Source organism: Stenotrophomonas sp. YIM B13575, from assembly GCF_042787595.1.
GTDB classification, from domain to species: Bacteria; Pseudomonadota; Gammaproteobacteria; order Xanthomonadales; family Xanthomonadaceae; genus Stenotrophomonas; species Stenotrophomonas lactitubi_B.
Genome location: NZ_JBHZOP010000095.1, coordinates 1 through 48,574, shown reverse-complemented (window position 1 = coordinate 48,574; position 48,574 = coordinate 1). Strand labels below are relative to the sequence as shown.

The following is a 48,574-nucleotide window of genomic DNA, read 5'->3' as shown; positions in this document are numbered from 1 at the left end:
GCCGGGCGGCTGTAGAGCCGAGCCTGCGCTCGGCTGCGCTTCCCCGGACTGCAGATGGTGGCAGCCGAGCGTGGGCTCGGCTCTACAATGGGCACCCCTGATTGCCTCACCGCACCGCCATGACCGACCTTGCCCCGCAGACCCCGATCGAAACCCTGCTCAAGGCCGCGATGGACGGGACAGTTCCGATCCGCGCGTTCATGGAGGCCTTCGTCGCCTCCGAGGTGGTGCTGCTGACCGGCAGCCTGGTCACCCCCGATGGCAGCGGCTTCGACCCGCTGTTGTTCGACAAGCAGGGCACCCTGCACGTGGCCGTGTTCACCGATCCGGCGCGGGTGGGCATCTACATCCAACAGGCCGAGCATCAGGTCCGCTGGCTGATGCTGGACGTGCTGCGTCGCGTGCCGGGCGGTTACGGCGTGGTGATCAACCCGGGTACCTCGCTGGGCTTCGAGATCTCGCCCAGCGGCATCGGCGAGATTCTGAAGGACTTCGCGCAGGTGTAGAGCCGAGCCCATGCTCGGCTGCTTCCCTTCGGGTGCCGTACGTGATCCCCTTGGTCAACAACGGAACTGAGGCTTCGCCATGGAATTCAAATTGCTCTCCGCCGACGCGCCGGAAAGGCTGCAGCTGGCACAGTGGTACAACGCGCAATGGGGCCGGGATGCCGGCGTGTCGCTGGAGCAAGAACTGCAGCTGCTCAACCAGCCGCAGGATGCGGAAGGCTTCCCGCACCTGATTGCAGCATTCGATGGCGGCCAGGTGGCAGGCGCGGTGCAGCTCAAGCGCCGGGAGATGCAGGCATTTCCACAGTACGAGCATTGGCTGGGCAGTGTGTTCGTGGCCGACAGTCATCGAGGCCGTGGGTTGGCAGGCAGATTGGTCGAACAGGCTGCGGCGCAGGCGGTGCGGATGGGCGTCTCGCATCTGTACCTGCAGACCGAAGCCCTGGATGGCGGCCTTTACGCGCGGTTGGGCTGGACGCCCGTGCAGGAAGCCGACAGCCACGGCTATCGCGTACTGGTGATGGTACGGGAGCTGGGCGCATGACCGCCGCTTCGGTACGCCATTCCCGTCTGGCCCTGGTCTTCCTGATCGGCGCCATCGTCGCAGCGCTCGTCGCCATGCCACTGCTGCGCGCGGTCGGCATCGTGCAGTGGCCGGTGTTCGTCATCGCCTGGCTGATCAATCTGGGCGCGGCCTGGCATCTGGGGCAGTGGGCGCGGCAGCAGGGCCGTTCGGAGTTTGCCTTCATGTTGCTGGCTGCACTCGGCACCGTGGCGTCGATCGTGATCTACGTGCTGTTGGCGGTGTTGGGGCCGAAGGCCGGTTCGAAGAGCCCCGCAGCGTAGCCGAGGGCGTCAACCGGGCAGTACGGCATCCACGCATGGCGTGGATCTACTTCCGCCATCGCATCGTCCGGGAAGATCCACGCCACGCGTGGATACATGCCAGTAGATCCACGCCATGCGTGGATGCATGCCAGTAGATCCACGCCATGCGTGGATGCATGTCAGTAGATCCACGCCATGCGTGGATGCATGTCAGTAGATCCACGCCATGCGTGGATGCTTCCGCAAACGGTGCCGGCCCACGGACCGGCACCGTCGCTCACATCACATCGTCACCTTGCGCCGGTTGTCCTCGCTCACCCGGTCGATCAGCTTGTTGTACGGATCGAAGCCCGCCTCATCCGGCCTGGCATCCACCGTCACCGTGATCGTCGGCGCTGCCGTGGTGATGTGATGGCGCTGCAGGTACAGCACCTTCTGGTCGCGCTCCTTGCCCGAGGGACCATTGGCGAACACACCGATCTCCACCCAGTCGTCCATGGTGCCGGCGGTTTCCTTGCCCTTGCCATCGGCGTACTGCTTGCTGGCATGCAGGTCCAGGGTCACGTCGTAGCGACCGTCCGCACGCTTGCGCGCGCTGGTGGCCAACACCCGGTTGTCGTAGAAGCTCATCTTCTCGAACAAGTCGGTGACCAGCTGCTGGCGGTCGGCGGGCGTTTCGGCGCGGATGTAGGCCAGCAGTTCCCGCGAGGTCGTGTACGGCGGCTGCTGGTAGCCCTTGTCCTGCAGGAAACGCTTCAGGGCGCGGTTCAACGCCTCCTCGCCGATTTCCTCGCGCAGGCGGTAGAACACCAGCGAACCCTTCTGGTAGTGGATGTACTGCTGGTTCTCGACACGCTCCAGCGGCAGCTCCTCGATGGCCTCACCGCCGCGCCCGGACAGGTAGCCATCCAGCTCGCGCTTGAGGAACTGGCGCATGTGCTGGCGACCGTACTCCTGCTCCATCACCATCAGTGCCGAATACTGCGACAGCGACTCGGACAACACGGTTGCGCCCTGCACGTTTGCGCCGATCAGCTGGTGCGCCCACCACTGGTGCGCGACTTCGTGGGCGGTCACGTAGAACACATAGTCCACCTTGTCCGGGTCGCGCAGGTCGGCGATGAAGCCGATCGACTCCGAATAGGGAATGGTGTTGGCGAAGGACTGGGCGAAGCGCTGGTAGCCCGGGAACTCGATGATGCGTACCTGGCGATGCTGGTACGGAGTGAAGTTGGCTTCGTAGTAGGCCAGCGACTTCTGCACCGCGTCGATCATGCGGTCCACGTTGTAGCCATGGGCGGGATCGAAATACACCTCGATCGGCATGTCCTTGTACCTCGCCCGACGAATCTCCCAGCGTGCCGACAGGTAGGCGTAGAAGTTCAGCATCGGCCGGTCCATCGCATAGCTGAAGCAGCGCCGCCCGTTCACCGTGGTCTCGTGCTGCAGGTAGCCCGGCGCCAGTGCCACCTGGTCCGGTGCGGTGCAGATGGTGCTGCGGAAGTCGAGCCAGTCGGCGTCGTTGGTGACGTAGTTGTTCGCGCGTGCGGCTTCGTCCTCCAGCTTGGGCATGCGCCGTGGCTCGCCGAGGTCACGCTTGCGCCGCTCGTTGCGGTCGCTGATCTCAACGCGTTCGTTGTAGCCGAAGGACGGCAGTACGCGGCTGTTGAAGAAGCTGCCGTTGTCGACGATGTTGCTCGGCGCCTGATCTGCGGTGATGCCATGGGGCTGCTGCACCACACGGAAATGGACGCGGCGCTCTTCGCCCGGCTGCAACGGCGCAGCCAGGCGATAGATGCGGTAGCCGAGGTCGGCGTCGTGCATCGACAGCGTCTGTCCACCCAGGTCGACGGCCACCAGCTGTTTGTCGTCGGCCATGGCCACGTGCACCTCCTGGATGGGCGCGGTATGGGTGTTGCGGATCGTCCAGTTGGCGTCGATCACCATCGACTGGGTCTCGGGATGCAGGTCCACCCGGTTGTCCACGGCGATGATGCGCGGCTGCGGCAGGTTGCGGTACTTCGACAGTTCGCGTTCGTAACGGGCCTGCAGGTCCAACTGCTGGTCCGGCGAAAGGAAGTCGTTGCGGATGTTGGTGCTCCAGTACAGCCAGCCGCCTACCGCGATGAACGCGACGGCGGCCAGCGCTGCCATCGCGCCGGTCGGGCCACGCAGGCGTCGCCCGGCCAGGGCAAGCCGCTGGCGCAGGCCCTGGCTGACGCCACGTACCCAGAATGCCGATGCCAGGCACATCAGTGCCAGCAGGAACAGCGCCCAGTAGCCCTGGAAGGCCAGCTGTCCGGTCAGGAAGTGGCCGTAGCCGTTCATGTCCGAATAGGGGGCGATCGGCCAGCTGCCGAAGTTGTAGATGTTCTGGGTGTAGTCGAGCATGCCCAGCACGCCTTGGCCGATCATCACCACGATCAGCAGCGCGTAGCCGAAGAACTTGTTGTTGGTCAGCACCTGCAGCACCAGCGCCAGGCCGCCCATCAGCACGTACACCACCGAATCCAGCGCAAGGCTGCGCAGGTACAGCAGCGGTTCGAGATGGGTGTAGCCCTTGGCCAGCTGCACGGCCATGGCAGCCAGTGCGCCGGCCGCCTGGAAGCAGGCGATCACCGCCAGCAGTGCGACGAGCTTGGCCAGCAACGGCACCCAGTTGGGTACCGGCATCGCATCGTTCACCTCGTTGATGCGTGCGCCACGCTCCTTCCACACCAGCTCACCAGCGAAGAACAGCACGATGATGATCAGCAGCCAGCTGAAGGCGCCCTGCAGGGCCATGATCATCTGCGAGGTGACCGGCCAGATGGAGGTGCCGTACAGCGTCTGCCGGAACAGCGCGGACGGCAGGAAATTGGCCAGGCCCAACACCAGTAGTACGATGAAGGGCACGCTGCGCAGTACACCGCGTGTATCGAAGCGCACCTGGCGCAGGAACTGCCGCCACGCGGTGCCTGTACTGAACACCGGCGTCACCCGCGGCAGCGTGGTCGTTGCCGGTCGCAGCGGCGCGGGATCTGCTGATGCCACCGCCTTGCCGCGGCCCCAGCGCCGGCGGCCACTGCCGCTGCGCTCGGTACGGAACAGGGCGAAGGTGGCCGCGAACAGCGCGGCGGCCACGGTCAGCCACAGCACGCGGTTGACCAGCAGGTAGCCGGCCAGTTCCGGAATGCCGCTGTTGCGCTCTTCGGTGGACCAGTAGCGGATGGTGCGCGACAGCGCACGCATGCCCAAGGGCTCGGTCAGCACCGCGATCCAGGTGTTGTCGATGTCGCGCAGCAGGGCGGCGCTGGCGCCGAACAGCACCAGGTAGGCCACCAGACCGATGTAGACCCACAGGATCGAGCGGGTCAACGCGGCCAACAGCGACAGCAGCGCAGTGGTGAACAGCAGGTTGGGAATGACGATTACCGCGAACGTCCAGGCAAAACCCTGCCAGCTGATCGGGCCCATGCGCTCGGGATCGACCCAGGGCATGAATGGCGCCAGCCACAGGCCGAACGCGATCAGGATATAGACCAGCAGGCCGGCCGCCAGCGCTGCGGCGATGCGCCCGGCCAGATAGTCGCGACGCTTCACCGGGCTGGCGAAGATCAGTTCGGCGGTGCCCAGTTCAAAATCACGCAGCAGCGCATTGCTGATGAACAACGCGGTGACCAACATGCCGAGCAGGGTGAAGACGCCCAGCATCTGTGCGATCACGGTCGGCGCGTTGCTATGCACGTTGCCGCTGCCGCCACCGATCTGCACTGCATCACTGGAAGCCGCGCCAAAGGCCAGCGCAGCGAACAGGAAAGCCAGCAGCCACAGCAATGGCGATCGCAGCTGCTCACGCAGCTCGAAGCGGAAGAAGGTAAGGATCATCGATGTGCTCCGCTCAGGCTGCGCGGGCACGCGCCTGCAGGCGCAGGCGCTGGAAGTACACATCCTCGAGATCGGGTGCGACGGGCGCGAAACCATCGCCCGGGTCGCTGGCGCTGTGCACGTGGATCACCGGACGGCCACCCACCAGGCGCGAGGACAGCACCGTGTAGCGCGCCTCATGGTCAGCCAGTTCGGACGGGTCCACCTGCTTGCGCCAGACCTGCTGCTGCAGCGCCTCGATCGCATCGGTGGGGCGCCCGGTCAGCAGCACCTGCCCCTTGTTCATGATCGCCATGGTCGGGCACAGGTCGGTCACGTCCTCGACGATGTGGGTGGACAGGATCACCGCCACGTTCTCGCCGATGGCCGCCAGCAGGTTGAGGAAGCGGTTGCGTTCTTCCGGGTCGAGCCCGGCGGTGGGTTCGTCGACGATCACCAGGCGCGGGTCGCCCAGCAGCGCCTGGGCGATGCCGAAGCGCTGGCGCATGCCCCCGGAGTAGGTGCCCAGCTTGCGCTTGCGTGCATCCCACAGGTTCACCTGCTGCAGCAGGCCATCGACCACCTCGCGACGCTGGCCACGCTGGGTCAGGCCCTTCAGCACGGCGAAGTGCTCCAGCAGGTCCAGCGCGCTGACTTTCGGGTACACGCCGAAGTCCTGTGGCAGGTAGCCCAGGCGGCGGCGCACGGCGTCCTTGTCGCGCAGTACGTCGATCGGTGATTCACCCGGAATGCTCAGGGTGGCACTGCCGCTGTCGGCCTCCTGCAGGGTGGCCAGGGTGCGCATCAGTGAGGATTTCCCCGCGCCGTTCGGCCCGAGCAGGCCGAACATGCCGCGGGGAATATCCAGGGTGACCCCGTTCAACGCGTGCACGCCGTTGGCGTACGTCTTGGACAGCGAATCGATCTTCAGCATGCGACGTACACCTTTCCGTGTGTTGATCTGCTGTTTATCGCGCTGAACGGGGGGCTGCGTCATGCCCCTTTGGTCATGGTGCCTTTGGCCAGCGATCCAGCTGCCAGCACAGCAGCGCACCGTCCTCGGCATCCACGCGCCGGCCGACCGTGCGGAAACCGTTCCGGCGCAGCACTGCCTGCGAGGGCAGGTTGTCCACCGCCGTTTCGGCCTTCAGCACGTGTATGCGCGGCTCCGTCCACGCCCATTGCACGAACTCGGCCAGTGCGGCGCCGGCCAGGCCGCGTCCCTGGTGGGCCGGGGCGATGCCATAGCCGAGGGTGAGAACACCGGCCTGCGGCGTGCAGGTCAGCGACAGCAGGCCCACCGTGCGTGCCGCCACGACGATCCGCCATGCGGCCGGCGCAAACTGCGGCTCGATGGCGGCGGTGAGGTCGGCCAGCAGGGCGATCACTTGGGGTGGGGCGACAGCGTTTTCAGCGGTATGGGTGCAGGACAGCAGAGCGCGCACGTCGTGTGCGGACGCAGGAATGAGCATGGGAACCTCGACAGGGAGTTGCCCGGAAGGGCATTTCCGGTGCGAGGGCAGGGCAGCGTGAGCCTCAGCCCAGGTGCAACTCGCCGTTCGCCGCCGTCACCGGTGCGGTGTGGGAACTGCTGGCGGAGGACAAAGGCCTTCTCCTGGCGGTAGGGAGTGCTGCGCGGACTGCGCCCGCATAGCGTAACTGCGGGTCGCTGGTGCAGTGAAGCGGCGGCCGTGAAATCTTCCTGAATGCGTTGGCATCGGTGCGCTGGATCACACAATGCGTCGACAGGGGCGCCGATACGCTCTGCCCCTCATACAGCGAAGTCAATGCGAGCGCGCATGCGGATCACAACCGGAATCGAAGGACTGGACAGCATCATTGGCGGCGGGCTGCCGCAGGCGAGGCTGTACCTGCTTGAAGGGCCACCGGGCTCCGGCAAGACCACGCTGTCCCTGCAGTTCCTGCTGGAAGGCCTGCGACGCGGCGAGCGCTGCCTGTACATCACGCTCTCGGAAACGGCCGAGGAGCTGCGCGAAGTCGCGTTGGCCCACGGTTGGTCGCTGGACGGCCTGCACCTGTTCGAGCTGGGTACGGCCGAAGGGGCGATGGGCAACGGCCGCCTGCAGTCGGTGCTGCACTCGTGGGAAATGGAGCTGGACGAGACGGTCAACCTGATCATGTCCAAGGTGGACAGCATCGGGCCGACGCGCGTCGTGTTCGATTCGTTGTCGGAACTGCGCCTGCTGGCACAGGATTCGCTGCGCTATCGCCGGCAGATCCTCGCACTCAAGCAGTTCTTCGCGCCCAAAAGCGCGACGGTGTTCCTGGTGGACGACCTGACGTCCACCGGCGATGAGCGCGATGGCCAGCTGCACAGCCTGTGCCACGGCGTGCTGTCGCTGGAACGCCTGACCCTGGACTTCGGCCCTGCGCGGCGGCGGATGCAGGTGCAGAAGCTGCGGGGCGTCGATTTCGTTGCCGGCTACCACGACATGGTGATCCGTCGTGGTGGCGTGCAGATTTTCCCGCGCCTGATCGCCTCCGAGCATCACGGCCGGTTCGTCGGAACGCCCATCAGCAGCGGAGTGGACGAGATCGATCGGTTGTTGGGCGGTGGACCGCTGCGCGGTACCTCCACGCTGTTGACCGGCCCGGCCGGCAGCGGCAAGACCAACGTGGCACTGCAATACGTCTGGGCCGCCTGCGAGCGCGGTGAGCGCAGCTGCATCTTCGAATTCGACGAGCGGGTCGGCACACTGCTGGCACGCGCCTCCGCGCTGGACATCGACCTGGACAAGCACCTGCGTTCGGGCCTGCTGGAAATCCTGCAGATCGATCCTGCGGAAATATCGCCCGGCGAGTTCTCCTGGAACCTGCGCAAGACCGTGGAAGAACGAAACTGCAGCGTGCTGGTGATCGACAGCCTCAACGGCTATGTCACCGCCATGCCGCAGGAAAAACAGCTGATGCTGCAGCTGCACGAGATGCTGTCCTACCTGAACCAGAAGGGCGTGGCGACCTTCATGATCAACCCACAGCATGGGCTGGTCGGCACCATGTCCACCGGCAGCCTCAACGTGTCCTACATCGCCGATGCGGTGGTGCTGTTCCGCTTCTTTGAAGCCAAGGGACGCATCCGCAAAGCAATTTCGGTGATCAAGAACCGCGGTGGTGCGCACGAGGACACCATCCGTGAACTGAAGATCGACGGGCGCGGCATCACGGTCAGCGCCGCGCTGGCCGATTTCCAGGGCATCCTCACCGGCACGCCCGAATTCGTCGGCGACAGTGCGGCGCTGCTGGGCCAGTCCAATGTCCGATAGCGATGATGGCGGCACGGTTGTCCGCATCGTTGCTCCGTTCGGCCGCGATGCCGACAGCATCGCGGCGGTGCTGGCCAACGCGGGTCTGACACCGTACATCGCCCCCGGTCTGGAGGCATTGGCCCGCCAGCTCGATGACTGCACCGGGCTGGTGGTGGTGACCCAGGAAGCAGTGGCGCGCGACAGCGAAGCGCTGCTGCAGGCGCTGCAGCAGCAGCCGGCCTGGTCGGACATTCCGTTCATCCTGCTGCGCTCGGCGCGTTCCTACCGGCGTTCCACCCGCGAACCGCTGCTGCCCGGCTCGATCAACGTGGTGGAGATGGACCGGCCGCTGGGCAGCATGTCGCTGCTCAGCGCTGTGCAGGGTGCGCTGCGTGCACGCGCGAAGCAGTTCGTGGTGCGCGACCAGGTCACCGCATTGGCGGATGGCCGTGCGGCACTGGCGCGCAGCGAGTCCGAGCTGCGCCTGATCGCCGATGCGATGCCGGTGCTGATCGCGTTCGTGGACCGCGCGCTGTGTTTCCGCTTTGCCAACAAGGCTTACGAAAGCTGGTTCGAACTGGCTACGGGAGAAGTGATCGGCAGGCATGTGCGCGAGATCATCGGCGAGCCGGTGTGGCAGCAGCGTCGGCCGGCGATGGAAGCGGCGTTGGTCGGCCGTGAGGCGGTGTTCGAGATCGTCTGGCCCCATCGTGTGTATGGGCGCCGGGACTGTGAAGTGCGTTACTCGCCACGCCGGGATGCCGATGGCCGCATCGACGGCTTCCATGTGTTCGTCACCGATATCACCGCCGCCAAGCTGGCCCTTGCCAGCAGCCAACAGCACGCGCACGCGCTGGAGGCGATGGTGGCCGAGCGTACCCGTGAACTGGAAGCGCAGATGGCGGCGCGCGAGGCCAGCGACGCCGCACTGCGGCAGTCGCAGAAGATGGAAGCGATCGGCCAGCTGACCGGCGGCATCGCCCACGACTTCAACAACATGCTGACCGGCATCCTGTCCGCGTTGGACATCGTGCGGCTGCGCCTGGACATGGGCCGGGTCGACGACCTCGAACGCTTCCTCGACACTGCCACCGCCTCGGCCCAGCGTGCGGCGGCACTGACCCAGCGCCTGCTGGCGTTCTCCCGGCGGCAGTCGCTGGATGCGCGGCCGGTGGAGATCAACACCCTGCTGGTTTCGGTACAGCATCTGCTGCACAGCACCCTGGGCGAGGACGTGCGTATCCGCGCCGAGCCCTCACCGCTGCCCTTGCACGCCACGCTGGATGCCAACCAGTTCGAGAGCGCGCTGTTGAACCTGGCCATCAACGCACGCGATGCGATGCCGCACGGCGGCGATCTGACCCTGCGCGCATCGGCGGTCAGCGTTCGCGAAGGTCAGTACACGGCCGTGCCGGCCGGCGACTACGCGATGGTGGCGGTGGCCGACACCGGCGCCGGCATGGCGCCGGAAGTGGTGGAGCGCGCGTTCGAGCCCTTCTTCACCACCAAGCCCATCGGCAAGGGCACGGGCCTGGGCATGTCGATGGTGTACGGCTTCATGCAGCAGTCCGGTGGCCATATCGCCATCCAGTCCAACCTGGGCGAGGGCACGACGGTGCTGTTGTTCATTCCGTTGTCGGAAGCCGTGGCGGAGGTCGAGCCTGCGGCCGCGCAGCCGATCCGGCGTGGTGCCGGCCAGTCCATCCTGGTGGTGGAGGATGACGAGCAGGTACGGATGCTGGTGACGGTGGTGCTGGAAGACCTGGGGTATCACGCCCAGGTGGTGGGCGATGCCGATGCGGCCATTCCGATCCTGGCCTCCGCGCAGACCATCGACCTGCTGGTCACCGATGTCGGGCTGCCGGGGCTCAACGGCCGCCAGCTGGCGGAAATCGCGCGCCAATCGCGGCCAGCGCTGCCGATCCTGTTCATGACCGGCTATGCGGAAAAGGCGCAGGAACGCGCGGCCTTCCTTGACGAAGGCATGGCGATGATCGCCAAGCCGTTCCTGCTGGACGAGTTCAGCATGGCGGTACGCACGGCGATGCCCGGCGGCGCGTAGCGCTGTAGGCCTTGTAGAGCCGAGCCCATGCTCGGCTGCGGTTGGCTTTGCTTCTCATGCATTTTTGCCCAGCATGGCTCGGCACCACAGAGGGCTACGCGCGCAGCGACGACTCGCGCACCACCAGCTTCACCGGGATGCTCTGGCCTTCCACCGGCTGCCGGCCGATCAGCGCCAGCAGCTTCTCCACCAGCAGCTGGCCGGCCTGCTTGGTGTCCTGCTGCACGGTGGTCAGTGGCGGCGACACCGAGGCCGCCAGCGGGATGTCATCAAAGCCGGTCACCGCCACGTCCTGCGGCACCCGCAGGCCCTGCTCGCGCAGGGCGCGCACCGCGCCGATGGCAATCAGGTCGCTGGCCGCGCAGATCGCGTTGATGGAGCGGTCCTGGGCCAGCAGTGCCAGGCAGGCCTCATGACCGGATGCCTCGGTGGTGATCGCATCGTGCTGCAGCGCCGGGTCGGCGGCCAGCCCATGCGCACGCAGCGCTTCCACGTGGCCGCGATAGCGCTCCTGGAATTCCGGGTAGTGGCTGGACGCATGGCCGAGGAAGGCGATGCGGCGGCAGCCCTGTTGCAGCAGGTGGACGGTGATGTCATGCCCGCCTTGGAAATTGTCGCTGCCGATCGACACGCCAGGCTGGCCGGGCAGGGCCGCGCCCCAGCGCACGAAGTGCGTGCCTTGTTCCACCAGCCGCTGCAGGCGGTCGCGCGACTCGTGGTAGTCGCCGTAGCCGAGCAGGATGATGCCATCGGCCTTGTTGCTGTCTTCGTAATCGGCCTGCCAGTCGGTGGACAGCTGCTGGAAGGACACCAGCAGGTCCTGCCCGTGCAGCGCGCAGGCACGGGTGATCGAGCCCAGCATCGAGTGGAAGAACGGGTTGATCAGCGAGTCGTCATTGGTCGGGTCCTCGAAGAACAGCAGGGCCAGGGTGCCGGCATTGCGCAGGCGCAGGCTGGAGGCGTTCTTGTCGACCTTGTAGTTCAGCTCGCGGGCGATGCGCAGGATGCGCTCGCGGGTCTCGGCGTTGACCATCGGGCTGCCGCGCAGGGCCCGCGACACCGTGGGCTGGGAGACCCCGGCCAGGTGGGCGATGTCCAGGGAGGTGGCTTTGCCTTTGATGGTCATGGGGGCCGGAAGGGGGATGATCGGGGAATGATGCCATGCGGCGCCGTTGGGCTGGCGCCGGTGCCAGGGCAGGGTGCGCGCAGGACCCTGCGACAGGGCTTCGGGCCCGATTCCGGCCCCGTCCGGGCGCTTTCCTGACCCAGGTGTCGGCCAAGGGGATGGTAAGATGGCCCGTTCTTGCATCCCCCAAATTTCCCGGGGGCGACCCCAGCGCTCTGCACCCCCGGCCGGGGACGTGCTATCACTGGCGGCCTGCCCCTGGACAACGGACGAAGGTACCTATGGCGCGCGGCATCAACAAAGTCATCCTGGTCGGCAACCTCGGCAACGACCCGGACGTGAAGTACACCCAGGGCGGCATGGCGATCACCCGTATCAGCCTGGCCACCACCAGCGTCCGCAAGGACAAGGATGGCAACCAGCAGGAGCGTACCGAGTGGCACCGCGTGGTGTTCTTCGGCAAGCTCGGCGAGATCGCTGGCGAGTACCTGCGCAAGGGCAGCTCGGTGTACGTCGAAGGCAGCCTGCGTTACGACAAGTACACCGGCCAGGACGGTGTGGAGAAGTACTCCACCGACATCATCGCCGACGAAATGCAGATGCTGGGCGGCCGCGGTGAAGGCGGCGGTGGCGGCGGTGGTGGCAACTTCAGCGGCGGCGAGCGTCCGCAGCGCCAGCAGGCCCCGCGCCAGGATTACGGCGGTGGTGGCGGCAACGCGCGTGGCGGCCAGGGCGGTGGTTACAACCAGGGCGGCAACCAGGGCGGCGGCTACGGCCAGCAGCGTCCGCAGCAGCAGCCGCAGCAGTCGGCCCCGCCGATGGATGACTTCGCTGACGACGATATTCCGTTCTGATTCCCGCCAGGCTCCGGCCTGCAGAACCCCGGCAAGGCCCAGCGCCCGCCGGGGTTTTTTGTTGTAGCGTGGGCGCACATGACGCCCATCCGCCTTGCCCGCGTGGCCCTGCTGCTGATTCTTGGCGGCTGCGGCGACGCCGGTAGCGGCGCTGGCCAGCGCGAAGCGCCTGCGGCCGCGCCACCGGGCCTGCCTGCGACGGTGTCGCGCACACCGCATTTCATCATCCACAGCGCGGCGACCCCGGAACAGACCGCTGCGGTCGGCATGGCCGTGGAAGCGCTGCATCGGTCCTATGCCATGACCGTGGGGCAGCAAGGCACCGCCGGGCCCTTTCAGTTGGTGCTGTATCGCGATCAGGCCGACTTCAAGGCACACAACCGCAGCAGCCCATGGGCCGAGGCGTACTACCGTCGGCCCCATGCCTTTGCCTACCCGGGCGAGGGTGACGCGCCCCACCAGTGGATGCTGCATGAAGTGACCCATCAGCTGCTCGCCGAGGCCAGTGGCCTGGCGCCGCAGCGCTGGATGAACGAAGGCATGGCCTGTTACTTCGGCGCCAGCCGGCTTTCAGACGGAACGCTGCACGCGGGAGCGCCGGACCCGGCCAGCTATCCGGTCTGGTGGCTGGGCGAACTGCGGTTCGACAGTGCCGGGCGCCCCAGCCTCGAAAATGCGCTGCTGCCCACCCTGCGCCAACTGGTGGAGGACAGCGGGCCGCCGGTCGCCGAGCATGTGAACGGCTATTACCTGGCGTGGTGGAGCCTGGTCCACTTCCTGATGGAGGGCGATGGCCAGGCCCATCGTCGGCAAGCCCTGCTGCTTCTGCACCGTCGTGGAGATCCTGCGGCATTCCAGCAGCTGATCGGCAGCTATGCGGAATTCGAGCCGCGCTGGCATCAACACCTGCGCGCGCTGGCCCGGACGCAGGGTCAACGCGAGATGCCCTGAGCCCCGTACGCGCTCGCCTCCTGCAGTGCCGGTGCGCTGCACACCTTCCGCCGCTCAGCTGCGATGGCGCCGGAATCGGCCTTGCCGTTGTGCCCCGCAGCATCCGCTTTCTTGCACTGCGTCTTGCAAAAAAACAATTTCCTCCCCATGGTGCAATCGATTGCATTGCGGCGAAATCGTCAGTGTTTGATACCGGTTGGGAGGCCGGAAGGTGGATGTCCATCCATTCGATCAGACCGGGCCCGGGGCTCACGCGGCGCGATGCGCTGCGCATCGCGGTTGCCGGCAGTCTCGGCCTCGGCGCTGCGGGCGTTCTGCCTGCGTTTGCAGCCACTGCGCCGCTCAAGGGCAACCTGAAGCATTCCGTGGCCCGCTGGACCTTCCCGCAGCTGTCGGTCGCCCAGCTCTGCCAGACGGTGAAGGGCATCGGTTTTGCCGCGATCGACCTGGTGGGCCCGGAGGATTGGCCCACGCTGAAGGCCCATGGCGTATACAGCTCGATGTGCAACGGCGCCGAGCTGGGCCTCACCAAGGGCTTTGCCGGCCGCGAGTTCCACGACCAGCTGGTGGAGCGCTATACGCGGCACATCGATCTGGTCGCCGATGCCGGCTATCGCAATCTCATCTGCTTTTCTGGCAACCGCAACGGCATGGACCCGCAGGAGGGCATGGCCAACGCCGAGGCTGGCCTCAAGCGCATCCTCGGGCATGCCGAGAAACGTGGGGTGGTGCTGGTGATGGAACTGCTCAACTCCAGGGTCGATCATCGCGACTACCTGTGCGACCACTCCGCATGGGGCGTGGCGCTGTGCCAGCGGCTTGGCTCGGACAACTTCGGCCTGCTGTACGACATCTACCACATGCAGATCATGGAGGGCGACATCATCGCCACCATCGGCAAACACCATGCCTGCTTCAAGCACTACCACACCGCCGGCGTGCCTGGACGGCACGAGATCGGGGACCAGCAGGAGCTCAATTACCCCGCCATCTGTCGCGCGATCCGCGACACCGGTTTCGATGGTTATCTGGCGCAGGAATTCATGCCTGCAGCGCCGGATCCCGTCGGCTCGCTGCGCGAGGCGATCCGCCTCTGCGACGTCTGAAACGATATCCACCAGGTGAGAGATCCATGGCAGACAATCATTACGACGCCATCGTTGTTGGCTCGGGAATCAGTGGCGGTTGGGCGGCGAAGGAATTGACCGAGAAGGGCCTGAAGGTCCTGATGCTGGAACGCGGACGCAACATCGAGCACGTCAAGGACTACGTCAACGCGATGAAGGAGCCGTGGGATTTCCCGCATCGCAACCGGCCTACACAGGCGATGAAGGCTGCCTTCCCGGTATTGATGCGCGACTACGCGCTGGCCGAGAACCTGCAGGGCATGTGGGCCGACGAACAGGAATCGCCCTACATCGAGACGAAACGATTCGACTGGTTCCGCGGCTACCACGTGGGTGGCCGTTCGCTGATGTGGGGCCGTCAGAGTTATCGCTTCTCTGACCTGGATTTCGAAGCAAACCTGAAGGACGGCATCGCCACCGACTGGCCGATCCGCTACGCCGACATCGCTCCCTGGTACGACCATGTGGAGAAGTTCGCCGGCATCGCCGGCACGCGTGAGGGACTGGATGTGTTGCCGGACGGCGAGTTCCTGCCGCCGATTCCCTTGAACGTCGTCGAGAAGGATGTGGCCGCGCGTATCAAGAAGGCCTTCGGCGGAACGCGCCACATGATCCACTCGCGTACCGCCAACATCACCAAGCCCATGCCCGAGCAGGGCCGCGTCAACTGCCAGTACCGCAACAAGTGCATCCTGGGCTGTCCCTTCGGCGCCTACTTCTCGACCCAGGCAGCGACGCTGCCGGCGGCGATGAAAACCGGCAACCTGACCCTGCGGCCCTTCTCGATCGTCAAGGAAGTGCTCTACGACAAGGACCGCAAGCGTGCGCGCGGCGTGGAGGTCATCGACGCAGAGACCGGGCAGACCTACCAGTACACCGCCAAGGTGATCTTCCTCAACGCGTCCTCCTTCAACTCGACCTGGCTGCTGATGAACTCGGCCACCGATGTGTGGGAAGGCGGGCTGGGCTCTTCGTCCGGCGAGCTAGGGCACAACGTGATGGACCATCATTTCGGTGCTGGCGCCTCCGGCCGGGTCGAGGGCTACGAGGACAAGTACTACTTCGGGCGCCGTCCCTGCGGTTTCTACATTCCGCGGTTCCGCAACGTCGCTGCCGACAAGCGCGGCTACCTGCGTGGCTTTGGCTACCAGGGCGGTGCCAGCCGCACCGGCTGGTCGCGCGAGATCGCCGAGCTGAACATCGGCGCCGACCTGAAGGAGGCGCTGACCGTGCCGGGTGACTGGCGCATCGGCATGACCGGCTTCGGCGAAATGCTGCCGCACCACGACAATACGATCCGCCTGGATCGGGACCGCAAGGACAAGTGGGGGCTGCCGGTGCTGGCGATGGACGTAGCCATGCGCGCCAACGAACTGGCGATGCGCAAGGACATGGCCGCCGATGCCGCCGAGATGCTGGAGGCGGCCGGCGTCAAGGACGTGAAGATGCACGACAATGACTATGCCCCGGGCAAGGGCATCCACGAGATGGGGACCGCGCGCATGGGCCGCGATCGCAAGAGCTCGGTATTGAACCAGCACAACCAGGTATGGGACGCCCCGAACGTCTACGTCACCGACGGAGCCTGCATGACCTCCAGCGCCTGCGTGAATCCGTCACTGACCTACATGGCGTTGACCGCGCGCGCCGCCGACCACGCCGTGCGCGAACTGAAAGCGGGGAACCTCTGATGGATCGCCGCGAACTGCTGAAGATGATCGTCGCCGCCACCGGCGCGGCCATGGTTGGCCTGCCTGCGCTTGCGCAGGGGCAGGCGCAGGCTGCTGCTACGAAGATCCACTTCTCCGACGCCGATGTCGGCACGCTGGATGAGATCGCCGAGACCATCCTGCCGCGCACGAAAACGCCGGGGGCCAAGGATGCCGGCACCGGTGCTTTCATGGCGACGTTCGTCAGCGACTGCTACACCGCCCGGCAGCAGGCGACGTTCCGCGCCGGCCTGGCCGATATCGACAAACGCGCCGGCGGCCGCTTCGTTTCACTCGCGCCGCAGGCCCGCACCGAGCTGCTGCGCGTGCTGGATGCGGAGGCCAGAAAGCACGTGGTCGAGGTAACCGAAACCGGCACTGCCGAGGCAGGAGAAGCGATGCCGCACTACTTCACGATGATCAAGCAGTTGGCCATCTTCGGCTTCTTCACCTCGAAGGTCGGCGCGACCGAAGTGCTGCGCTACGTCGCCGTGCCGGGGCGCTATGACGGCGACCTCGCCTATGTTCCCGGCACACCTGCATGGGGGACCGGCTGATGGAAAGCGGCATGATGATCCGCCCGCTGTTGCTTGCGGCCGGCCTGCTGGCTGCTGCACCAGCGTTCGCGCAGGCCGGTGCCGATCCCGCGCGCGATCCGAAGAAGACCGAGGTGTGGACGCCTGTGCCCGCAGTCGTGGCCACGGCTGCGGGCAAGGCCCCGTCCGACGCGATCGTGCTGTTCGATGGCAAGGACGTTTCCGCCTGGGAATCGGAGCAGGGCGGGCGTGTGCCCTGGGCCGTAGCCGATGGCGCCATGACCGTCGTCCCGGGCAGCAAGGGCATCCGCACCAGGCAACGCTTCTGCGACATCCAGCTGCATGTCGAATGGCGCACGCCCACCGATACGAAGGGCTTCGATGGCCAGAACCGGGGCAACAGTGGCATCTTCCTGCAGGAACTGTATGAGCTGCAGGTGCTCGACAGCTACAACAACCCGACCTATGCCAACGGCCAGGCGGGCTCGATCTACAAGCAGGCCATGCCGTTGGTGAACGCCTCGCGTGCACCGGGCGAGTGGCAGGCCTACGACATCCTCTGGAAGGCGCCGCGCTTCTCGCCGGGTGGCGGGCTCACCTCGCCCGCACGTATCACCGTGCTGCACAACGGCGTGCTGGTGCAGGACGATACCGTGCTGGCGGGCAAGACCGAATACATCGGCGCGCCTTCGTACGCGCCACATGCGTGTGCGCCCATCTATCTGCAGGAGCATGATTCCAAGGTCAGCTACCGCAACATCTGGGTGCGCGAGTTGTAACGGCGGCCTGCTACTTCGCCAGGAAGCTGGTGATGTCGTCGATCTCCTGTTGTGACAGCTGAGCGAAGGGCGGCATCAATCCGCCGCCCTTCCTGATCTTGTCCTTGATCTGCGCCGGTTGCAGGCGCTTGCTGACGTCGGTGAGCGCGGGGAATGCGCCCGGCATGCCTGCGCGGTCGGCGCCGTGGCAGGCCGTGCAGTTCGCGGCGTAGAGCTTGGCACCGGCGGCAGGGTCGTCCTTGCACCACGCGCTGGTCGCAAGCGTTGCGCCACATGCCATCACAGCCAGTTTCAGCATCGTCTTCAAGAAGGGGCTCCTTTGCGGGCTAGCGCTGCGCGCTGGCGGGCAGGGTGACGGTCAGGTGTTCACGCAGGTAGTCCGCGCCGGTCTGGATGACCTTGGCCGGGTCGCGCGGCTGGTCGTGCTCGACGATGTACCAGTGCACGCCGGCAGCGGCTGCGGCAGGCAGGATGGTCTTCCAGTCCAGCACGCCCTGGCCCACGGCGGCGAAGCCACCCTCGTCTTCGGCTTGGCCCTTGGGTGCGTTGTCCTTGGCGTGTACCGCGAACAGCCGACCGCGGAACGTTGCCAGCATCACCGCCGGATCGAGGCCCGCACGGGCGACCCAGGCCAGGTCCAGCTCGGTCTGCAGGTCGGGCCCGGCGGCTGCGAACAGCAGTTCCAGGCCGGTCCTGCCATTGAAATCGACCAGCTCGAAATCGTGGTTGTGGTAGGCCAGGCGCATGCCTTTGGCACGTACCTGTTTCGCGATCCTGCCAAGCTCCTGGCCCAGTGCGGTCCAGCCCGCGGCGTCTGTTGGCCGATCCTTCGCATCCAGGTAAGGCACCACCAGCGTGGTGTTGCCGATCGACCGGTTGAAGGCCACCACGCCATCCAGGTCCTTGCGCAGCTCGGCCAATGGCACGTGCGACGAAATCGCCTTGATCGAATACCGGTCCAGCAACTGCTTCAGTTCGGTGGCGCTGACGCCCTGCGTGCCCACCGTTTCCACCGCGTGCACGCCGGCGTCGTGGACGATCTTCAACTGCTGGTCGAGCGGGCCGGCGTTGCGCAGCGTGTACATCTGTACCGCGATCGGCTTCTGCGGGCCCGGAGCTTCGAGTGCCAAGGCAGGCAGGGCAGCGAGCAGCAGCAGTGCGAGGGTCGCAGCTCTACAAACAGGGATGTTCATCAACAGATCCTCCGGGGATTCAACCGATGGCGGTCCAGGCGCGCGTCCTGGCCGATGCAATGACACGATCGACAATCTGCGCCGAGCGAACGCCGTCTTCGAAGGTGGGCAGGCCCTCAGGCCGCTCGCCTTCGATGGCGCGATAGGTATCAGCAACAAATGCTTCGAAACAATGGCCGTAGCCCTGCGCGTGCCCGGCCGGCAACAGCGACAACCGGCGCTGTTCGGCACTGCCGGCCCCGGGACCACGCACGAAGACTTCCTCGCGCTGCTCGGGCAGGCCGATCCACAGGCGCTCGGCGTCTTCCTGGTTGAACGCCAGGCTGGCCCTGGCGCCATCGATCTCGAACCAGAGGCGGTTGTGACGCCCCGCCGAGACCTGGCTGACCGTCAACGACGCGAGCGTGCCGGCACCGGTCCGGAACATGGCCGCCGCCACGTCCTCACTCGCCACCGCCTGCATCGCGCCGCCGGCCACCGCTGTGGTGAAGCTCTGCCCGGTGTCGGTGCTGCGTTGTGCGATCACCGTGTCGAACGCCGCGCTGACCTCGGTGAAACGCTCGCCGCTGACCCATTCCACCAGGTCGCACCAGTGCGAGCCGATGTCGGCAAACACGCGCGATGTTCCGCCCAGTGCCGGGTCCACGCGCCAGTTGTTGCTGGCCGGGTCCAGCAGCCAGTCCTGCAGGTAGCTGCCATGGATCAGGTGCAGCGGTCCCAGTTCGCCCTGCGCGATGCGTGCACGCGCCTCGCGGACCACAGGGTGATAGCGGTAGACGAAGGGCACCGTGGCGATCAGTCCGGTCGAGGCAGCCAGCGCCGCCAGCGCCTGCGCATCCTCCAGCGTGGTCGCCAGCGGCTTCTCGCAGACCACGTGCTTGCCGGCTTCCAGCGCGGCCTCGGCCATGGAGCGGTGCAGGTGGTTGGGCGTGCAGATGTGCACGACCTGGACCTGTGGATCGGCGATTACTTCCTCGATGTCCCGATAGGCACGCGGAACACCCCACGACTGCGCCACCTCAAGCGCGCGTTGCGGGGAGGAGGCGGCCACGCCACGGATATCGGCGCCGGCCAACAGCGCCGCGCGGCGATGCACGGCAGCGATCATGCCCGTGCCGACGATGGCGATTCCAGGTGTGGGCATCGGTCGAGATCCTCAGCGAGTGGAAGGCGCGGCCGCGACCACCGGCCGGTCGCGGAACAGCAACAGGAAGGCGATCAGCACGACCAGCGCGACGCCTGCGGGGAACAGCCAGATCCGTTGCCAGTCCGGGCCCGCCGCGGTGGTGTAGTGCTCCACCACCGCGCCGGACAGGAACGTGCCGATCAACATGCCCACGCCGTACGTGGCCAGGGTGATGAAGCCCTGCGCGCTGCTGCGCGCGGCGGGGCCGGCATGTGCATCGGTGTAGATCTGGCCGGTGACGAAGAAGAAGTCGTAGCAGATGCCGTGCAGCACGATGCCGATCACCAGCAGCGAGAAGCCGCCACCCGCATCGCCAAAGGCGAACATGGCGTAACGCACTACCCATGCGGCCATGCCGACCGCCAGCATCGTCTTCACCCCCAGCCGCACGAACAGGAACGGCATGGCCAGCATCAGCAGCACTTCGGAGACCTGCCCCAGGGATTGCAGGCCGGCCGCGCCGCGCACGCCCAGATCATTGAGATAGGGGTTGGTGAAGTTGTAGTAGAACGACAGCGGAATGCAGATGGCGATGGAGGCCAGGAAGAACACCAGATACGAGCGCGATTTCAACAGCCGCAGCGAATCCAGGCCCAGGATCTGCCCCAGCCCAGCATCGCGCTGCTGCGCCAGCGGCGGTGTGTGCGGCAGGGTGAACGCGTACAGACCGAGGGCCAGCGACGCCATCGCCGCCATCCGGAAGGTCAGTTCGAGCCGATGCGCCTGCTCCCAGCCCAGCCAGCCGATCAGCACGCCGGCCACGATCCAGCCGATGCTGCCGGCCACGCGCACCGGGGGGAATTGCTTCTCGGGCGACTGCATGTGCCGCATCGCTACGCTGTTGGCCAATGCCAGCGTCGGCATGAACAGCAGCATGTAGCCCATCACGCAGCCGAAGAACGTGTTGAAGTCCGTCGCCGTGGACGCCAGCCACATCAGCGCCGCGCCGGCCAGGTGAAGTACCGCGAGGATGCGCTGCGCCGCGAAGTAGCGATCAGCGATCAGGCCGACCAGGAAGGGGGCCACGATGGCGCCGATCGATTGGCTGAGGAAGGCCGTCGCCACCTGGCTTGCGCTGGCCTGCAACGGGCCCTGCACCAAATAGGTACCGAGGGTCACGAACCACGCGCCCCAGATGAAGAACTGCAGAAACATCATCGCGCCCAAGCGCGACATCGCGTGCGTCATGGCTTGCCCTCCCGGGGCGGTAATGGCTCAGATTCCCAGCATGCGGTGCAGTGATTGCGGGTCCGTGCCGCTGTCGGCGAAATCATCAAAGGCGCGCTCGGTCACGCGGATGATGTGGTCGCGGATGAAGGGAGCACCCTCGCGCGCGCCGTCTTCCGGGTGCTTCAGGCAGCACTCCCACTCCAGCACTGCCCAGCCGGGAAAGTCGTACTGCGCGAACTTCGAGAAGATCGCCTTGAAGTCGATCTGGCCATCGCCGAGCGAGCGGAATCGGCCGGGACGATCGATCCAGTCCTGGTAGCCGCCATACACGCCACTGCTGGCACTGGCGTGGTACTCGGCGTCCTTGACGTGGAAGATGCCGATGCGGTCGTGGTAGCGGTCGATGAAGCCGAGGTAGTCCATCTGCTGCAGCAGCAGATGGCTGGGGTCGTACAGGATCTTCGCGCGGGGATGGTGGTCCACCACGTCGAGGAAGCGCTCGAAGGTCGCGCCGTCATGCAGGTCCTCGCCCGGGTGGATCTCGAAGCACAGGTCCACGCCGCACGCGTCGAACGCATCCAGGATGGGGCGCCAGCGGCGGCCAAGTTCGGCGAAGGCTTCTTCCACAAGACCAGGCGGGCGTTGCGGCCAGGGGTAGAAGTAGGGCCAGGCCAGCGCACCGGAGAACGTGGCATGCGCGGTCAGGCCCAGGCGCTGGCTGGCCTTGGCGGCCAGCAGCAGCTGCTGCACCGCCCAGGCCTGGCGGGCGACAGGATCACCGCGTTTGTCCGGTGGCGCGAATCCGTCAAACAGCGCGTCATAGGCGGGATGGACGGCGACCAGCTGCCCCTGCAGGTGGGTGGACAGCTCGGTGATCTGCACGCCATGCCGGGCCAGCATGCCGGCGATGTCGTCGCAGTACGCCTGGCTGCGCGCCGCCTCGGCCAGATCGAACAGGTGGGGCGCGCTGGTCGGCACTTGTAGGCCAGAATAGCCCAGGCCCGCGGCCCACCCGGCCAGCGTGTCCAGCCGATCAAAAGGAGCTGTGTCGCCGATGAACTGCGCCAGGAACAGCGCTGGACCCTTGAGCGTCTTCAACGTGATTCGCCCTCGATGCAATCGATTGCATTATCCTAGCAGGGGCTCACGCAGGACCTGTTGTGCACTGCACAGCGGACAGGAGAACTAACGCCATGGCCACCATCTACGACATCGCAAAGCACGTCGGCGTCTCTGCCGGCACGGTGTCGCGCGCACTTTCCCGGCCGGACAAAGTCCTGCCGGCTACGCGTACGCGCATCGAACAGGCGGCCGCGGCGCTGGGCTATGTTCCCAACACGGTGGCGAGGACGCTCAAGACCCAGCGCAGCGGCAAGATCCTGGTCACTGTGCCGGACATTGCCAACCCGTTCTTCGCCCAGATTCTGCAGGGCGCGGAGGACGCGGCGCAGGCCGTCGGCTACGCCGTCTTGTTGGGCGATACCCAGAACCTGCCCGAGCGCGAGGAGCGTTACGCGCAGATGCTCCGGCGCAACGAGGCCGATGGCCTGATCGTGCTGGGGCATCGCCTGCCGCCGACGGCGCGCGATATTGTCGAGCAACGGGGTGTCACCGCGCCGGTGGTCAACGGCTGTGAGTTCGACCCCGCGCTGGGCATTCCCAGCGTCCACATCGACAACGCCGCCGCCGCGCGCGCGGTGATGGAACACCTGTACGGCCTGGGGCATGAGCGAATCGCCGTGGTAGGCGGGCCGCCCGACAATCCGCTGCACACGCAACGGCTGGAAGGGGTTCGCGCCGCCGGCAGGGCGCGTGGCCGTCTGCGCCACCTCAGCGTCGTGCCGGGTGACTTTTCCGTGGAGTCCGGTCATGCGGCCGCGATGGCACTGTTGGCCGTCGCGCCGGCGCCCACCGCGATCTTCTGCTTCAGCGACCAGATGGCGCTGGGCACCCTGGCAGCCTGCCGGGATCTGGGCGTCCGCGTGCCCGATGACCTGTCCATCGTTGGCTTCGATGACCTGGCGTCATCGCGTTACCTGACGCCTCCGTTGACGACCATCAGGCAGCCGATGCGGGAGATCGGCGAGCGCGCGGTCAACCTGCTGCTCGCCATCATCGAACAGGCGGACGTGCCGCGTCAGCAGACGCTGGAGTTCAGCCTGATGGTGCGGGGCTCGACGGCATCGCCGAAGAAAGGGTGAGGGCAATGGCGGCGCGACATGATGCCGCGCCTTCGCTGCCTCAGGGCTTGCCGCGCTTCGCGTCCACGCTGTAGCGCCCTGGCCCGCTGCACGCCAGCAGCAGGAAACCGCCGGCGATGGCCAGATTCTTCAGGAACATGATCTGCTGCACCTGGTCTGCCAGCTGGTGGTGGAAGATGAAGGCCGTGACCAGGCTGAAGGCGGCCAGCACCGCGGCCACTGCCCGGGTCTGGAAGCCGAACAGGATGCACAGTGCCGTGCCGATCTCGAACAGGATGGTGGGCCACAGCAGCATGCCGGGAAGACCCATCGCCGTCATGTAGCCCTGTGTTGCCGCCGGGTCGGACAGCTTGCCCAGGCCCGATACCAGGAACAGCAGCATCAGCAACACGCGGGCGGCCAGCTTCGCAAGGGAGTGAAGCGATGTGTTCACGGCAACGTCCTCAGGGTGGGCAGCGTGGATGGCGGTCGAGAACCTGTGTGGGCATCGAAGCCCATCACGGGTGAAGTCGGTGTTGAGGCCTGCTGTGCTGGAAGCCTGCGGACAGGCGTACGGTGCGTCCCTGCCTCAGCGTCGCTCATACCACCCGCGCGACGCATTGACGATGCGCACCACCGACAGCATCACCGGCACTTCGATCAGCACGCCGACCACCGTCGCCAGTGCCGCACCGGAATGCACGCCGAACAGGCCCACGGCGGTGGCCACGGCCAGTTCGAAGAAGTTGCTGGCGCCGATCAGCGCCGAGGGTCCGGCCACGCAGTGCGCGACCCCCAGGCGGCGGTTCAGCAGGTAGGCCAGCCCCGAGTTGAAGTAGACCTGGATCAGGATCGGTACCGCCAGGATGGCGATGACCAGTGGCTGCCGCACGATCTGCTCGCCCTGGAAGCCGAACAGCAGCACCAGCGTCAGCAGCAGCGCCAGTAGCGAAACCGGCCCCAGCGTTCGCAGTGCGGACTGCAGGCCGGCCTGCCCCCTACGGGCCAGCAGCCAGCGCCGCAGCAGTGCGGCCACCAGCACCGGCGCGATGATGTACAGCGACACCGACAGCAGCAGCGTGTCCCACGGCACGCTGATCGCCGACAGGCCCAGCAGCAGTGCCACCACCGGTGCATAGGCCACCACCATGATGGCGTCGTTCAACGCCACCTGGCTGAGGGTGAAATTGGCATCGCCGCGGCACAGGTTGCTCCACACGAACACCATGGCGGTGCAGGGCGCCGCTGCCAGCAGGATCAGCCCGGCGATGTAGTTGTCGACCTGTGCGGCGGGCAGCGCATCGGCAAACACGTGGCGCAGGAACAACCAGCCCAGCAGTGCCATCGAGAACGGCTTGACCGCCCAGTTGATGAACAACGTCACGCCGATGCCTTTCCAGTGCTGGCCGAGCTGGCGCATCGCACTGAAATCGACCCGCAGCAGCATCGGGATGATCATCAGCCAGATCAGCACGGCGATGGGCAGGTTGACCTTCGCCACCTCCGCCGACGCCAGCGCAGCAAATGGCTGCGGCAGCGCGTGGCCAAGCAGGGTGCCTGCGACGATGCACAGCGTCACCCACAGCGTCAGGTAGCGCTCGAACAACCCCATCGGTGCCGGCGCGCTCACGCCTGGCCGTCCTCGGGTTGCACGAAACCGATGCGATCCAGCGCGTCTTTCAACTGCCCGTGGTCGGACCAGGTGGCAGCGGGCAATGCCAGCAGGGCCAGCAACCGTGCCTTGACGATGGCATGTGCCTGCGCGAACGCGGCCGCCTTGTCATCCGCGCTGCCCTCGACGGCGGCCGGATCGGGCAAGCCCCAGTGCGCACGCACGAAGTCGCCGAACACCACCGGGCACGCCTCGGCCGCTGCGGCATCGCAGACCGTGATCACCAGGTCCATCGGCGCGGCATCGGCGAACTCGTCCCACGATTTGCTGCGCAGGCCTGCGGTAGGGATGCCCTCGGCCTGCAGCTGGGCAAGGGCGAATGGATTGACCGCGCCGGCCGGCTGGCTGCCGGCGCTGAACACCTCGAAGCGGTGGCCGGCCCACGCCCGCAGCGTGGCTTCGGCAAGAACACTGCGGGCGGAATTGCCCGTGCACAGGAACAGGACGCGTTGGGTGGTCACGAAGCGGATCTCCGGTCAGCAGGCGCAATCAGGGGACGTCGGGCTGCAGGCCGGATCGGGCGAGCCTGCGCAGCAGTTGTGGGTGAGGTACTCGATCAGGCCGGTCATGGCGCTGAAGTTGGCGCGGTAGCAGACGTTGCGGCCCTGGCTCTCGCTCTCGACCAGCCCGGCCTGCAGCAGCTCCTTCAGGTGGAAGCTGAGCGTGGCCGGCGGCACCTGCAGGGCGCTGCCGATGTCGCCGGCCATGCGGCCAGCCGGGCCGGCCTCCACCAGCAACCGGAAGGCGGCCAGGCGGGTGGCATGGCCAAGGGCGGTGAGGGCGGCGATTGCATTCTTCGTTTCCATGTTTCTAGAATAGTCGAATGAATGAATCCGTCGCAAGTCCCGCCCTCCCGCATCTGGCCGAAGCCTCGCTTCCCCAGCCCGACCCGGCCCTGCTGGGCGCCGGCCGCACGCACCCGCCCAGGATCCTGCTGCTGTATGGCTCGCTGCGCCCGCAGTCGTTCAGCCGCAAGCTGGCGCTGGAGGCCGAACACCTGCTGCGCCACCTCGGCTGCGAGACCCGGGTGTTCGATCCGCATGCGTTGCCCATGCTCGACAGCGTCGGCGCCGATCACCCTGAAGTGCAGCGCCTGCGCGCGTGGTCGCAATGGTCCGAAGGCCAGGTCTGGATCAGCCCGGAGCGCCATGGCACGGTCACCGGCGTGTTCAAGAACCAGATCGACTGGTTGCCGCTGGAAGATGGTAGCGTGCGCCCGACGCAGGGCAGGACGCTGGCGGTGATGCAGGTCAGTGGCGGTTCGCAGTCGTTCAACACGGTCAACACGCTGCGCGTGCTGGGGCGGTGGATGCGCATGCTGACCATCCCCAACCAGTCGTCGGTGGCCAAGGCATGGCAGGAGTTCGACGAGAACGGGCGGATGAAACCCTCGGCGTACTACGACCGGGTGGTGGATGTGATGGAGGAACTGGTCAAGTTCACCCTGCTCACGCGCGATCGTTCGGACTACCTGGTGGATCGCTACAGCGAGCGCAAGGGTGATCAGCAGGCGGCCGCACTGGCACGTTCGGCAGGGGCGGTGGTCGCACGTTGACGGCAGGCGGCGGCCGCAAGGACGCGCGCGTGCGCAGGCGCATCACCTCAATCCACTACCATGGGCCACCCCTCCAGGATGTGCCCCGATGTCGCTCGTCATCCCGACCCTGCCCAAGCCTCCCGCCGCACGCATCGCCGCCTGGCTGATGATGCTGCTGGGCATGTGGCTGGCACTGAAGCTTGGCCTGGTGGTGACCCTGCTGTCGGGCCTGCTGGTGTTCCAGCTGACCCATGTGCTGGCCTCCACCGTGGAAGGCAAGCTGCGTCCCGGGCGGGCGAGGGCGATCGCAGTGATCGTGCTGTCGGCGGTGATCATCGGCGTGCTGGTGCTGGCCGGTATCGGCGTGGCGGCGTTCTTCCGCAACGAGACTGGTGGCCCTGACGTGCTGCTGGCGCGGTTGATGGACATCCTCAACACCTCCCGGCACCAGGTGCCGGCGCTGCTGCAGCCCTACATCCCTGAAGACCTGACGGCGCTGCGTGCGGCCGTCAACGACTGGGCCGCCGAACACCAGCGCCAGCTGGGCGTGGCCGGCACGTCAGTGGTGCAGGTGGGGGTGCGCGTGCTGATCGGCATGGTGCTGGGCGCGATGATCGCGCTGTACGACGAACTGCCGCTGCCGAAGATGGGCCCGTTGGCGCAGGAACTGATCGGCCGCACCAGCCGCCTGGCCACCGCGTTCCGCCAGGTGGTGTTCGCGCAGGTGAAGATCTCGCTACTCAACACCGTGTTCACCGCCATCTTCCTGCTGGGCGTGCTGCCGCTGTTCGGCGTGCACCTGCCGCTGTCGAAGACGCTGGTGCTGATCACTTTCCTGGCAGGCCTGCTGCCGGTGGTGGGCAACATCATCTCCAACACCATCATCGCCATTGTCGCGCTGTCGGTGTCGTTCTATGTGGCCGTGGCTGCGCTGCTGTACCTGGTGGTGATCCACAAGCTGGAGTACTTCCTCAACGCGCGCATCGTCGGCGGCGAGATCCAGGCGCGCGCCTGGGAACTGCTGCTGGCCATGCTGGTGATGGAAGCGGCGTTCGGCCTGCCCGGGCTGGTGGCTGCGCCGGTGTTCTACGCCTACGTGAAGCGCGAACTGGTGGACCAGCGCTGGATCTGATCCACCTTCACGCGGGTGCGGCGCTACACTGATCCGCACGCCAGGGGGTACATCGATGGGCCGCAGGGCATCGCCAAACGGACTGCAGACCTGGCTCTGGATCCTCGCTGGCCTGTTCGTGCTGTGCACGCTGCCGCTGATGGCCATTGCGCTGGTGCAGGGCACGCAGCGCTACACCGAAGCCGAGGCCAACCTGGTCAGCCTGCAGCAGCTGCGGCTGACCTTCGAGCTGGCCAATCTGGTGTCGGCCGAGCGTGGACCGGCCAACAGCCTGCTCGGCGCCGACAGCGCAGATGCGCAGGAGCAGCGCCGGCTGGCCGCACAGCTGGCGGTCGCCCGGCAGCGGGTGGACGCAGCGACGCAGCACCTGCAGAGTGTGTTCCAGACCGATCTGCGGGTGGTGGACGAAACACCGCGCCTGCATGAAGCGCGGCGGCGGCTGCAGACCGCGCGCGCTGCGGTGGACCGGGTTGCCGCGTTGCCCAGAGGTGAGCGCTCGGCAGAGGAGGTGGAGCACGCGATCAACAGCATGTTCGCGGTGTACGACCGGCTGCAGGCGCTGACGTCGGTGCAGATCAGCGATCTGGTCGCCGCCGATCGCGAAGCCGCGATTCCTGCCATGCAGGGGCAGATCCTGATCGATCTGCGCGAACACGGTGGCCGCTTGGCATCGAACGTGATGGCGCCGCTGGCCGTGCCCGGCGCGTGGCGGGAGCCACAGGTGCGCGCCGCGCAGCAGACCGAAGGGCGCCTGCTGGAGCTGTGGCGGTTGGCCGCCAGCCACGAGTCGGTGTTCCGCAGCGAGCCGACGCTGTCCTGGCACTGGGACATGGCGCGCCGCCAGTTCTTCGGCCAGTCGCTGCCGATGGTGGAACAGCTGATCGAGGATGGTCGGCGCGGCGTATCGCCCCCCTGGACGGCGGCCGAGTTCACCGCGCGCTACGTGCCCACCCTGCAATCGCTGGAAGCGCTGCGCGATGGTTACCTTCGCGTTTCGATCGCGCGCTTCGAGCACACCCGCAACAAGGAGGCAGTACGCCTGGCTGTGCTGGCCGCCACTGCCTTGGGGACGTTGCTGCTGCTTGCGCTGGCGCTGCGAATTGCCCACGTACAGATCCTGCGGCCGTTGCTGCAGGCGCAGGCGCAGGTGATCCAGATCGCCTCGGATACGCCGGGTGCGGAGCAGCACGCCACTCATCCGATGGCGGAAATGCAGCGCCTGTTCGATGCCATCGAGGTGCTGCGGGCGAAGTCGCACCAGCGCTCGGCATTGACCCGTGAGCTGCGCGAGCTGGCCGATACCGATCAGCTGACCGGCCTGTTGAACCGCCGCTCGCTGGAGGAACGAGTGCGACAGCGGCATGCCGATGGGAGCACGCAGGCGGTGGTGATTCTGCTGGACGTGGATCATTTCAAATCGATCAATGATGGGCAGGGCCATGCGGCCGGTGACGATGTGCTGGTGCAGGTGGCGCAGCTGCTGCGCAGCCACCTGCGCCGCAACGACAGCGTCGCCCGCTACGGCGGCGAGGAATTCCTGGTGCTGCTGGCCGACGGTGATCTGGCCAGTGGACGGCAGCTGGCCGAGTCGCTGCGGGTGGCACTGCGCGGCAAGGACATCGTGCTGAGCAGCAGCGACATCCTGCGGGTCACCGCCAGCTTCGGTGTTGCCCAGGGCACGCTTGACCCGATCGGCTGGCATGCGCTGGTACGTGCCGCCGACACGGCCATGTACGCGGCCAAATCACTTGGCCGCGACCGTGTGCAGGTGGCCACGGGTGGGCGTGCGCCGCGCTGAGGAAGGCCTTGTTCATCGCCAGCGCACGCGTTCCTGCCTAGACTGGCCGCTCGTCTGCCGGAGGAGTACGCCATGACCCTGCGTTCCGTTGTGACTGCCACGCTGGTGGCGGGCCTGTTCGCTGGCTGCGCCAGCAGCGCACCGCAACGCGATGCTGGCGCCGATGCGCCGCGTCATCCTTCGATCGCCGCCGATGCCAGCCCGGTGCCAGCCTTCACCGGTGGTGGCGAAGGCTGGTCCATCGAGATCGCCTCCACCGGCAAGGGCAATCACGATGCCACGCTCACCGTTGCTGGCCGCAGCAGCGCAGGCACGCTGCGCTACCTCGGCCAACCGGCCGGTGCGCCCAGTTCGTTGACGGTGCTCAACGGTGAGTTGGACAAGCAGCCGACCATTGTTGAGATCAAGCGCGAGCCCTGCCGCAACGCCGAAGGCGTGGATACATCGGCCAGCGTGCAGGTGACGGTTGCAGGCCAACCGCAGCGCCGCGGCTGCGGCTTCCTGGCCGTGTACTGACCGACGCACACATGATCGACATCCCATTGCTGGAGACACCGCGCCTGCGCCTGCGCGCGCAATGCCTGGACGACTTCCCGGTGTATGCCGCGTTCCTGGCCTCGCCGCGGGCGCGCGGCATGGGCGGGCCGTTCGGTGAGGTCGCTGCGTGGGGACAGTTCTGTCACGACCTCGCCAGCTGGCACCTGTTCGGTCACGGTGCCTTGATGATCGAGCGCCGCGACACGGGCGAGTGCATCGGCCAGGTGGGCATCAACCACGGCCCACTGTTCCCGGAACAGGAACTGGGCTGGCTGCTGTACGCCGGGCAGGAAGGGCAGGGGTTCGCCAGCGAAGCGGCGGCGGCGCTGCGTGATTGGGCATTCGTGGTGCGCGGATTGCCGACGCTGGTGAGCTACATGGCAGCGGACAACCACGCTTCGCAGGCCGTGGCGGTTCGCCTTGGTGGGGTGCTGGACGGGGCGGCCGTGCGCAGCGATCCGGACGATCTGGTGTTCCGCTATCCGCGCTGATGAGTGACGGTCACCGCGGCGCGGCTGCGTTGCGCGCAGGCATGCCAGCTGCGGCCACTGCGTGAAGAAACCGACAGCAGCCATCCACGCCTCGGTCACCGCGCTGGGCAGACGCTGGACACCCATCTGTTGAAGGAACTGTCCATGACCACGCTCACCCTTCCCGAACTGGCCAAGAAGATGGCCGGCATCGATTTCACCATGCTGCAGACCCACGCCGGCGGCCAGATCGCTGGCCGCCCGATGAGCAACAACGGCGATGTGGACTACGACGGCGACAGCTGGTTCTTCACCATGGAAAACACCGACATGGTGCGCGAGATCAGCGCCGACCCGAACGTGGCGCTGGGCCTGACCGGCAACAAGTCGCTGCTGGGCAAGCCGCCGCTGTTCGTGCACGTGCAGGGCAGGGCAGCGTTGATCCGCGATCGCGCCACGATGGCCCAGCATTGGGTGAAGGACCTGGAGCGGTGGTTCGAACAGGGCGTGAATACGCCGGGTCTGGTGCTGATCCACGTACACGCCAGCCGCATCCATTACTGGGATGGCGAGGACGAAGGCGAGATCGTGGTCTGATCGCGGGGGCCGCACAGGGCCCCTGCACATTGCTGCCCCAGCTCAGGAGTGTGCAGGCGCGCCGGACCACGCGGCCAGTTCCGGTGCCAGCGCATGTTCCACTGCGCGGCGCAGCAGTGCCGGGGCCACGTAATGGCGATGCGCGCTGTCGATCATGGCCATGTAGACGCGGCCAAACGCATTGAGCGTCTGCACGCGCGAGCCCAGGCTGATCTCCACCTGGCCGTCCTCGCGGAACTGCACGCGCACGCTGCTGCGGAAGCGAAGATGGCGGTCGTCTGCGCCGAGCAACACTTCGGCACACCGGTCTTCCGCATCGACCTGCGCATCCAGCACCGGGAAACGCCCGCCGAAGACGCGGCTGCGGTCGGTGGACAGCAATGACGACACCGGGCAACCCAGCGGCGAGGTGCGCAGACGCAGCGGCGCGACCAGACGATTGCGCAGGGCCATCAAGCGGCCGACGCCCGCTGGCGGATTGCGCAGGAAACCATCCAGTACGTCGGCGAGGAGGGCGGAGGCGGAGCGGTGACTGATCTGCCCGCCGTGCAGCGCCAGCACGGTCGTGTCGTTGTAGTGACTGTGCGGCAGTGCGCTGGCGAGCATCCCCTGCGTGGGCGCCGCGCTGCTGCAGACCGGGTACGCCGGCGTTGCCCGTTCCACGAATCCGCGCAGTGGCTCCAGGCTGAAGCGGCGTAGCGGCCCGAGCAACGTGCGTGTCTGCACGCACAGGCGCGCGCGCAGGCTGGGTGCTGCTGCCTGCAGTGACAGCTGCAGCAACGGCGTGGCCGCCAGTGTGGTTGCGGTAGGCCAGTGCGCAGCAGGCAGCACCTCGGTCAGGCTGGGAATGTCTGCGGCGTTGGCCTGTGCTTGTACGCGTGCCTGCTCGCTCATGGCCCCGGCCAGCTCATTGCTGTGGCAGGAAAGCGCGAACAGGGCAGGGTGAGCAGGACTGTTCGAGGCGAACTGGTGCCAGGCGCCGCCGCCGAAGCGCACGGTGAACAGGCAATCGGGCGGGATGCGGACACGACGCAGTGACCGCAGGAAATGCGCGGGATCGTCCGCCAGCTGCCGATCGGATGCGCTGGCAAACCGCAGTTCGGCACCTGCACTGCCGGCGATGGCGGTGAACATGCGCGGCCCGGCATGGCGATGGAAGGGATGGCCGCCGGCACCCACCACGAAGCTGTACAGCGATGACGCATCGCCGTGCTGCAGGTGCATGCCGCCCAGCCGCGCCGAGGGCTCGTCCAGCGCATCGATGAAGGCCGGGTGGTGGCGCTGGCGCTGGCTGGCATCGCTCACCAGCGCATCGCCGGCACCGATGCCGAGCTGCGCGATCAGGGTGACTTCCACCGGGCCACCGCCATCCTGTGCCGGAAGCTGGATACTCGGGAACGAACGGCTGGTGCGGGTCGAACCGGGCATCGCAGTGCTCCTCAGCGGGCGGGTGTCTTGCGGCGTGCGCGCGCTTCGCGCTTCAGCGGCCCGCCGACTGGACAGACTTCGGCGGCCCAGGAAAACAGCGTGTTGGCCAAGCGGTCGGGCACCTGCCGGAAGTACACGAACTGGCCGCGCTTCTCGCGTTCGATCAGGCCGGCGTCTTCCAGGATGCGCAGGTGGCTGGACAGTGCCGGCTTGCTGAAATCGAAGCGCTCGGCCAGCTCGCCCGCGCTGAGCTCGCCGGCGCTGAGGTAGGCCAGGATCTGCCGGCGTGCGGTGGAGGCCAAGGCTTCGAAGATGCGGTCCATGGGGCCAGTTAACTAATTCGTTAACTGATGTTCTCCCTGGGGCTGGGTGATGTCAAGCGCGGGCGTGCCCGTTGCGTTCTGCCACCCGGCTTTGCCATCCTCCCCGCTGTTTTCCGTTCCCTGGAGTTCCGATGCGCCCTGCGCCCTGGCTGATGGCTGGCCTGCTGCTGCCGATCGTGGTGATGGCCCAGCCCGCGCGTGCGCCGAAAACACCCGCGCAGGATCCCTTCAGCGAACTGTTCGACACCGCCTGCATGCAGCACATCGGTGCACCGGCGCGCCTGCAGTCGCTGATGGAGGCCAACGGCCTGACGCCGTTGCAGCCGGCCGAGGCCGCTACGCTGCTGCAGGGCCAGCCGGGCATGGCGTGGATGGTGCCGTTGGCCAGTGGCCGCTATGCGGTCAGCTGGGCCGACGATGGCACCTGCACCGTGTATGCCGAGAAGGCCGACCCGGCGGTGGTGCAGAAGGGCTTCGCACGGCTGATGCAGGCTGCACCGAAGCCACTGCAGATCCGCTCGCTGCCCTCGCGCGGTCCATTGTCCGGCGACCAGGTGGCGATCCAGTACGGCTGGGCAACGCCGGGCGAAAGCAAGCTGCGCGTGCGCTTCCGGCTGGTCACCCGGCAGGCCGCCGAGGCGGGAGTGCAGGCAATGGCCTCGGCCACGCCAGGCGAGGCGATGCGCGAACAGGCCGCGCCGCCGGCATCCGCACCCGCCCGGTAACGGCGCCGGAGCGGAAGCGATTCAGCCAACAGCCTGCGGATGTGATATATCGTTTATCGATAAATACACCCCGGGGCGGCAGGGCCGCTCCACATCGGAGGCTGCTTGACCGCTCGTCCTGCCCGCGCCCTTCCTGCGCGCGGCTTGTTCACCCTGGCCCAGACCGCCGTGCAGGCGGTGCGCGCGATGTGCTGGCTGGGCATCCTGGCCGCGCTGCTGGCAGTCCCGCTGGTGGCCTACGACCGCAGCTGGCTGCTGGACAGCGTGCACGATGCGCAGGCGGCGGCCATGCACGGTTCGCATCTGTTCCTGCATTTCTGCGTAGGCCTGGCCGCCATCGTCGCGCTGTTGGTGCTGTGCCTGGTGTTCCTGCGCCACCTGGCGCGGCTGCTGCGGTCTGCGGCCAACGAACGCCCCTTCACCCATGCCAACGCCGTACGCCTGCAACGCATGGCCTGGCTGATGCTGGCGATGGAGGTGCTGTCGATCGTGATCGGTCTGTACGCCAGCTGGATGGGACCGGACTTCGCCTGGATGGAGGTGGGCGGCGGCATGTCGATCACCGGCCTGGTCGCGGTGCTGATGCTGTTCGTGCTGGCGCGGGTGTTCACCGTCGGCGCAGCGATGCGCGACGATCTGGACGGTGTGATCTGATGGCGATCGTCATCACTCTGGACCGCATGCTGCAGCAACGTGGCATGACCCTGTCCGAGCTGGCCGGGCGCATCGACATCACCCTGGCCAACCTGTCGATCCTGAAGACCGGCAAGGCGCGTGCGATCCGCTTTTCCACGCTCGATGCAATCTGCCGCGAACTGCAATGCAGCCCCGGCGACCTGCTCGGGCATGACCCGACGCAGGCGCAGGATGCGGATTGACCTTCGCCTCGCCGCACACCTGCACCGCACCACTTTCCCCTTACTGACGAAACGGACCTGAAATGGAATGGTTGGCTGACCCCTCGATATGGATGGGCCTTGCAACCCTGGTCGTGCTGGAGATCGTTCTCGGCATCGACAACCTGGTGTTCATCGCGATCCTGGCCGACAAGCTGCCGCCGCACCAGCGCGACCGCGCGCGGGTGATCGGCCTGGCACTGGCGCTGCTGATGCGGCTGGTGCTGCTGGCCGCGCTGGCCTGGATCATGAAACTGACCGAACCGCTGCTCACGCTGTTCGAGCACAGTTTCTCCGGCCGCGATCTGATTCTGCTCGGCGGCGGCCTGTTCCTGCTGTTCAAGGGCACCATGGAACTGCACGAGCGGCTGGAAGGCCGCGAGCATCACGAAGATGGCAAGAAGGTCTATGCCAGCTTCGCAATGGTGGTGGCGCAGATCGTGGTGCTCGATGCGGTGTTCTCGCTGGACTCGGTGATCACCGCCGTCGGCATGGTCGACAACCTCGGCGTGATGTACGCGGCGGTGACCATCGCGATGGCGCTGATGCTGCTGGCCAGCAAGCCGCTGACCCGCTTCGTCAACAAGCATCCGACCGTGGTGGTGCTGTGCCTGGGCTTCCTGCTGATGATCGGTTTCAGCCTGGTGGCCGAGGGCCTGGGCTACAGGATTCCGAAGGGGTACCTGTACGCGGCCATCGCGTTCTCGATCCTGGTGGAGGCGTTCAACCAGTGGATACGTTTCAACCGCGAGCGCAACGAGCAGCGCCAGCCGTTCCGACAGCGTACCGCCGACGCCGTGCTGCGCCTGCTGGGCGCGCGCCAGGCCAATGGCCACGATGAGGAAGAAGCCGACGAGCGCGGCAGTACCGAAGAACGCCTGCAGCCGGCCGAGCACGAGATGATCCGCAGCGTGCTGGGCCTGGCTGACCGCCCGGTGTCCAGCGTGATGACCGTGCGTGCCGACGTGCAGTGGATCGACATGGCGCGTGGTCACGATGATGTGGTCGCCCGCCTGGTGGCGTCGCCGCATACGCGGATGCTGGTGGGCGAAGGGGACCTGGACAGCCTGCGTGGCGTGGTGCAGAGCCGCGACCTGCTGGCCGACCTGCTGCAGGGCAAGCCGTTGCAGCTGGAAGGCAACCTGCGCGAGCCGCAGTACGTGCTGTCCAGCGCCAGTGCCTTGCAGGCCCTGGAGCTGATCCGCCAGCACCCGGTGCCGCTGGCGGTGGCGGTGGACGAGTACGGCAGCGTGGAAGGCCTGGTGACCGCCAATGACCTGCTGGCGGCCATCGCCGGTGACCTCGCCGACACCCAGGATGAGCGCTATGGCGTGGTCGCGCAGGGCGAGGACTGCTGGGACGCCGACGGCGCGCTGACCCTGGACGACCTGCAGCGGCTGGCCGGCGTGTCGCTGCCGCGCAGTCCGGACTACATGACCATCTCCGGGCTGGTGCTGGAACAGCTGGGGCGCCTGCCCGACATCGACGACACGCTGGAGGTGGCCGGTATCCGCATCACCGTGCTGGCGATGGAGAAGCGCCGCATCACACGATTGCGGGTGGAGCGCTTGCCGGAGGCGTGACGACGGTAGAGCCGAGCCCGTGCTCGGCTCTATCCATTGCCATCTTCTGCCGTCACCATGGCGGGCCTGTTTGCCGTTCTGGATTGTCGTAGTGCTGAGTACGATTGGTTTTCTGATGGGCCTGTATGTGGCCTGGCGCCTGTTCTGGCCGTTGCGCCTGCCTGTCTGGTTGAAGGTGGTGCTGTCCGCGCTGCTGGTCGGCATTGCCGTGCAGCTGCGCATCGTCGCCAGCTTCTGGGGCACGATGGCCTCGCCGGAAATTCCGAAGATGGCCATCGCCACGCTGGCCACCGGCTCCACCGCGGTGCTGCTGCTGGCCCTGGCGCTGCTGGTGCTGGACGCCAGCCTGTTGGCTGCGCGCCTGCTGCGCGCATCGCGCGCCCTCTCTGCACTGCGCAGCAGGGCGCTGCGCCCGTCTGCCGCGGTGCTGGCGCTGCTGCTCAGCGCTTTCGGTGTCAGCCAGGGCATGGCCGTACCCAAGCCGCGCCAGATCGAGGTGGCCATCGCCGGCCTGCCGCAGGCCTTCGATGGCTACCGCGTGCTGCAGCTCACCGATATCCATGCCAGCCGCCTGCTCACCGGCGACTGGGTGCGCCAGGTCGTGGCGGAAAGCAATGCACTGCAACCTGACCTGGTGGTGATCACCGGCGACCTGATCGACGGCACGGTGCAGGCGCGCCGCAACGATTACACCCCACTGGCTGACCTGCGTGCGCCGGACGGTGTGATCGCCATCACCGGCAACCACGAGTACTACGCGCAGTACAGCGAATGGATGCAGGCGTTCCGCGCGCTGCACATGCAGGTGCTGGAAAACAGCCACACCCAGGTGCGCCGTGGCGATGCCGCGCTGACCATCGCCGGAGTAACCGACCCGGTGGCCTCGCGCTATGGCCTGCCACTGCCTGACCTCGAGGCCGCGCTGGCCGGTACCGATCCTGCCGCGCCGGTGATCCTGCTCGACCATCGGCCGCGCAATGCACGCGAAGCGGCTGCACGCGGGGTGAAGCTGCAGCTTTCCGGGCACACCCATGGTGGCCAGATCATCGGCATGAACCAGCTGGTGAAGCGCGCCAACGGCGGCTTCGTTTCCGGCCGCTACACGGTGGATGGCATGACGCTGTACGTGAGCAACGGCGCCGGCCTGTGGGCGGGATTCCCGGCCCGCATCGGCGTGCCGTCGGAGATCACGTTGATCACCCTGCGCCGGGCGCGGTGACAGAGTGGGGTCGGATCCCTTTGCGAATAGCAAAGGGCTCCGACCCCGTTTGCCAGGGAGGGCGAGCATCCACGCATGGCGTGGATCTACTGCTTCGTCACTGCCGCCATGACACCCTTTGGCCATGAAGGAAAGCACGCAATGACGGCGGGGCGGCAGCGCTCGATGTGGGTGGCCGGCCTCTCCACGGTAGTGGAGTGGTACGACTTCACCCTGTACCTGTACTTCGCCACGGTGCTGTCGCGGGTGTTCTTTGGCGGCGGGCAGGAGGCGATGCTGGTCGCCCTGGCCGGCTTCGCGGTGTCCTACCTGATGCGTCCGCTCGGTGCGCTGTGCTTCGGCCACCTGGGCGACCGGCTCGGCCGGCGCTGGATGCTGCTGGCCTCGATGGCGCTGATGGCGGCGGCCATGCTGGCCACCGCGTTGCTGCCGACGGCAGCGACCGCCGGCGCGACGGCTGGCGTGCTGCTGTTGATCCTGCGCTGCGTGATGGCATTCTCGGTGGGCGGCGAATACACCGGCGTGGTCGCCTATCTGCTGGAAAGCGCGCCGGCGCGACGACGCGGCCTGGTCACTTCGTTGGCCTCGGCGGCCAGTGAAGTGGGCGCGCTGCTGGCGGTGGCGATCTCCGCGCTCACCGTGGCGCTGTTGCCTGCGCCGCAGCTGGACAGCTGGGGCTGGCGGATCCCGTTCTTCTTCGGCGCGGCGCTGGCACTGGTGATCCTGATCGCGCGTTCGGGCATGCACGAATCGCCGGAGTTCGAACGGCAGCGGTGCGAGGGCAGCATTCCGGCCACGCCGCTGCGGCATGTCCTGCGCAACCACCCGGGTGCGGTGGCGCGCACGTTTGCGATTTCCGCGCTGGGGTCGATCACCTACTACGTGGGCATCACCTATGTGCCGGCGTTCCTGCACGCGCAGGGACATGACGAAGGCGATGCGCTGTGGCTGTCGACCATTGCAGCGGTGGCGGTGATCGCGATCACCCCGCTGTGCGGCGCGTTGTCCGACCGCTTCGGGCGGCGTCCGCTGTTGCTGGGGCTGACGGTGCTGGCGGCGCTGCTGCCGCTGTCGATGTTCGGCTGGATGGCGTCCGCCGCGCCGTTGGGCATCGTGCTCGCAGCGGTGGTGCTGGCCTGCGTGGCCGGCGGCATCAGTGCCGTGGCGGCACCGGCCACGGCAGAACAGTTCCCGGGCGAGGGCCGGGTCAGTGGACTGGCGTTGGGGGTAACCATGGCCACCGCAGTGTTCGGCGGGGCGACGCCGTGGCTGGCGCAATGGTGGGTCGAGCGCAGCGGTTGGGCGGCGGCGCCGGGGGCGATGATCGCGCTGGTGGCGGTGCTGGTGCTGCCGGTGCTGTGGACGCTGCCGGAGACCGTGCCGAAGACCCGCCCCGTGTCCCGGGGCGGGCAGTGAGCGCTTAGACCTTCAGGGTCTGCTCGATGTCGGCCAGCACTGCGGCCGCATCAACGCCAATGGCAATCGACTGCAGCACGTGGCCGTCCCACACGCTGGGGCCGAAGCCCATACCTTCCGGCTTGGGAATGGTCATGCCACGGGCGACGCCGTCGGTGGCCACGCGCACGCTGGCGCGCTCGAACTGGAACAGCTCCGGGCGGGTCAGGGCGATGCAGGCGCAGCAGTCGTGCACGACCATGCCCTTGTGGCCGGCCTGCAGGTAGAAGTCGACGTAGTCCTGCGACAGGGCGCGGACCAGTTCGGCATCGGCGCCACCGATCGCGGCCAGCTTGTCCAGACCGTCGCGGTTCATCTCCACGCGGGTGGTCACGTCCAGGCCGATGGCGGTGACCGGCCAATGGGCAGTGAAGACGATGTCAGCCGCTTCGGCGTCGCCCCAGATGTTGGCTTCGGCCGCCGGAGTGATGTTGCCGTTGACGTGGAACGCACCGCCCATCAGCACCACGCCACGCACCAGGCCGGCGATGTCCGGGGCCTGCTGCAGGGCCAGCGCCAGGTTGGTCATGCGGCCGACCGCCACCAGGGTCACTTCGCCCGGATGGGCGCGCACCAGGTCGATGATCAGCTGGTGGGCCGGGCGCGCATCAGCGGCCACATCCAGAGCGTCCGGCACCGGGTGGTTGCCCAGGCCGTTGTGACCATGGATGTGCACCGGCCAGGCTTCCGGGGTGGCTTCGGGCTGCAGCGGGCCTTCAGCGCCGCGCGCGACCGGCGCGGACAGGCCCCAGGCCTGCTTCAGGTACAGCGCATTGTGCGTGGTCGACGCCACCGAGGCATTGCCGAAGGTGGTGGTGACGCCGATCAGGTCGATCTGCGGGTGCTTGTGCAGGTACAGCAGCGCCAGCGCGTCGTCGACGCCCGGGTCGGTATCGAAAATGACTTTCAGCATGTTGTTGTTCTTCTTCTTCCGTGTGGTGCAGGGGGGCCGGCGGCCCCGAGGGCAGGCCGGCGCGCCCTACATTGTCCCATCTTCATGACAGGCAGGGCGAACTGGCGGCGGTGGTATCGTCTGCGGGCCCGAACCCGTCGCAAGGAGCTGCGCCATGCTGGCTGTGACCCTCGTCCTGATTGCCCTGGTGCTGGGGCTGAACCTGGTGGCCAGCTTCGTGGTGCTGGGGCGCGACGACCTTCCCGTCAGCAGCCGCGCCGGGCAGCTGCTGGTGGTGTGGCTGCTGCCGCTGGTCGGCGCGATCGTATGCATGGCAATGGCTACTGCCGATGGCTCACCCGCACGGGGCGATGGCAGTGGCAGTGGGTCCGCCGATTTCTCCGGCGGCTATTCCGGCGACAGCAACAGCCACCACAGCTACAGCAGCTCGGACTGCGGCAGCGGCGACAGCGGTGGCGGTGGTGACGGAGGCAGCTGCGGCGGCGGTGATTGACGCGAGGTTCCAGGTTGCCGGCCAGCGGCCGGCAACCCCATGAACTCAGCTCCCGCCTTCGGTCGGCAACGGCGCAGGCACGTTCAACAATCCCCCGCTCGCCACATACGCGGCCAAGGCCTGGCCCTGGCTGAGCAGGTGCCGTTCCATCGTGCGTTCGGCGGCCGCGGCATCGCGCTGGCGGAAGCACTCCATCAGTTCGCGGTGTTCGGCCAGCGACTGCGCGGTGCGCCCCGGTGCCAGCAGCTGGCGCCCGCGATGCATCTTCAGGATGCGGTGCAGGTCGTGGGTGATGCGGATCAGCCACGGATTGCCGGCGTAATGCTGCACCGTCTCGTGGATGAGGTAGTTGTTGCGATAGTACTCGGCGATGTTGCCGTCTGCGGCGGCCGTTTCCATCGCCGCGTGCAGTTCTTCCAGCTGCTGCACGCCGGCGTCGTCGATGTGCTTGACCGCTTCATGCGCACAGCGGCCTTCCAGCATCGCCATCACCGGGAACAGCTGGTTGAGGTCTTCCAGTGTCAGCCGGGTCACCCGCGCGCCTCGTCCGGCATCGATCTGCACGAGGCCTTCGGCGGCGAGCAGTTTCAGCGCTTCACGCAGCGGCGTGCGGCTGATACCCAGTTCCTCGCACAACGCCGGCTCGTCGATCCACTCGCCCGGGGGCAGGCGGTAGTCGTAGATCCGCTCGCGCACGTGCTCGGCCACCTCTTCGTACAGAGGGGCGCGCTTCTTCGGAGTACGCGGAGCGGGAGCAATGGCCATGCACAAAGTGTAACGCCAGGTAGTGCCGGCCAGCGACCGGCACTACCGCAGGCATTTACATCCAGCCCGGCACCACGAACACCAGCCAGGCCAGCAGCGGACCGAATGCCACCACCAGGCCGCTGTAGACAAGGAAGCGGCGGAACAGCGTTTCGCGTTCTTCCTTCGCGGCCGAGGCCACTACCAATGCGCCGTTGGTCGAGAACGGACTGACATCGACGATGGTGGAGGACACGGCCAGCGCACAGATCACGCCAGCGGCGCTGAGATGGCCCTGCATCAGGAACGGCACGGCCAGCGGAATGGTGGCACCCAGCACCGCTGCCGACGAGGCGAATGCGGAGACGATGCCCCCCACGTAGCAGACCAGCAGCGCGCCCAGCAGCGGGATGCCGATGCTGGAAACCCCGTGGCCGATGAAGTCGACGGCACCGGCATGTTCGAGTACGCCGATGTAGGTGACCACGCCGCAGATCAGCAGCACGGTGGACCAGCTGATGCCATCCACCGCACCCTTCTGGCTCTGCGGCGACAGCAGTGCCAGCACCACCGCCACGGTGATCGAGACCAGGCCGACGTTGAGGTTGTAAATCAGTGCGGCCACGCCCAGGCCGAGCAGGCCGATCAGGGTGAACAACCGCTCGCGGGTCAGGCCCACCGCATCCAGTGCCACCGGATCGTTGGACAGGGTGCCACCACCGGCCGCGACCAGCGCACCGTGACCTTCGATGGCGAACTGCCGCGACGAGGCCTGCGGACCACCGGCCATCGCCAGTTCCGCGGTGCCGACCTTGCCCGCCGCAGTGATCGAACCGCGGCGCAGCAGCGCGATGCCGCCGAAGGCGAAGAAGCAGATCGTGGCCATCATGAAGTTGAAGCCGAGACTGGTCAGGAACACCGCCATCTCGGTGACTTCCAGCCCGGCCTTCTGCACCACGCCATTGGTGATGCTGCCGTACACGCTGATCGGCGAGAAGCCACCCGCCTGCGCACCATGAATCACCAGCAGGCCCATCATCAGCGGGTTGATGTTGTACTGCTTGGCAAAGCGCAGTGCGACCGGGCCGATGATCGCCACCGCCGCCGGGCCGAGCGCACCGAAGGCGGTCAGCACCGCGGTGATCACGAACATCACCCACGGGATGGCGACGATATGGCCGCGTACCGCTTTCACCGCCCAGTGCACCAGCAGGTCGATGGTGCCGTTCTTCTGCGCGATGGCGAACAGGTAGGTGATGCCGACCAGGGTCAGGAACAGGTCGCCCGGGAAGCCGGCGAGGACCTCCTTGCCCCCCATGTCGACCCACAGCCCGCCGATGATGAAGGCCAGCGCGAAGGCGACGGCACCCATGTTGATCGGCATCGCAGTGGCGACGATGAACATGATCACCAGACCGATGATCGTTGCAATTTGTGGAGTCATGCGCCCTCCCAGACACCTGATTCGCGTACTGCACGGATGGAAGCCCGCCATCCCCGGGTATGGCCTGTTACGTACTGCGCGTTACGTACTGCTCAAACCCGTTACTGCAGCCGCTGCAGCGCGCTGCGGACCCACGCCGCCACGCCGTCCAGGCTCTGGAATTCCTCGATCGCGCGCACCTCGCAGCACGGATAGGCCGGCGCGATCATGCGTGCCAGTGCGTTGCCCGGGCCCAGCTGCAGGAACACCCGCGCGCCGCGCTCGAAGGCCTGGCGCATCACCTGTGCCCATTCGATGGTCTGTGCAAGCTGCGCAGACAGCGTGTGCACCACCGCTGCGGTGTCGCGCACCGGCCGTGCGTCGATGCCGGCCAGCAGCGGCACGCGCGGCGCGCGCAACGTGGTGGCCTGCAGCGCTGTGGCAAACGGCTCGACTGCCGCCGACAGCAGTGGCGTGTGGGCGGGCACATGCACCGGCAGCAAGCGGAGCTCCGCGCCCTGCGCGTGCGCGGCAGCGGCCAGCGCCTGCAGTGCCTGCTGCGTGCCGCCAACGATGAAATGATCTGCGCCGTTGGCGATGGCCACATACGTGCCGTGCGTGTCGCACAGCGGCTGCAGCGTCTGTCGATCCAGGCCGAGGACCGCCTGCATGCCCGCACCGGCGGGACTGGCAGCATCCATCAGGCGCGCGCGCTGGGCCGACAGTGAAAGGCAGGTGCTGGCATCGAAACTGCCAGCAATGGCGTGCGCCGCCAGTTCGCCGATGCTGTACCCGGCCAGCACGATCGGGCTCGGCAGGGCGTCGCGCAGGACATGCCATTGCGCGATGCTGGCGGCGCACAACAGCGGTTGCGCCTGTGTGTTGTCGAAGCGGTCGTCGGCGGCTGCGGCAGCGAACACGTCGCGTCCCAGCACGTCGCCCGCCGCGTCCAGTACCGCGCGTGCAGCGGCGAGGCCACGCACGCGGTCGAACATCGCCGGATGCTGCGCACCTTGTCCGGGGCAGAGCAGGGCCAGGCTCATGCGCCCTCCTGCTGCAGCAGGAACCAGGCGCAGGCCAGCAGATCGGCACTGCCACCCGGGCTCAGCCGACGCATCACGAACGCATCGCCCATGGACTGCAGGCGCATGCGCCAGTCCGGCGCGAAGGCCCCGCCCGAGGAAAGGAAGGTGGTTGCCTGTTGTTGCGCCCAACGCAGGCCCTCGGCGCCACCACGGTGCAGCAGGTTCAGATCGTCCACCTGCGCCATCAGCTGCATCAGCGTGTGGCACAGCGCGGCGTCGCGCGGCAGGCCGCTGTGCAGCGCGTGGCGCAGGGTCGGCAGGGCCAGCTCGCGCAACACCGGGTAACCAGCGGCGGCCTGCTCGCGTACGCCTCTGACCCCATGGCGTGCGCGCGCGCGTTGTCCCGGGCTGTGCGGGTCCAGTGGCGCCGCGATGAGCGCGTCGTTCCACTGCTGGACTGCCAGACACACCTGTGCGCCGGATACAGCATGGCCATGCACGCGCCTGCGCTCAGCAGCGGCGGCCACCAGTAGGCCAAGGCTGAAGATCGCGCCGCGATGGGTGTTGATACCGGCGGTGGCGGCCAGCATGGCCGTTTCGGCGGCAATGCCGTGATCGCGCAGCACCGTGAAGGGGGCACCCGCGGCACCGGCCCTGGCCACCGCAGTGAAGTAGTGGCGCAGGGCGAACAGGCTGCGCAGGAAGGTGCTGGCATCCATGTCGTCATGGCTGCCACTGTTGAACGGCGTGACCAGGCCCGGTTTCGGGGCGCAGGCCAGCTCGGTGTGCAGGCTGGCAATGGCCAGCCGTCCCAGGCGTGCGCTGTCGACCACCGTGCCGCATGCAGGCAACGGCTGCCGGGCGGCGATCATGCGGTTACCTCGCGCGTGGCGAATAGCGTATCGCGCGCTTCCAATGCGGCTCCGTCCAAGCGCTTCACCAGCACCTGGCGACTGCGGCCGGCAAGTTCGCGCCAGTTCACCGCGCCACCATCGGGCAGGCACAGCTCGCCATCGAGGCGATGCGGATAGCGCGTCTCCCATGCCAGCAACTGCGCGATCAGCGCCTCGGCCTGCGCGGCATCGGTCACCTGCCACAGCAGGTCGATGTCCGAACGCTCATGCACGTAGGGCAGGGCGGTCAGCCATTGCCAGGCGAAGGCGCCGAACACACGGGCCGGGGCCAGTGCCTGCAGGTCGTGAAGCGATTGCTGCCACGCCTGCGGAACCACGGCGTCGCCTGCCGCCAGCAGCTCACTCAATGCCGGCGGTGCGTGCATGCGAGCGACGTCGTGCAGCGGTACGCGCAACGACAGCCTCTGCTTGCCTTCGGCCGGTGGCAGTGGAACGCCCAGTCGCAGGCGCGGATCGGGATCATCCGCCGCACGACGTGCCACTACGGCAGGGAAGCCCTGCGCCAGCCATGCGGCAAGGCGCGGCTCGTGCGTGGGCAGGTCTGCGCGCCAATCGGCGTCGGCCGACAGCCAGACCAGCGTGTGCCGGGCAGGCCGCTCAGGCATTGCCCTGGCTCACGGCGGCGGCCACCTGCGCAGCCAATGTGCGGCCACCGCGTTCGGCACCCAGCGCAGCGCGATGGTCACCGTCGGCGGGTGCACGCAGTGCGTCCAGCAGGTGATGGGCCAGCTCGCCCTCCCACAGCGATTGCACCGCGCCCATCGTCACATAGTTCTCCACGCCCGGCGCGAACACTGGCGAGGTAAGGCTCAGCGCCTGCAGTTTTTCCAACGGCTGCTTGGTCACCCGTGCCATCGCGCGCAGGTCCATCACTCGCACCTGCGCATCGGGCAGGGCATGGATGTGGTCGGCCATCAACCCGAACGACAGGAAGCCACCGCTGACCGATTCGCCGTAGACCAGCGTGACCAGGCGCGCACCACGACGGCGGGCCAGGTCCAGGGTCTGTGCGAGGTGGGCGAAGTAGCCGTTGATGCCCAGCAGTTCATCGCGGCGCGCCAGGCGCTGGCCGGCGGTATCGACCAGCATCACGATCGGACGCTGCGGATGTGCAGCGGTGCTGGCCAGCACGGTGTCGGCCAGCACCAGCGCATGGTCAACGCCCACTTCGATCTTGTCGGTGGTGCCGATCACGGTCACCTCGCCGTCGTCGGTGGTCGCTGTTCCGGTCAGTACCGAGTCGTTCACCGTGATTGCGTGGCCACGCGGGAACAGCGCGTCCAGCAGCGTATTCAATGGCAGGCTCATGGCAGGCTCCGGTGCGCGGTGGCGGCAAGGAAGGCATCGGTTTCCAGCAGTGCCAGGCGTTCTGGCTCCGCAATGCCCTGGCGTGCCCAGATCTGCAGTCCATCGTTGCAGTCGCCCCATGCCGCCACGCGCGCTTTCAATGCGGCGTGGCGTGCCTGCAACGCGGCCAGCGCCGCGTCGGGGTCGGCACTGGCGGTGTCTGGCTGCAGTGCATCAAAGGCTGCCTGCGCAAACGCGCTGATCGCATCGGGCACCAGTACCTGCGCCTGGTCGATCAGGTAGCGGTGCTTGCCACCGGTCACCCGCCACACCAGTGCGCGGTCGCGCGAATCGAATTCCTCCACGCCGCGCACGGTCTCGATCACCTCCGGGCCAGACAGCGACAGCCGTCCCTCCTCGGACATGATCACTGTGCTGCAGCAGCGGGCGACGATGCCCATGCCACCGAAGGCGCCGTTGCCACTGCCGATCAGCGCCACGACCGGGACGCCAGCGGCCCGCGCACCCAGGGCGGCACGCATGATTTCGGAAATGGCGATCAGGCCGGCGTTGGCTTCGTGCAGGCGCACACCACCGGTATCGAGCAGCAGCAGCACGCCATCGGGATGGGTGGCTGCCGCACGGCGCAGCAGGCCGGTCAGCTTGGCGCCATGCACCTCGCCCACGCCGCCGCCCATGAATTCCCCCTGCTGCGCGGCCACCAGGACGCGCTTGCCGCGCAGGCGTCCTTCGCCGACGACGATGCCATCGTCGAAGGCGGCCGGTTGGTCCAGCTGCGCGAGGTGCGGACTTATGGCGCGTCGGGCAGGGCCGAGAAATTCGTGGAACGATCCTGCATCGAGCAGCCCGGCGATGCGCGCGCGGGCATCGGCTTCGTAGTAGCTGCTGCGCTGTGCGAGCGTCATGGCTGGCCTCCGGCATGCAGGGTCTCAACCGCCTGGTCCAGGCGCAGGCTGACCACCGCCGGTGTGGCGCCGGCATCGTTGATCGACACGCGTACATCGCGCAGGGGGTGACGCTGCGCGAAGTCGGCGATCACCGCCTGCCATACCGTGCCGAAGCCACGCGCGGCGGTGATGATGCGCACCGTCATCGCACCGTCCAGGTCGGCCGGTTCCAGCAGGATTTCCAGGTTGCCCGAGGCCAGTACGCCCACCAGCACGGCATCGGTGGGGAAGCGCACAGGCGTCGTGCCGTCGAATCGATAGTCGAGGGTTTCCATGGCGTGCCCCTTACCAGTTGCGGAAGCGCTTGGGCGGGTCGTACAGACCGCCGGACCAGCGCACCAGGTCTTTCACCGAACGCGCGGCAAGAAGATCGCGGCTGGCATCGCGCACGTTGATGCCGAGATCGCCCGGGCGCCGGATCACTCCACGGTCGCGCAGGTTTTCCACCATCGCGCGATCGCGGCCCCTGCCCACGGCGGTGTAGCCGGCCACGCCGCGGATCGCCTGCTCGCGCTCTTCCGGGCTGCGGCACAGCAGCAGGTTGGCGATGCCTTCCTCGGTCAGCACATGGCTGACGTCGTCGCCGTAGATCATCACCGGCGGCAGCGGCATGGCCGCGCGTTCGGCCAGTTCCCAGGCATCCAGGCGGTCGACGAAGGCCGGCGCCATGTGCTCGCGGAAGGTTTCCACCATCTGCACCACCAGCTTGCGCCCACGCGGCATTTCGCCCGGCCGCGCGGCCTGCTGGCCCGCCTTGAGCCAGGCGTCGCTGGCATGGCGGCGGCCGCGTGCATCCGAGCCCATGTTGGGCGCGCCACCAAAGCCGGCGATACGGTCGCGGGTGGCGGTGGAACTGTTGCCCTGCAGGTCGATCTGCAACGTGGAGCCGATGAACATGTCGCAGGCATACAGTCCTGCAGTCTGCGAGAACGCACGGTTGGAGCGCATCGAACCGTCGGCGCCGGTGAAGAACACATCCCCGCGCGCGGCGATGTACTTCTCCATGCCCAGTTCCGAGCCGAACGAGTGCACCGATTTGACGAAGCCCGATTCGATGGCCGGAATCAGCGCCGGGTGCGGATTGAGCGCCCAGTGCTGGCAGATCTTTCCCTTCAGCCCCAACGATTCGGCATAGGTCGGCAGCAGCAGTTCGATCGCCGCGGTATCGAAACCGATGCCGTGGTTGAGGCGGTTCACCCCGTACTCGGCGTAGATGCCCTTGATCGCCATCATCGCCATCAGCACCTGGATCTCGGAGATCTGTGCCGGGTCGCGGGTGAACAGCGGTTCGATATGGTTCGGGCGCGGCGCCTGCACCACGAAGTTGACCCAGTCGGCAGGAATGTCGACGCGGGGGAGGGTGTCGACGATCTCGTTGACCTGGGCGATGACGATGCCGCCACCGAATGCGGTGGCTTCGACGATCACCGGGGTGTCTTCGGTATTCGGGCCGGTGTAGAGATTACCGTGGCGGTCGGCGGCCTGCGCCGCGACCAGCGCCACGCGCGGGGTGAGGTCGATGAAGTAGCGGCCGAACAGTTCCAGGTAGGTGTGGATGGCACCGATCTGGATGCGTCCCTCGGCCACCAGGTTGGCCAGCCGTACCGACTGCGGCCCGGAGAAGGAGAAGTCCAGCCGGGAGGCGATGCCGCGCTCGAACACATCCAGGTGCGAGGGCAGCGACAGCACCGACTGCACCATGTGCAGGTCATGCACACGTGCCGGGTCGAGGTCGGCAAGCGTCTGGGCGAGGAAGTCGGCCTGCTTCTGGTTGTTGCCTTCCAGGCAGACCTTGTCACCCGGCTCCAGCAGCGCGTGCAGCAGCTCGGCGACATCGCCGGCCGCCACCTCGTGGCCCCTGGCCCATGGCGCGGCGCGTTCCAGCCGCGCCTGGCGGCCCCGCTCCAGCGTGTCCCAGCTCGGGTTCATCGACGGACTTCCGAATGGCGTTGAAATAATTACGCCATAATTACGGAGGGGTGTGCAACCCGCAGCGCAGCAAATCTGACGGCTTGGCGTGCCGACCAACGGTCGGCACCCACCAAATGGCACCCCCAAAAAAGAGGGGCCCGCGCGTAGGCGGGCCCATCCAGGTAGGCCACGACCGTTGGTCGTG

The 48,574-nt window shown here is 67.1% G+C and carries 50 protein-coding genes; 25 read left to right on the top strand and 25 right to left on the bottom strand.

The annotated features are described in order from the left end of the window. Positions 1-119 precede the first annotated feature (119 nt). From ACFX4F_RS15300 to ACFX4F_RS15290, 3 genes are all read left to right on the top strand, one after another. Positions 120-506: an SseB family protein gene (locus tag ACFX4F_RS15300; protein WP_380656733.1), complete on the top strand. Its 387-nt coding sequence runs from the start codon at positions 120-122 to the stop codon at positions 504-506. 79 nt (positions 507-585) lie between these two features. Further along, positions 586-1,050: a GNAT family N-acetyltransferase gene (locus ACFX4F_RS15295; protein ID WP_380656730.1), complete on the top strand. Its 465-nt coding sequence runs from the start codon at positions 586-588 to the stop codon at positions 1,048-1,050. Continuing rightward, complete coding sequence (locus ACFX4F_RS15290) at positions 1,047-1,352, top strand: hypothetical protein (protein WP_380656727.1); 306 nt, start codon at positions 1,047-1,049, stop codon at positions 1,350-1,352. Before ACFX4F_RS15295 ends, ACFX4F_RS15290 begins: the two co-directional genes overlap by 4 nt. A gap of 264 nt (positions 1,353-1,616) precedes the next feature. Here ACFX4F_RS15290 and ACFX4F_RS15285 read toward each other — a convergent pair whose 3' ends face one another. The 3 genes from ACFX4F_RS15285 to ACFX4F_RS15275 all read right to left on the bottom strand — a co-directional run bounded on the left by ACFX4F_RS15285 (position 1,617) and on the right by ACFX4F_RS15275 (position 6,652). Next, entirely contained in the window at positions 1,617-5,201 is a 3,585-nt protein-coding gene (locus ACFX4F_RS15285; RefSeq protein ID WP_099819315.1) for a M1 family aminopeptidase, read from the bottom strand. 13 nt (positions 5,202-5,214) lie between these two features. Next, positions 5,215-6,114 carry an ABC transporter ATP-binding protein gene (locus ACFX4F_RS15280; RefSeq protein WP_099819316.1) on the bottom strand — a complete coding sequence of 300 codons (900 nt, stop codon included), beginning with the start codon at positions 6,112-6,114 and terminating at the stop codon, positions 5,215-5,217. Between the two features lie 73 nt (positions 6,115-6,187). Next, positions 6,188-6,652 carry a GNAT family N-acetyltransferase gene (locus ACFX4F_RS15275; RefSeq protein WP_099819317.1) on the bottom strand — a complete coding sequence of 155 codons (465 nt, stop codon included), beginning with the start codon at positions 6,650-6,652 and terminating at the stop codon, positions 6,188-6,190. A 315-nt stretch (positions 6,653-6,967) separates the two neighbouring features. Between ACFX4F_RS15275 and ACFX4F_RS15270 the strand changes: the two genes are divergently transcribed. Together ACFX4F_RS15270 and ACFX4F_RS15265 are read left to right on the top strand one after the other, a co-directional pair. Then, on the top strand, positions 6,968-8,464 hold the full coding sequence (locus ACFX4F_RS15270) for an ATPase domain-containing protein (RefSeq protein ID WP_099819318.1): 1,497 nt from the start codon (positions 6,968-6,970) through the stop codon (positions 8,462-8,464). After that, positions 8,454-10,508, top strand: a complete 2,055-nt coding sequence (locus ACFX4F_RS15265) for a PAS domain-containing protein (protein WP_380656722.1) — start codon at positions 8,454-8,456, stop codon at positions 10,506-10,508. The genes ACFX4F_RS15270 and ACFX4F_RS15265 overlap by 11 nt, the downstream gene beginning before the upstream one ends. Positions 10,509-10,602: 94 nt before the next feature. Here ACFX4F_RS15265 and ACFX4F_RS15260 read toward each other — a convergent pair whose 3' ends face one another. After that, positions 10,603-11,634, bottom strand: coding sequence for a LacI family DNA-binding transcriptional regulator (locus ACFX4F_RS15260; protein ID WP_380656719.1), 1,032 nt, complete (start codon positions 11,632-11,634; stop codon positions 10,603-10,605). 281 nt (positions 11,635-11,915) lie between these two features. Here ACFX4F_RS15260 and ACFX4F_RS15255 point away from each other — a divergent pair, with 281 nt between their 5' ends. The 6 genes from ACFX4F_RS15255 to ACFX4F_RS15230 all read left to right on the top strand — a co-directional run bounded on the left by ACFX4F_RS15255 (position 11,916) and on the right by ACFX4F_RS15230 (position 17,590). Beyond that, positions 11,916-12,488: a single-stranded DNA-binding protein gene (locus ACFX4F_RS15255; RefSeq protein WP_380656716.1), complete on the top strand. Its 573-nt coding sequence runs from the start codon at positions 11,916-11,918 to the stop codon at positions 12,486-12,488. A gap of 78 nt (positions 12,489-12,566) precedes the next feature. Beyond that, positions 12,567-13,439 (top strand): hypothetical protein, encoded by an 873-nt coding sequence (locus ACFX4F_RS15250; RefSeq protein WP_380656713.1) that lies wholly within the window; start codon positions 12,567-12,569, stop codon positions 13,437-13,439. 215 nt (positions 13,440-13,654) lie between these two features. Then, on the top strand, positions 13,655-14,545 hold the full coding sequence (locus ACFX4F_RS15245; protein ID WP_380656751.1) for a hydroxypyruvate isomerase family protein: 891 nt from the start codon (positions 13,655-13,657) through the stop codon (positions 14,543-14,545). A gap of 26 nt (positions 14,546-14,571) precedes the next feature. Next, entirely contained in the window at positions 14,572-16,257 is a 1,686-nt protein-coding gene (locus tag ACFX4F_RS15240; protein WP_346559497.1) for a GMC family oxidoreductase, read from the top strand. Beyond that, positions 16,257-16,832, top strand: coding sequence for a gluconate 2-dehydrogenase subunit 3 family protein (locus ACFX4F_RS15235; protein WP_346579621.1), 576 nt, complete (start codon positions 16,257-16,259; stop codon positions 16,830-16,832). The genes ACFX4F_RS15240 and ACFX4F_RS15235 overlap by 1 nt, the downstream gene beginning before the upstream one ends. Next, positions 16,817-17,590 (top strand): DUF1080 domain-containing protein, encoded by a 774-nt coding sequence (locus ACFX4F_RS15230; protein ID WP_380656709.1) that lies wholly within the window; start codon positions 16,817-16,819, stop codon positions 17,588-17,590. The genes ACFX4F_RS15235 and ACFX4F_RS15230 overlap by 16 nt, the downstream gene beginning before the upstream one ends. A gap of 10 nt (positions 17,591-17,600) precedes the next feature. Here ACFX4F_RS15230 and ACFX4F_RS15225 read toward each other — a convergent pair whose 3' ends face one another. The 5 genes from ACFX4F_RS15225 to ACFX4F_RS15205 are packed head-to-tail and all read right to left on the bottom strand — an operon-like array spanning position 17,601 to position 22,237. Next, positions 17,601-17,888: a c-type cytochrome gene (locus ACFX4F_RS15225; RefSeq protein WP_380656748.1), complete on the bottom strand. Its 288-nt coding sequence runs from the start codon at positions 17,886-17,888 to the stop codon at positions 17,601-17,603. Positions 17,889-17,916: 28 nt separating this feature from the next. Continuing rightward, positions 17,917-18,783: a sugar phosphate isomerase/epimerase family protein gene (locus ACFX4F_RS15220; protein ID WP_380656706.1), complete on the bottom strand. Its 867-nt coding sequence runs from the start codon at positions 18,781-18,783 to the stop codon at positions 17,917-17,919. A gap of 19 nt (positions 18,784-18,802) precedes the next feature. After that, positions 18,803-19,927, bottom strand: coding sequence for a Gfo/Idh/MocA family protein (locus ACFX4F_RS15215; RefSeq protein WP_380656703.1), 1,125 nt, complete (start codon positions 19,925-19,927; stop codon positions 18,803-18,805). A gap of 12 nt (positions 19,928-19,939) precedes the next feature. Continuing rightward, positions 19,940-21,157: a nucleoside permease gene (locus ACFX4F_RS15210; RefSeq protein ID WP_180163866.1), complete on the bottom strand. Its 1,218-nt coding sequence runs from the start codon at positions 21,155-21,157 to the stop codon at positions 19,940-19,942. Positions 21,158-21,184: 27 nt separating this feature from the next. Next, positions 21,185-22,237, bottom strand: coding sequence for a sugar phosphate isomerase/epimerase family protein (locus ACFX4F_RS15205; RefSeq protein ID WP_380656700.1), 1,053 nt, complete (start codon positions 22,235-22,237; stop codon positions 21,185-21,187). Positions 22,238-22,332: 95 nt separating this feature from the next. On the opposite strand from ACFX4F_RS15205, the gene ACFX4F_RS15200 reads away from it, so the two are divergent. Further along, on the top strand, positions 22,333-23,340 hold the full coding sequence (locus ACFX4F_RS15200) for a LacI family DNA-binding transcriptional regulator (protein WP_380656697.1): 1,008 nt from the start codon (positions 22,333-22,335) through the stop codon (positions 23,338-23,340). Positions 23,341-23,380: 40 nt separating this feature from the next. On the opposite strand, the gene ACFX4F_RS15195 is transcribed toward ACFX4F_RS15200, so the two are convergent. The 4 genes from ACFX4F_RS15195 to ACFX4F_RS15180 all read right to left on the bottom strand — a co-directional run bounded on the left by ACFX4F_RS15195 (position 23,381) and on the right by ACFX4F_RS15180 (position 25,797). Continuing rightward, entirely contained in the window at positions 23,381-23,773 is a 393-nt protein-coding gene (locus ACFX4F_RS15195; RefSeq protein ID WP_380656694.1) for a DoxX family protein, read from the bottom strand. A gap of 135 nt (positions 23,774-23,908) precedes the next feature. Continuing rightward, positions 23,909-24,931: an ACR3 family arsenite efflux transporter gene (arsB, locus tag ACFX4F_RS15190; protein ID WP_380656745.1), complete on the bottom strand. Its 1,023-nt coding sequence runs from the start codon at positions 24,929-24,931 to the stop codon at positions 23,909-23,911. 14 nt (positions 24,932-24,945) lie between these two features. After that, entirely contained in the window at positions 24,946-25,452 is a 507-nt protein-coding gene (locus ACFX4F_RS15185) for an arsenate reductase ArsC (protein WP_380656691.1), read from the bottom strand. Positions 25,453-25,467: 15 nt separating this feature from the next. Next, complete coding sequence (locus tag ACFX4F_RS15180) at positions 25,468-25,797, bottom strand: ArsR/SmtB family transcription factor (RefSeq protein ID WP_380656688.1); 330 nt, start codon at positions 25,795-25,797, stop codon at positions 25,468-25,470. A gap of 17 nt (positions 25,798-25,814) precedes the next feature. Here ACFX4F_RS15180 and arsH point away from each other — a divergent pair, with 17 nt between their 5' ends. The 6 genes from arsH to ACFX4F_RS15150 all read left to right on the top strand — a co-directional run bounded on the left by arsH (position 25,815) and on the right by ACFX4F_RS15150 (position 31,062). Beyond that, positions 25,815-26,546 (top strand): arsenical resistance protein ArsH, encoded by a 732-nt coding sequence (gene arsH / locus ACFX4F_RS15175; RefSeq protein WP_380656685.1) that lies wholly within the window; start codon positions 25,815-25,817, stop codon positions 26,544-26,546. 88 nt (positions 26,547-26,634) lie between these two features. Beyond that, positions 26,635-27,660, top strand: coding sequence for an AI-2E family transporter (locus tag ACFX4F_RS15170; RefSeq protein WP_099819337.1), 1,026 nt, complete (start codon positions 26,635-26,637; stop codon positions 27,658-27,660). 55 nt (positions 27,661-27,715) lie between these two features. Then, the gene (locus tag ACFX4F_RS15165) at positions 27,716-29,458 is read left to right on the top strand and encodes a diguanylate cyclase (protein WP_380656680.1); all 1,743 of its coding nucleotides are present in this window, start codon (positions 27,716-27,718) and stop codon (positions 29,456-29,458) included. Between the two features lie 72 nt (positions 29,459-29,530). Beyond that, entirely contained in the window at positions 29,531-29,974 is a 444-nt protein-coding gene (locus tag ACFX4F_RS15160; RefSeq protein ID WP_380656677.1) for a hypothetical protein, read from the top strand. A gap of 11 nt (positions 29,975-29,985) precedes the next feature. After that, positions 29,986-30,486, top strand: coding sequence for a GNAT family N-acetyltransferase (locus tag ACFX4F_RS15155; protein ID WP_380656674.1), 501 nt, complete (start codon positions 29,986-29,988; stop codon positions 30,484-30,486). A 144-nt stretch (positions 30,487-30,630) separates the two neighbouring features. Continuing rightward, positions 30,631-31,062 (top strand): pyridoxamine 5'-phosphate oxidase family protein, encoded by a 432-nt coding sequence (locus tag ACFX4F_RS15150; RefSeq protein WP_380656671.1) that lies wholly within the window; start codon positions 30,631-30,633, stop codon positions 31,060-31,062. 42 nt (positions 31,063-31,104) lie between these two features. Here the strand turns inward: ACFX4F_RS15150 and ACFX4F_RS15145 are convergent, their stop codons facing one another. Both ACFX4F_RS15145 and ACFX4F_RS15140 read right to left on the bottom strand, forming a co-directional pair. After that, on the bottom strand, positions 31,105-32,490 hold the full coding sequence (locus tag ACFX4F_RS15145; RefSeq protein ID WP_380656668.1) for a DUF2867 domain-containing protein: 1,386 nt from the start codon (positions 32,488-32,490) through the stop codon (positions 31,105-31,107). An 11-nt stretch (positions 32,491-32,501) separates the two neighbouring features. Beyond that, positions 32,502-32,813 carry a metalloregulator ArsR/SmtB family transcription factor gene (locus ACFX4F_RS15140; protein WP_025873922.1) on the bottom strand — a complete coding sequence of 104 codons (312 nt, stop codon included), beginning with the start codon at positions 32,811-32,813 and terminating at the stop codon, positions 32,502-32,504. A gap of 131 nt (positions 32,814-32,944) precedes the next feature. Between ACFX4F_RS15140 and ACFX4F_RS15135 the strand changes: the two genes are divergently transcribed. The 6 genes from ACFX4F_RS15135 (at position 32,945) to ACFX4F_RS15110 (ending at position 38,652) form a co-directional block, all read left to right on the top strand. Then, positions 32,945-33,538 (top strand): hypothetical protein, encoded by a 594-nt coding sequence (locus ACFX4F_RS15135; RefSeq protein ID WP_099819342.1) that lies wholly within the window; start codon positions 32,945-32,947, stop codon positions 33,536-33,538. 186 nt (positions 33,539-33,724) lie between these two features. Then, positions 33,725-34,192 carry a DUF2975 domain-containing protein gene (locus ACFX4F_RS15130; protein WP_059063423.1) on the top strand — a complete coding sequence of 156 codons (468 nt, stop codon included), beginning with the start codon at positions 33,725-33,727 and terminating at the stop codon, positions 34,190-34,192. Then, positions 34,192-34,416, top strand: a complete 225-nt coding sequence (locus ACFX4F_RS15125; RefSeq protein WP_099819343.1) for a helix-turn-helix transcriptional regulator — start codon at positions 34,192-34,194, stop codon at positions 34,414-34,416. Before ACFX4F_RS15130 ends, ACFX4F_RS15125 begins: the two co-directional genes overlap by 1 nt. Before the next feature lie 62 nt (positions 34,417-34,478). Then, on the top strand, positions 34,479-36,017 hold the full coding sequence (locus ACFX4F_RS15120) for a TerC family protein (protein WP_380656663.1): 1,539 nt from the start codon (positions 34,479-34,481) through the stop codon (positions 36,015-36,017). A gap of 82 nt (positions 36,018-36,099) precedes the next feature. Then, a complete protein-coding gene (locus ACFX4F_RS15115) occupies positions 36,100-37,236 on the top strand; it encodes a metallophosphoesterase (RefSeq protein WP_380656742.1) in 1,137 nt (378 codons plus the stop codon). A gap of 141 nt (positions 37,237-37,377) precedes the next feature. Then, on the top strand, positions 37,378-38,652 hold the full coding sequence (locus tag ACFX4F_RS15110) for an MFS transporter (protein ID WP_380656739.1): 1,275 nt from the start codon (positions 37,378-37,380) through the stop codon (positions 38,650-38,652). Between the two features lie 4 nt (positions 38,653-38,656). Here ACFX4F_RS15110 and ACFX4F_RS15105 read toward each other — a convergent pair whose 3' ends face one another. Continuing rightward, the gene (locus tag ACFX4F_RS15105; RefSeq protein ID WP_380656660.1) at positions 38,657-39,604 is read right to left on the bottom strand and encodes a nucleoside hydrolase; all 948 of its coding nucleotides are present in this window, start codon (positions 39,602-39,604) and stop codon (positions 38,657-38,659) included. A 154-nt stretch (positions 39,605-39,758) separates the two neighbouring features. On the opposite strand from ACFX4F_RS15105, the gene ACFX4F_RS15100 reads away from it, so the two are divergent. Further along, the gene (locus ACFX4F_RS15100; protein ID WP_380656657.1) at positions 39,759-40,097 is read left to right on the top strand and encodes a hypothetical protein; all 339 of its coding nucleotides are present in this window, start codon (positions 39,759-39,761) and stop codon (positions 40,095-40,097) included. 45 nt (positions 40,098-40,142) lie between these two features. On the opposite strand, the gene ACFX4F_RS15095 is transcribed toward ACFX4F_RS15100, so the two are convergent. The 9 genes from ACFX4F_RS15095 to mdcA all read right to left on the bottom strand — a co-directional run bounded on the left by ACFX4F_RS15095 (position 40,143) and on the right by mdcA (position 48,387). After that, on the bottom strand, positions 40,143-40,862 hold the full coding sequence (locus ACFX4F_RS15095) for a GntR family transcriptional regulator (RefSeq protein ID WP_099819348.1): 720 nt from the start codon (positions 40,860-40,862) through the stop codon (positions 40,143-40,145). A 55-nt stretch (positions 40,863-40,917) separates the two neighbouring features. Continuing rightward, entirely contained in the window at positions 40,918-42,285 is a 1,368-nt protein-coding gene (locus ACFX4F_RS15090) for an SLC13 family permease (protein WP_099819349.1), read from the bottom strand. Between the two features lie 101 nt (positions 42,286-42,386). Then, positions 42,387-43,307 carry a malonate decarboxylase subunit epsilon gene (gene mdcH / locus ACFX4F_RS15085; protein ID WP_099819350.1) on the bottom strand — a complete coding sequence of 307 codons (921 nt, stop codon included), beginning with the start codon at positions 43,305-43,307 and terminating at the stop codon, positions 42,387-42,389. Next, the gene (gene mdcB / locus ACFX4F_RS15080) at positions 43,304-44,161 is read right to left on the bottom strand and encodes a triphosphoribosyl-dephospho-CoA synthase MdcB (protein ID WP_380656652.1); all 858 of its coding nucleotides are present in this window, start codon (positions 44,159-44,161) and stop codon (positions 43,304-43,306) included. Before mdcB ends, mdcH begins: the two co-directional genes overlap by 4 nt. Continuing rightward, positions 44,158-44,808 carry a malonate decarboxylase holo-[acyl-carrier-protein] synthase gene (gene mdcG, locus ACFX4F_RS15075; RefSeq protein WP_380656649.1) on the bottom strand — a complete coding sequence of 217 codons (651 nt, stop codon included), beginning with the start codon at positions 44,806-44,808 and terminating at the stop codon, positions 44,158-44,160. The genes mdcB and mdcG overlap by 4 nt, the downstream gene beginning before the upstream one ends. Then, positions 44,801-45,505 (bottom strand): biotin-independent malonate decarboxylase subunit gamma, encoded by a 705-nt coding sequence (mdcE, locus tag ACFX4F_RS15070; protein WP_380656736.1) that lies wholly within the window; start codon positions 45,503-45,505, stop codon positions 44,801-44,803. Before mdcE ends, mdcG begins: the two co-directional genes overlap by 8 nt. Positions 45,506-45,507: 2 nt before the next feature. After that, positions 45,508-46,416, bottom strand: a complete 909-nt coding sequence (locus ACFX4F_RS15065; RefSeq protein ID WP_380656646.1) for a biotin-independent malonate decarboxylase subunit beta — start codon at positions 46,414-46,416, stop codon at positions 45,508-45,510. Next, entirely contained in the window at positions 46,413-46,733 is a 321-nt protein-coding gene (mdcC, locus tag ACFX4F_RS15060; RefSeq protein WP_099819354.1) for a malonate decarboxylase acyl carrier protein, read from the bottom strand. The genes ACFX4F_RS15065 and mdcC overlap by 4 nt, the downstream gene beginning before the upstream one ends. A gap of 10 nt (positions 46,734-46,743) precedes the next feature. Beyond that, positions 46,744-48,387, bottom strand: a complete 1,644-nt coding sequence (gene mdcA, locus ACFX4F_RS15055) for a malonate decarboxylase subunit alpha (protein WP_380656642.1) — start codon at positions 48,385-48,387, stop codon at positions 46,744-46,746. Between the last annotated feature and the right edge of the window lie 187 nt (positions 48,388-48,574).

Bases quoted from the DNA above. Each gene is read 5' to 3' on its own strand.
- ACFX4F_RS15110 (WP_380656739.1), top strand. From the start codon at position 37,378: ATGACGGCGGGGCGGCAGCGCTCGATGTGGGTGGCCGGCCTCTCCACG.
- ACFX4F_RS15225 (WP_380656748.1), bottom strand. From the start codon at position 17,888: ATGCTGAAACTGGCTGTGATGGCATGTGGCGCAACGCTTGCGACCAGC.
- ACFX4F_RS15095 (WP_099819348.1), bottom strand. From the start codon at position 40,862: ATGGCCATTGCTCCCGCTCCGCGTACTCCGAAGAAGCGCGCCCCTCTG.
- mdcG (WP_380656649.1), bottom strand. From the start codon at position 44,808: ATGCCTGAGCGGCCTGCCCGGCACACGCTGGTCTGGCTGTCGGCCGAC.
- ACFX4F_RS15105 (WP_380656660.1), bottom strand. From the start codon at position 39,604: ATGCTGAAAGTCATTTTCGATACCGACCCGGGCGTCGACGACGCGCTG.
- ACFX4F_RS15250 (WP_380656713.1), top strand. From the start codon at position 12,567: ATGACGCCCATCCGCCTTGCCCGCGTGGCCCTGCTGCTGATTCTTGGC.
- arsB (WP_380656745.1), bottom strand. From the start codon at position 24,931: ATGGGGTTGTTCGAGCGCTACCTGACGCTGTGGGTGACGCTGTGCATC.
- ACFX4F_RS15065 (WP_380656646.1), bottom strand. From the start codon at position 46,416: ATGACGCTCGCACAGCGCAGCAGCTACTACGAAGCCGATGCCCGCGCG.
- mdcC (WP_099819354.1), bottom strand. From the start codon at position 46,733: ATGGAAACCCTCGACTATCGATTCGACGGCACGACGCCTGTGCGCTTC.
- ACFX4F_RS15090 (WP_099819349.1), bottom strand. From the start codon at position 42,285: ATGACTCCACAAATTGCAACGATCATCGGTCTGGTGATCATGTTCATC.
- ACFX4F_RS15140 (WP_025873922.1), bottom strand. From the start codon at position 32,813: ATGGACCGCATCTTCGAAGCCTTGGCCTCCACCGCACGCCGGCAGATC.
- ACFX4F_RS15285 (WP_099819315.1), bottom strand. From the start codon at position 5,201: ATGATCCTTACCTTCTTCCGCTTCGAGCTGCGTGAGCAGCTGCGATCG.
- ACFX4F_RS15180 (WP_380656688.1), bottom strand. From the start codon at position 25,797: ATGGAAACGAAGAATGCAATCGCCGCCCTCACCGCCCTTGGCCATGCC.
- ACFX4F_RS15290 (WP_380656727.1), top strand. From the start codon at position 1,047: ATGACCGCCGCTTCGGTACGCCATTCCCGTCTGGCCCTGGTCTTCCTG.
- ACFX4F_RS15295 (WP_380656730.1), top strand. From the start codon at position 586: ATGGAATTCAAATTGCTCTCCGCCGACGCGCCGGAAAGGCTGCAGCTG.
- ACFX4F_RS15230 (WP_380656709.1), top strand. From the start codon at position 16,817: ATGGGGGACCGGCTGATGGAAAGCGGCATGATGATCCGCCCGCTGTTG.
- ACFX4F_RS15145 (WP_380656668.1), bottom strand. From the start codon at position 32,490: ATGCCCGGTTCGACCCGCACCAGCCGTTCGTTCCCGAGTATCCAGCTT.
- mdcB (WP_380656652.1), bottom strand. From the start codon at position 44,161: ATGATCGCCGCCCGGCAGCCGTTGCCTGCATGCGGCACGGTGGTCGAC.
- ACFX4F_RS15245 (WP_380656751.1), top strand. From the start codon at position 13,655: ATGTCCATCCATTCGATCAGACCGGGCCCGGGGCTCACGCGGCGCGAT.
- ACFX4F_RS15215 (WP_380656703.1), bottom strand. From the start codon at position 19,927: ATGCCCACACCTGGAATCGCCATCGTCGGCACGGGCATGATCGCTGCC.
- ACFX4F_RS15165 (WP_380656680.1), top strand. From the start codon at position 27,716: ATGGGCCGCAGGGCATCGCCAAACGGACTGCAGACCTGGCTCTGGATC.
- ACFX4F_RS15160 (WP_380656677.1), top strand. From the start codon at position 29,531: ATGACCCTGCGTTCCGTTGTGACTGCCACGCTGGTGGCGGGCCTGTTC.
- ACFX4F_RS15100 (WP_380656657.1), top strand. From the start codon at position 39,759: ATGCTGGCTGTGACCCTCGTCCTGATTGCCCTGGTGCTGGGGCTGAAC.
- ACFX4F_RS15260 (WP_380656719.1), bottom strand. From the start codon at position 11,634: ATGACCATCAAAGGCAAAGCCACCTCCCTGGACATCGCCCACCTGGCC.
- ACFX4F_RS15155 (WP_380656674.1), top strand. From the start codon at position 29,986: ATGATCGACATCCCATTGCTGGAGACACCGCGCCTGCGCCTGCGCGCG.
- ACFX4F_RS15300 (WP_380656733.1), top strand. From the start codon at position 120: ATGACCGACCTTGCCCCGCAGACCCCGATCGAAACCCTGCTCAAGGCC.
- ACFX4F_RS15240 (WP_346559497.1), top strand. From the start codon at position 14,572: ATGGCAGACAATCATTACGACGCCATCGTTGTTGGCTCGGGAATCAGT.
- ACFX4F_RS15130 (WP_059063423.1), top strand. From the start codon at position 33,725: ATGTGCTGGCTGGGCATCCTGGCCGCGCTGCTGGCAGTCCCGCTGGTG.
- ACFX4F_RS15120 (WP_380656663.1), top strand. From the start codon at position 34,479: ATGGAATGGTTGGCTGACCCCTCGATATGGATGGGCCTTGCAACCCTG.
- mdcH (WP_099819350.1), bottom strand. From the start codon at position 43,307: ATGAGCCTGGCCCTGCTCTGCCCCGGACAAGGTGCGCAGCATCCGGCG.
- ACFX4F_RS15125 (WP_099819343.1), top strand. From the start codon at position 34,192: ATGGCGATCGTCATCACTCTGGACCGCATGCTGCAGCAACGTGGCATG.
- arsH (WP_380656685.1), top strand. From the start codon at position 25,815: ATGAATGAATCCGTCGCAAGTCCCGCCCTCCCGCATCTGGCCGAAGCC.
- ACFX4F_RS15255 (WP_380656716.1), top strand. From the start codon at position 11,916: ATGGCGCGCGGCATCAACAAAGTCATCCTGGTCGGCAACCTCGGCAAC.
- ACFX4F_RS15220 (WP_380656706.1), bottom strand. From the start codon at position 18,783: ATGAACATCCCTGTTTGTAGAGCTGCGACCCTCGCACTGCTGCTGCTC.
- ACFX4F_RS15170 (WP_099819337.1), top strand. From the start codon at position 26,635: ATGTCGCTCGTCATCCCGACCCTGCCCAAGCCTCCCGCCGCACGCATC.
- ACFX4F_RS15210 (WP_180163866.1), bottom strand. From the start codon at position 21,157: ATGACGCACGCGATGTCGCGCTTGGGCGCGATGATGTTTCTGCAGTTC.
- ACFX4F_RS15235 (WP_346579621.1), top strand. From the start codon at position 16,257: ATGGATCGCCGCGAACTGCTGAAGATGATCGTCGCCGCCACCGGCGCG.
- ACFX4F_RS15280 (WP_099819316.1), bottom strand. From the start codon at position 6,114: ATGCTGAAGATCGATTCGCTGTCCAAGACGTACGCCAACGGCGTGCAC.
- ACFX4F_RS15200 (WP_380656697.1), top strand. From the start codon at position 22,333: ATGGCCACCATCTACGACATCGCAAAGCACGTCGGCGTCTCTGCCGGC.
- ACFX4F_RS15135 (WP_099819342.1), top strand. From the start codon at position 32,945: ATGCGCCCTGCGCCCTGGCTGATGGCTGGCCTGCTGCTGCCGATCGTG.
- ACFX4F_RS15150 (WP_380656671.1), top strand. From the start codon at position 30,631: ATGACCACGCTCACCCTTCCCGAACTGGCCAAGAAGATGGCCGGCATC.
- ACFX4F_RS15275 (WP_099819317.1), bottom strand. From the start codon at position 6,652: ATGCTCATTCCTGCGTCCGCACACGACGTGCGCGCTCTGCTGTCCTGC.
- mdcA (WP_380656642.1), bottom strand. From the start codon at position 48,387: ATGAACCCGAGCTGGGACACGCTGGAGCGGGGCCGCCAGGCGCGGCTG.
- ACFX4F_RS15270 (WP_099819318.1), top strand. From the start codon at position 6,968: ATGCGAGCGCGCATGCGGATCACAACCGGAATCGAAGGACTGGACAGC.
- ACFX4F_RS15265 (WP_380656722.1), top strand. From the start codon at position 8,454: ATGTCCGATAGCGATGATGGCGGCACGGTTGTCCGCATCGTTGCTCCG.